Raw genomic sequence first — 56,839 nt, 5'->3', positions numbered from 1 at the left:
ATGGTCGGCGCGTGCGCGAGCGGCGCCGGCGACCTGCTGGTCCCCGTCGCCGTGTACGGCGGCTGCCTGACCGCGATGGCGGTCCTGTCCACCGGCGGCGGTCGGCTCGCAGGGATCGGCGGCGCCGTGTTCCTGGTGTCCGACGGTCTGATCGCGCTCGGCGAGTTCGTCCCGGCGTGGAACCTGCCGCACCAGGACTTCTGGGTCATGCTCACCTATGTCGTCGCGCAGGCGCTGATCGCGGCGGCCGTCGTCGAGCGCAACGCCCGGCAGCGGCGGGCGCCCGAGCGGGCACCGCGGCCGGTGGTGAGCCGGCCGAGCGTGCCCGACAACGTGGTCTCGATGGTCCGCGCGGCGCGGACGCTCAGCCGACCGCGTGTACCGGCGCGCTGAGGGCCGTCCCGGACATGTCGCGACGCGGGTCGAGCGCGGGCAGCTCGATCGGCTGACCGCCCGACCCCGAGGCCCAGGCCGGGCCGACGCCCACCCACGCGAGGATCAGGGCGTCCTCGTTGCGCAGGAACCGGTGCGCCCGCACGCCGCCCGTGGCGCGTCCCTTGGCCGGGTAGACCTCAAACGGGCTGACCTTGGCGGACCCGGCCTGCGTCCCCGGGAGGGCGCCGGAAGCACCGGCGACGGTGACGACGACAGCCTGCGCGACGACGTCCGCGGCCACCGCTGCGAACGCGACGACCCGCTGGCCGGCCGCGAGCTTGATGCCGGCCATCCCGCCCGCGGCGCGTCCCTGCGGCCGCACGGCTGACGCGGCGAAGTGCAGCAGCGACGCGTCGGACGCGACGAGCACGAGCTCGTCGGTGTCCACGACGGCGACCGCGCCGACCACCTCGTCGCCGTCCTTGAGCGCGATGGCCTCCCACGCGTCGCGGTTGCCGGGCACGTCACCGGGCGCGACCCGCTTGACGGTGCCCTGCACCGTCGCGAGCGCGAGCGTCGGGGCGTCGGCAGCGAGCGACGCCAGCCCGACCACGCGTTCGCGCGGCAGCAGCGTCACCACCTCGCCGAGCGGGACGCCTCCGGACAGGCTCGGGGTGCCGTCCGTGGGCGGGAGCGCGGGCAGGTCGAGCACGGAGACGCGCACGATGCGGCCCTGCGACGTCACGACACCGATCTCGGCGCGCGCCGTGGTGAGCACGGTCGCGGAGACCACGTCGTGCTTGGCGCGGCGCGCCCCCTCGACCCGGGCAGGGAGGTCCTCGGACGCGGTCCGGGCCAGGAGCCCGGTCCCCGAGAGCAGGACCCAGCAGGGCGTGTCGGCGATCTCCAGAGGGGCTGCCGAACCGCGGGCCGCCGGTGCGCCGGTGACGGACGTGCCGCCGGCCGACTCCAGCAGGATCGTGCGGCGCGGCGTGCCGTAGGTGGCGGCGACCTCGGCCATCTCGTCCGAGACGAGGGTGCGCAGGCGGGCGTCGTCGGCCAGGATCTCGCGCAGCTCGGCGATCTCGGTCGCCAGCTGCTCCTGCTCCTTCTCCAGCTCGATGCGGGAGAACCGGGTCAGCCGGCGCAGCCGGAGCTCGAGGATGTACTCGGCCTGCGGCTCGGAGAGGTCGAAGACGCTGCGCAGCCGGGAGCGCGCCGTGTCGGCGTCGTCGGACGTGCGGATGACCTGGATGACCTCGTCGATGTCGACGATCGCGATGAGCAGGCCCTCGACCAGGTGCAGGCGCTCGAGCCGCTTGGCCAGCCGGAACTCCGAGCGCCGTCGCACCACGACGAGCCGGTGCTCGACCCACACGACCAGCAGCTCACGCAGGCCGAGCGTCTTGGGCTGGCCGGCGACGAGAGCGACGTTGTTGATGGAGAACGAGTCCTCCAGCGGCGTGAACCGGTACAGCTGCTCCAGCACCGCCTCGGGCACGAAGCCGGTCTTCACCTCGATCACGAGCCGGAGACCGTGCGTGCGGTCGGTGAGGTCCATGGCGTCCGAGATGCCGGTGAGCTTCTTGGTCTGGACGCCCTCCTTGACCTTCTCGATGACCTTCTCCGGGCCGACGCCGTAGGGCAGCTCGGTGATGACGATGCCCTTGCGCTTGGGCGTGACGTTCTCGATGCGGGCGGTCGCCCGCGTACGGAACGCGCCACGGCCGGTGCGGTACGCGTCGCGGACGCCGTCGAGGCCGACGATCTTGCCGCCGGAGGGCAGGTCGGGCCCGGGCACGAACCGCAGCAGGTCCTCGAGCGTCGCGTCCGGGTGCAGCACCAGGTGGCGGGCCGCCGCGATCACCTCGACGAGGTTGTGCGGGGCCATGTTCGTGGCCATGCCGACCGCGATGCCCGCGGCACCGTTGACCAGCAGGTTGGGGATCGCGGCCGGGAGGACCTCGGGCTGCTGGAGCTTGTTGTCGTAGTTCGGGACGAAGTCGACGACGTCCTCGTCGAGACCCGTGGTCATCGCCAGGGCGGCCGGTGCCATGCGCGCCTCGGTGTACCGGGGCGCGGCGGGCCCGTCGTCGAGCGAACCGAAGTTGCCGTGCCCGTCGATGAGGGGCAGGCGCAGGGAGAACGGCTGCGCGAGGCGGACCATCGCGTCGTAGATGGCGGTGTCGCCGTGCGGGTGCAGGCGGCCCATGACGTCGCCGACCACGCGCGCCGACTTCACGTACGGGCGGTCCGGGCGCAGGCCCATCTCCGACATCTGGAACAGGATGCGGCGCTGCACGGGCTTGAGGCCGTCGCGAGCGTCGGGCAGTGCGCGGGAGTAGATGACGGAGTAGGCGTACTCGAGGAACGAGCCCTCCATCTCCGTCGCGACGTCGATGTCGACGATGCGTTCGACGACGTCCTCGGGCGGGACGTCGGGGGTCGCGGGGCGACGCGCCATCGTTGGTGCTCCTCGGGGGCCGGACTGCTGTGCGGCGACCATTGTGGACCGTCCGCGGCCAAGTCCGGCTGCGGCGCGCAGGAGGCGCACTAGCCTGACGGACATGGCAGACGTCGACGACGACGCACCCGCGTACCCGGCCGGGTGGGAGGCGGACGTCGTGCTGCACGACGGGTCCACCACGCACATCCGGCCGATGCTGCCCAGCGACGCCGACGCGCTGCAGGCGTTCCACGTCGGCCAGTCGGAACGGTCGATCTACATGCGGTTCTTCGCCGCCATGGAGCGGCTCTCCGAGCGCGACCTGCAGCGCCTGGTCAACGTCGACCACGTGGACCGCGTCGCGCTCGTCGCCGTCGCGAACGCCGGCGACGTCGAGCACATCATCGGTGTGGCCCGCTACGACCGGATCGACGACGACGACGCCGAGGTCGCGTTCAACGTCGCCGACGCCCACCAGGGCCGGGGACTGGGCTCGGTGCTGCTCGAGCACCTGGCCGCGGCCGCCCGGGAGCGCGGGGTCGGGCGTTTCGTCGCCGAGGTGCTGCCCCAGAACGGCCGGATGATCTCGGTGTTCCGCGAGGCCGGCTACGTGGTGCGGCAGCGCACCGAGGACGGCGTCGTCGCGCTGAGCTTCGACATCGACCCGACCGATCGCTCGCTGGCCGTCATGGCGGACCGGGAGCACCGGGCCGAGGCGCGCTCGGTGCGGCAACTGCTGGAGGCGCGCTCGGTCGTCGTGGTCGGTCCGGGCGTCGACGACGCGTCGCTCGTCGGGCGGCTAGCGGCGGGCGTGCTGGCCGACCTGCGTGCCGGTGAGCCCGACCTCGTCGTGCACACCGTGGGCGTGCCGGGTGCCCCGTCGCTCGCGCTCGTGGACGTGCTCGGACCCGTCGAGCTCGCGGTCGTCGCCGTGCCCGCGCAGGACGCGGTCGGCGTGGTCCGGGACCTGGCGCCGCTCGGCGTGCGCGGGATCGTGCTCCTGTCCGCCGGGTTCGCCGAGGACGGGCCGGAGGGGCTCGAGCGGCAGCGGGACCTCCTCCGTGTCGCGCACGGCTCCGGGATGCGCGTCGTCGGGCCCGGCTCGTACGGCCTGCTCGCGCACCGGGCGGGATCTCTGCTCAACGCCTCCCTGGCCCAGGTCCCGCCGCCCGCGGGCCGGATCGGGCTGTTCTGCCAGTCCGCCCCGATGGCCGTGGCCCTGCTGGCGGCCGTGCGGAGGCGGGGGATCGGGCTGTCGGAGTTCGTGTCCGCCGGCCACCGCGCCGACGTCTCGGGCAACGACCTCATGCAGTTCTGGGCTGACGACGAGGGCACGGACGTCGTCGGTCTCTACCTGGAGTCGATCGGCAACCCGCGCAAGTTCTCTCGCGTGGCCCGCCGGTTGTCGCAGCTCAAGCCGGTGATCGTGGTGACGGCGGGACGCTCCGGCCAGGTGGTCCCGCCGGGGCATGCCGTCCGTGCGACGCACGCTCCGCCGCGCACGCTGGCCGAGATGCTGCGCCAGGCCGGGGTCGTCCGCGTCGACAACACCCACCAGATGCTCGACGTCGCGCAGGTGCTCGCGCTCCAGCCGCTGCCGGCCGGCCGGCGCACCGCGATCCTCGCGAGCTCGGCCTCGACGGCGGCCCTCGTCGCGGAGGCCGCCACGGCGGCGGGGCTCGTCGCGTCGGGGCGGGTGGTCCTGCTGCCGGAGGACGCCGACGCCGGGCAGGTACGGGAGGCGGTCACGGCGTTGTACGACGACCCCGAGAGCGACGTCGTCGTCGCTGTGCGCATCCCGACCGTCGGCGGCCCCGACCCGGTGCTCCAGGCGGAGCTCGCGACGGCCGCGGCCCGCACCGGCCGCACCACGGTCGCCTGCATGGACGAGCTGCACGGCGTGACGTCCGAGCTCACGGCGACCGACGAGGCGGGCCGGGCGTGGACCGTGCCGGCCTACAGCACCCCGGAGGACGGCGCCCTCGCGCTCGGCCGGGCCGCCCGGTACGCGCAGTGGCGGTCGGCGGACCGCGGGCTGTCGTTGCACCCGGCCGGCGCCGACACGCGCACCGCTCGGCGGCTCGTCGCGGGCTGGCTCTCCCAGGACGGCGGCGCGGTCACCCTCGACCCCGAGCGGGTCGCGGCCCTGCTCGCGACCGTCGGCATCGACGTCGTGCCGTCGCACCTGGTGCAGGACGCCGACGAGGCCGTGGCCGCGGCCGAACGGATCGGCTGGCCGGTCGCGCTCAAGACCACGGTCTCGGCGCTGCGGCACCGGGCCGACCTCGGGGGGGTTCGGCTGGACATCGCCGACGAGGCCGAGCTGCGCGGGGACGTCGAGCAGGTGCTGGCCCTGGCCGCGACGCTCGACGCGGACGACCAGCCGCCGCTCGAGGTGCAGGCGATGGCGCCGCACGGGTCGGCGTGCGTCGTCCGCTCGGTCGAGGACCCGCTGTTCGGCCCGATCATCAGCTTCGGGCTGGCCGGCGACGCGTCCGACCTGCTCGGTGACGTCGCGTACGGCGTGCCGCCGCTCACGGACGTCGACGTCGCCGAGCTGGTGCGCTCGGCCCGGGCGGCTCCGCGGCTGTTCGGGTACCGCGGCCTGCCGGCGCTCGACGTCGGCGCCCTCGAGGAGCTCATCGCGCGCGTCGCGGTCCTGGCCGACGACCTGCCCGAGCTGCGCTCCCTCGAGCTCAACCCCGTCGTCGTCTCGGAGAGCGGGGCGGTCGTGCTGGGCGCGCGCGCCTCGGTCGCCCGTGCCGATCGTGCGGACGCGACCAGGAGGCTGTCCTCCACATGAGCAGCCCGTCCGGTCGCCGCGAGTGGGAGGATGTCCGGGTGTCCGCTCCTGCCACCGACCTGCGTGTCGACCTCCACCGTGCCGGCTACTACCCCGAGCTCGTCGGTGACGTGCTCGACGTGGCCCTCGCCGACGAGGACGTCGTCGCCCATCTGGTCCATCCCGAGACGACGTTCGACGCCGCCGAGGTGCGACGTCACGTCACCGTCCTCGTCCTGACACCGACCCGGCTCGTCGTCGCTCACGTGGACGACCATCCCGCCGACTCGGAGCACCCGTCGGCGAGCGCCTCGGCGACCACCGAGGCGGTCCCGCTGTCCGAGCTGAAGTCCGTGGCCCTGACCCACGTGGTCGGCCAGCCCGACCAGCACAAGGCCGGCACCGGAGCCTCCGAGCTGACCCTCGTGATCGGCTGGGGAGCGGTCTCCCGCGTCGACCTCGAGCCCGCCACGTGCGGCGACCCGAGCTGCGACGCCGACCACGGGCTCACCGGGACGCTCGCGCCGGACGACGTCGTGGTGCGCGTCAGCGCGCTGGCGGAGGGCGCGGAGCACGTGCGCGCGGCCACGGCGTTCGCGCGTCAGCTCTCGGCGGCCAGCGCCCGCGCCCGATGACGGACGTGGAGTCGGTCCTCACGACCGCGTCCAGGGATGCGCTCGCCGCCTTCGAGGCCGCGGACCTGGTCGCGCCGAGCTCGTCGTACCCCTGCCTCGGCAACGTCCTGCCGGCCGTGGCCGGGTCGCTCGGCGTCGACCTGCCCGGGATCGACAGCGCGCACTCGCAGGACCTCCTGGGACTGCCGGCAGCCTCGCGGGTCTGCGTCGTGCTGGTGGACGGGCTCGGGTACGCCAACCTGGCGGAGCGCGCGGGCCACGCACCGTTCCTGCGCCGCCAGCTCGGGGCGTCGACGCCCCTGACCAGCACGTTCCCGTCCACGACCGCGACGGCCATGGGCACGTTCGGCGTGGGGGTGCCGCCCGGTCGTACGGGGATGCTCGGGTACACCGTGCGCGATCCCGCCACCGGCCTGCTCGGCAACCTCGTGAGCTGGACCGGCCTGCCGCCCGCACGCGAGTGGCAGCGCGAGCCGACGATGTTCGAGCGGTTGACGGCCGCCGGCACCGCGGTGACGAGCATCGGTCCGGCGCGCTTCGCCGGTTCGGGGCTGACCGAGGCGGCGCTGCGCGGTCCGGACTACGCGCGTGCGGAGTCGCTCGCCGAGCGCGTCGACGCGACCGTCGCCGCGCTGCGCAGGCCCGGCGTCGCGTACCTGTACTGGGGCGACGTCGACAAGGCGGGCCACCACCACGGCTGGGGCTCGCTGCAGTGGGGCGACGCGCTCGCCGAGCTGGACTTCGAGCTCGGACGGCTCGCCCGCAGCCTGCCCAAGGACACCCTCCTGCTCGTCACCGCGGACCACGGCATGGTCGACGTCGACCTGAGCCAGCGCTGGGACCTGGCGACCCACCCTGTGCTCGGCGCGGGCGTCGAGCTGGCGGCGGGGGAGCCCCGGGCGCTGCACCTGCACCTCGAGCGCGGCGCCGACCCCGAGGCGGTCGCCGGACGCTGGCGCGACGTGCTCGGCTCCGCCGCGGTCGTCGCGACCCGGGCGGAGGCGTCCGACCACGGCTGGTTCGGCGAGGTTGCCGAGCACGTGGTGCCGATCATCGGGGACGTCGTCGTCGCGATGACCGGCCGCGCGACCGTCGTGGACTCGGCGACCCAGACGCCCGCCTCGCTCGAGCTCATCGGGGTACACGGATCGTTGACCCGGCACGAGATGCTCGTGCCGTGCGTCGTCGTCGCATGATCACGCGTTGAAGGGCGGTTCCTGACCTGTGGCCGAGCTCGTCTTCTTCTCCGGGACCATGGACTGCGGCAAGTCCACCCTGGCGCTCCAGATGCACCACAACCATGCGGCGCGCGGTCGCGACGGGATCCTGTTCACCCGGCAGGACCGCGCGGGCAAGGCGGTCATCTCCTCGCGCCTGGGCCTGACGCAGCGCGCGCTCGAGGTCGAGGACACGACGGACTTCTGGGCGGACGTCGTCGCGCGTCGCACCCACGGGCACCCGGTGGACTACCTGATCGGCGACGAGGCGCAGTTCTACACCGCCCGGCAGGTCGAGCAGCTCGCGCGGGTCGTCGACGAGCTCGGCGTGGACGTGTTCGCGTTCGGAATCTCGACGGACTTCCGAGCCCGGCTGTTCCCCGGGGCGGCCCGCCTGGTCGAGCTCGCGGACCGCGTCGAGGTGCTCCAGGTGATGGCGCTGTGCTGGTGCGGCGCCCGAGCCACCCACAACGCCCGGACCGTCAACGGGACGATGGTGGTCGAGGGCGCGCAGGTGGTCGTCGGCGACGTCGGCTCGGCTGCCGACGAGGTCGGTTACGAGGTGCTGTGCCGTCGCCACCACATGCGCCGGATGACCGCTGCGGCCGCCCGGGCGTCGTCTCCGTCGATGCAGACCCTGGACTTCGAGACCGGCTGAGCTACTCGGGCTTCGCCCCGAAGACGATCTCGTCCCAGCTCGGGACCTTGGCACGCCCGCGGCGCGCCGCCGCCCGGGGGCGGTCGCCGTGCTCGTCGTGGTCGGCCGAGTCCGCCGCGAGGGCGATCGGCGTGGGCGACGGGACCATGACCGGCGCCGGGTAGACGACGGCCTCCTCGGCCGGCTCGGCGTCCTGCGGGTGAGCGCCCGGGACGTCGGCGTCGGGTCGCCCGAAGTCGAACGCGTGCTGCGGACCGAAGCCCTCGAACTCCTCGGTGTCGTCGTCGTCCAGCTCCAGCGCCTGGCGCACGCCGCGCCGGTCGCGCAGGTCGTCGAGGAGCGCCGCCGTCTCATCCACGGGATCGGGTTCCGGTGCCGGGTCCGGCAGGACGGCCGTCGACGCGGCCGCCGTGCGGACGGTCGTGCCGTCGGGCTGGAAGTCGAACACGACGTCCCGGACGGCCGCGAGGTGACGACGCGACACGGGCTCGTCGGGCAGCTCGGTCTCGGACAGCCAGCGTGCCTCGTCCTCGTCGGCCACGACGGTGCGCTTCGACGGGTCGAAGGTCCAGCGGGCCTCGCGCTCGGAGTCGTCGACGGTGAACCGGGCCAGGACGACCCAGGGACCGTTGGCGTCGCGCGCGGAGTCCCAGGCGAGCGACGCGAGGTCGACGCCACGGGCGGCCAGGCGGTCGGTGACGAGGTCACCGAGGACGGGCGAGCCCATCTCGCGGCCGACGCGCGTGCCGCGGGCCTGCTCGGCGATGTGCTCGCGCTCGGCCAGCACCGGTCCCTCGTACCGCCGGACGCGCTCGATCGGGAGGCCCGCGGAGTCGGCGACCTCCTGCGTCGTCGCGCCGGCGCGGATGCGTGCCTGGATCTCCCGGGGGCTCAGGGTGCCCGCGCTCTCCGCGCGCAGCTGCTCGAGCTGCGGACGGTCGCGGCGCACGGCGGCACGCAGCGGTTCGTCGATGCGCAGCCGGAATCGCGCACCGTCCGGACCCACCAGGACGAGATGCTCCCCGTCCTCGTGCAGACCCACCAGCTCGAGCTCAGCCATTCGACCTCCCAGTACCTCGGGACGAGCCTGCCACCGATCCGGCCCGCAGCCGTGGACGCTGGGCGGTGCGCCGCCGGACCGCTGACAGGATGGACCGGTGACCGAACAGATCCGTTCCCTGATGCAGGTCGCCGAGATCGTCGCCCGCGAGGCCGCCGACCTGGTGCGCGAGGGCCGGGAGGGTCAGATCTCCGTCGCCGCGACGAAGTCGAGCGCCCAGGACGTCGTCACGGCCATGGACCTCGCCTCCGAGGCGCTGCTGCGTCGCCGGCTCGCCGAGCTGCGGCCCGACGACGGGCTCCTCGGCGAGGAGGGGTCGCTGACGCCGGGCTCGTCGGGCATCTGGTGGGTGGTCGACCCCATCGACGGCACGGTCAACTATCTCTACGGCCTGCCCGCGTACGCGGTGTCGGTGGCTGCAGTGAGCACGCCCGACGGCACGGCTCCCGACCCGGCGACGTGGACGGTGCTCGCCGGGTGTGTCGTCGCACCCAAGGACGGCCGCGTGTTCCTGGCCGGTCTGGGGCTCGGCGCGACCCTCGACGGCCGGTCGCTGCGGGTCAACGACGCACAGCCGCTGATCGACAGTCTCGTCGGCACCGGGTTCGGCTACGTGGCCGCGCGGCGCAGGGCCCAGGCGCGTGTCGTGGCCGGTCTGCTGCCGCAGGTACGTGACATCCGTCGCATCGGGTCGGCCGCGCTCGACCTGTGCACCCTCGCCTCGGGCGGCCTCGACCTCTACTACGAGCGGGGCCTGCAGCCGTGGGACCTCGCGGCCGGGACGCTCGTCGCCCAGGAGGCCGGTGCCGTGGTCACCGGCCTGCGCGGGCGGCCCGCGGGGGAGGCCATGACGGTCGCCGGACCACCCGGACGGGTCGAGGAGCTGGTCGCCTACCTGGAGGCATCCGACGCTGACCAGGACAGTTGACCAACGGGCCTGATCCAGAAGATGTTCTGTCACTGTTCGCGCATCCGGCGGATGTGGTGCAGAATCCCACCCGCGACAGGGAACAAAACGCCGCTCCGGCGCATTGATCCCGCGTACGAGTTCCCCGAGTACGACCAAGACACGGAGTGTGACGCCAGACATGGCTACCGACTACGACGCCCCGCGCAAGACCGAGGAGGACCTGAGCGAGGACTCGCTCCAGGAGCTCCAGGCCCGGCGTTCCGACAAGAACTCGGGCGTGGTGGACGAGGACGAGACCGAGGCGGCCGAAGGGTTCGAGCTCCCTGGAGCGGACCTCTCGGGCGAAGAGCTCTCCGTGCGCGTGCTGCCCCGTCAGGCCGACGAGTTCACCTGCTCGAGCTGCTTCCTGGTGCATCACCGCAGCCAGCTCGCCTACGAGCGTGACGGTCACCCCGTCTGCTCCGAGTGCGCCGCCTGACGCGCTCACCTACCTGACCGGCCGGTCGTCCCCACGGGGCGGCCGGCCGCGCTGTTTCTCGGGGCAGGTTCTCAGGATCCGGTCAGGGCGGCGACCAAGGCGTCCGGGTGGCGCGTGGAGACGATCCAGTACGGCGTCGGGTCCAGCGGGTCGACGAGCTCGACGCGGACGGCCGTGTGGATCCACCCCCGCTGGCACAGGTACGCGCGGGCGTCGAGACGGGGGCCCAGCTCGGTCCGCACCCCGGCCGCGTCCAGCGCCGTCGCGCCGCCCACCAGGTCCCGCGGGATACGCGCCGGGCCGGCCTGCAGCGTCGTGCCGTCCACCCGCACGACCGGCGCGGTGGCGACCAGGGCGAACATGCCGACGACGACCACCGCGAGGCCGAGCACGACCGCGAGCCACGCGGCGACCGGCAGGAACGCGATGCCGATCATCGCGCCGAACACGATCAGCAGCACCCAGCCGAGGGGCCCGAGGGTGAGCCGTTCGGAGTACACGGTGCTCGTGGGGACGGAGGCGGGCGACGAAGTGCCGCCGGGAACGTCGGGCATGCCCCCAGCATCCCATCCGGGCCGGTAGGGTCTGGCCCCGTGACGGCCGACCACAGCCCCGAGGTCCTGCTCCAGCTCCTGGACCGGGACCTTCCCGAACCCTCCTACGCGCACCCCGGTGACGCGGGCGCGGACCTGGTCACGCGCATCGACGTGGTGATCCCGCCGCAGGGCCGGGTGACGGTCCCGACGGGTGTCGCGATCGCGCTGCCCGACGGCTACGCGGCCTTCGTGCACCCGAGGTCGGGCCTGGCCATGCGGCACGGCCTGACCATCGTCAACGCGCCCGGCACCGTCGACGCGGGTTACCGCGGCGAGATCGCGGTGACCCTGCTGAACACGGACGTGGAGCACGCCCTCGAGCTGCACCGCGGCGACCGCATCGCGCAGCTGGTCATCCAGCGCGTCGAGCGGGCGCGGTTCGTGGCGGTCGACCACCTGCCGGGGTCGCACCGCGGTGAGGGCGGGTTCGGGTCCAGCGGCGGGTGGAAGGCGGCACCGGCCGGCTAGGTGGGCACAGGTGGCGGGGCTACTGTCTTCGGTAGAGAAGCCGTCGCCGCAGTCGTGAGCGTGGTGTTCGGGTCGAGGGACGGTCTGCGCTCGTGCAGGCAGCAACGTGCGCCGCAGTGCGCGCGTCGAGGAGGAGTGAGCAACGTGGGTCTGTTCCGACGTGGTGGGAAGGACGCCGCCACCGATGAGGCTATCGACGCCGCCGACGCACCGGTCGAGGGGTCCGAGACCGACGAAGTCGACGAGCTCGACGAGGTCGTCGAGGTCGACGCCGAGCCGTTCCAGCGCACCGGCGGTCCGTGGGACGCCGACGAGGTGACCGACGACATCGCGCGGGTGGACCTCGGCGCGATCCGGATCCCGGGTGTGCAGGGCATGGAGCTGCGGATGGAGATCGACAAGGCGACGGACACCGTCTCCGCGGCGTCGATCCTGCTGGACGGCTCGTCCCTGCAGGTCCAGGCGTTTGCCGCACCGCGGACCGAGGGCATCTGGGACGAGATCCGCGGCGAGATCGCCGAGTCGGTGACCCAGCAGGGTGGGTCGGTCGACGACCTGCCCGGACCGTTCGGCCGCGAGCTGCTCGCCCGGCTGCCCATCCGCACCCCCGAGGGCCGCACCGGCCACCGGCCCGCCCGGTTCGTCGGCGCCGACGGACCGCGGTGGTTCGTGCGCGGCGTGCTCACCGGCCGTGCGGCCGTCGACCCCGCCGCCGCCGCACCGCTCGAGAAGGTCTTCGCGGGCATCGTCGTCGTGCGCGGCACGGATGCACGCGCGCCCCGCGACCTGCTCACGCTGACGCTGCCCGGTACGGCCAACCCCGAGCTCAGCCCCGCGGAGCCGACCGAGGCCGAGACGCCGAGCTTCGACCCGCTGACCCGCGGACCCGAGATCACGGAGACCCGATGAGCCTCAAGGAGCGCCTGAAGAAGGCGGTCGCGTCGCAGGCCGAGATCGAGGCCGACGAGGAGCGCCAGGACGCGCACCGGTCCGTCGGGTGCACCCCGGTCGACCAGCTGAGCAACCGCTCGCGCGCCAGCGTCTCCGGGGTCATCCGGTCGGTCACCCTGCGCCCGCGCGAGGGCGTCCCGGCGCTCGAGGCCGAGCTGTACGACGGCAGCGGCTCGCTGGACCTCGTCTGGCTGGGCCGGCGCGAGATCTCCGGCATCGAGCCCGGTCGTCGCCTGAAGATCGAGGGGCTGGTCTGTCTCGTCGACGGTCGCCGCACCGTGTTCAACCCGCGCTACGAGCTGCGGCCGCGTCCCGGTGAGTGAGTCGCACCCGGACGACGGGCGGCCGCTCGAGGGGATAGACGCGATCGACGAGGTCGTCCCTCCCGAGGAGGGGGGCCTGCGCGGCATGCGCGTGCTGGCGGCCGACGAGTTCTCCGCCATGGACGCCATGGGCGGGGTCCGGGGGATCATCGAGGCCGTCGCGCCCGGGCTGCTCTTCGTCGTCGTCTATCTCGCGACCGGTCAGACCCTGAAGCCGGCCCTGGTCGCGGCGTCCGCCGCCGCCGTGATCGCGGTGATCGTGCGGCTCGCCCAGCGCACCCCACCGACGCAGGCGTTCGCCGGGATGATCGGCGTCGGCATCGGCGTCTTCTGGGCCTGGAAGACCGGCGACGCGAACGACTACTTCGCCTACGGGCTCTGGGTCAACGTCGCGTACTTCCTGGCGACGCTGCTCTCGATCGTCGTCGGCTGGCCGCTCGTCGGGCTGGTCATGGGCCTGTTCCGGCCGGAGGGTCCGCTGTCGAGCACGGGCAGCTTCGCCGCGGCGGTGGACTGGCACGCGGACCCGGTGCTGCGTCGCCGGTACGCGCTGGCGACCTGGCCGCTGGTGGCGCTGTTCGGCCTGCGGCTCGCGGTTCAGCTTCCCCTGTACTTCGCCTCCGAGACCGCGTGGCTCGGCACCGCGAAGCTCGTGATGGGCGTGCCCGGGACCGCGCTGGCCCTCTGGTTCAGCTGGATGCTGGTCCGCGGGTCAAGAGCTGTTCCAGCTCGGTCTCGTCCGCGTCCCGCCCCGTGACGAACAGCAGCTCGTCGCGACCCTCGAGCGTGTCGTCCGCGGTCGGGGCGATCGGCCGGGTGTCGCGCACGATCGCGGCGAGCACGGTGTCCGAGGGCCACTGGATCTGACCGACGCGCACGCCGGCCAGGGGGGAGTCCTCGGGGAGCGTGAGCTCGAGGATGTCCGCGCGCGACTGGTGGAACGTGAAGATCCGCACGAGGTCGCCGACGGTGACGGCCTCCTCGACCATCGCCGTCATGATGCGAGGGGTGGAGACGGCGACGTCCACGCCCCACGCCTCGTCGAACATCCACTCGTTCTTCGGGTTGTTCACGCGCGCGACCGTGCGGGGGACCCCGAACTCGGTCTTGGCGAGCAGCGAGATGACGAGGTTGGCCTTGTCGTCGCCCGTAGCGGCCACGACCACGTCGGCCTCGTCGGCCTTGACCTGGCGCAGCGTGGGCAGCTCGCACGCGTCCGCCAGCAGCCAGTCGGCGTCGGCCACCTGCGAGACGCGCATCGCGGACGGCTGGCGGTCGATCAGCGTCACCTCGTGGCCGTGGCCCAGGAGCTCGCGCGCGATGGACCGGCCCACGGACCCCGCCCCGGCGATGACGACCCTCATTCGGACACCGCCGGCGCCGAGGTGAGGATCCGTTCGACGAGGGCGGACTCGGCGGCGAGGAGCAGCACGTGCACGGTGTCGTTCTCCTGCAGGACGGTGGTCGACGTCGGCAGGATGCCGTCGCCGTAGCGGGTGACGTACGCGACGCGGGCGCCGCTGGCCTCCTCGAGGGCGCGCAGGGGCCTGCCCACCCAGCCCTCGTGGATGTCGATCTGCGAGAGCTGGATCTTGCCCGAGTAGTCGCGGTACTCGTCCGTCGCACCCATGGGCAGCAGCCGGCGCAGCACCTGAAAGGCGGTCCAGCGCACGGTGGCGACGGTCGGGATGCCGAGCCGCTGGTAGATCTCCGCGCGGTGCGGGTCGTAGATGCGGGCGACCACGTTCTCGATGCCGAACGTCTCGCGGACCACCCGAGCGGCCAGGATGTTCGAGTTGTCGCCGTCCGAGACCGCCGCGAACGCGAACGCGTCCTCGATGCCGGCCTGCTTCAGCGTGTCGCGGTCGAAGCCCAGACCCGTGACCTTGTTGCCCTCGAAGGACGGGTCGAGGCGTCGGAACGCCTCCGGGTTCTGGTCGATGACGGACACCGAGTGCCCGTGTTCCTCGAGGTTCTGCGCCAGCGTGGCGCCCACTCGTCCGCAGCCCATGATCACGAAGTGCACAGGGCGCACGCTATACGTCCCGCGGCTCTCTGCGAGACCCCGACCCAGGCGGGCGAGGCGTCGGTGGTGTCAGACGGTCCGCAGCCGCCTAGCATGAGCCATCGTGTCGGACCTCTCGGATGCCGCCAAACGCCTGCTGCTCGGACGACCCGTCCGCAGCGACAGGCTCGGCCACACGCTCATCCCCAAGCGCATCGCGCTGCCCGTGTTCGCCTCGGACGCGCTCTCGTCGGTCGCGTACGCGCCCGACGAGATCCTGCTGACCCTCTCGCTGGCGGGGGCCTCCGCCCTGGTGATCTCCCCGTGGGTCGGGCTCGCGGTCGTCTTCGTGATGCTCGTGGTGGTCGCCTCCTACCGGCAGAACGTGCACGCGTACCCCTCGGGCGGCGGCGACTACGAGGTCGCGACGACGAACCTCGGCTCGAATGCCGGCGTCACGGTCGCCTCCGCTCTGCTGGTCGACTACGTGCTGACGGTGGCCGTGTCGATCTCGTCGGGCGCCCAGTACGCGGCGACGGCCTTCCCACCCCTGCGCGGGCACGAGGCGGCGTTCGCCGTGGGGCTCGTCGTGCTGCTCACCGTGGCCAACCTGCGTGGCGTCAAGGAGTCGGGGAGCCTGTTCGCGATCCCCGTCTATCTGTTCATGTTCGCGATCGGTGCGGTCGCGGTGGTCGGTGCGATCCAGTTCGCCACCGGCAACCTGGCGATGGCCGAGAGCGCGGACCTGCAGCTGCTCCCCGGTGACGGGCTCGACGAGGGGCTGGCGGGGATCGCGGGCTTCTTCCTGATCCTGCGCGCGTTCGCGTCGGGCTGTGCCGCACTGACCGGCGTCGAGGCCATCAGCAACGGCGTGCCCGCGTTCAAGAAGCCGAAGTCGAAGAACGCGGCGACGACGCTGGCGCTGCTCGGTGGCATCTCGGTGACCATGATCATGTCGATCCTGCTGCTCGCGCGCGCCACCCACGTGACGTTCGCCGACGACCCGATGACGCAGCTGACCCGCAACGGGCAGGCGGTCGAGGCCACCTACATCCAGCACCCGGTGATCAGCCAGCTGTCGACCGCGGTGTTCCACGACTTCCCGTGGATGGCGGTCATCGTCTCGATCGTCACCGGCCTCATCCTCGTGCTCGCCGCGAACACCGCGTTCAACGGCTTCCCGGTGCTCGGCTCGATCCTGGCGCGCGACGGGTTCCTGCCGCGCCAGCTCCACACCCGCGGCGACCGGCTCGCGTTCTCCAACGGGATCGTCACGCTGGCGCTCGCGGCGATCGCCCTCATCATCGCGTTCGACGCCGAGGTCACCCGGCTGATCCAGCTCTACATCGTCGGCGTCTTCGTCTCGTTCACGGTCAGCCAGTTCGGCATGATCAAGCACTGGACACGGCACCTGCGCACCGAGGCCGAGCCCGCCGCACGCGCCGCCATGAAGCGCTCGCGCGTCATCAACACCGTCGGGTTCGCCATGACGGCGACGGTCCTGGTGGTCGTGCTCGTCACGAAGTTCACTCATGGCGCCTACATCGCGATCCTGGCCATGGCGGTCGTCTTCGTGCTCATGAAGTCGATCCACCGGCACTACATGCAGGTCCGCGCCGAGCTGGCGCTCGGCGCCGACGCCGCCTCCGCGCGGGCGCTGCCCAGCCGCGTGCACGCGATCGTGCTGGTCAGCCACCTGCACCGGCCGACGATGCGTGCGCTGTCCTACGCCCGGGCGTCGCGGCCGCAGATCCTCGAGGCCCTCACGGTCGGCGTCGACCCCGAGGACGTCGAGACCCTGCGCGCCCAGTGGGAGGAGCTCGCGATCCCCGTGCCGCTGCGCGTGCTCGACTCGCCGTTCCGTGAGATCACGCGCCCGGTGCTCACCTACGTGCGCTCGGTCCGGCGGGACAGCCCGCGCGACCTCGTCGTCGTCTACATCCCCGAGTACGTGGTCGGGCACTGGTGGGAGCAGCTGCTGCACAACCAGAGCGCCCTGCGGCTCAAGGGACGCCTGCTGTTCACGCCCGGCGTCGTCGTCGCGTCCGTGCCGTGGCAGCTGGCCTCCACCGAGGGCCAGACGGGGCTCGAGGACCCGGTCCGGGGTACGGTTCCGCGTGGCTACTGACCTTGAAGCACCTGTCGTCGAGCTCGAGATCGGGCCCGTCGCCCACGGAGGGCACTGCGTCGCCCGCCACGAGGGTCGGGTCGTCTTCGTCCGGCACACGCTGCCCGGCGAGAAGGTCCGTGCCCGGCTGACGGACTTCGGCGACACCTCGAAGTTCTGGCGCGCCGACGCCGTCGAGGTCCTCGACGCCTCGTCGGACCGCGTCGAGTCGGCGTGGCCCGCGGCCGGTCCGGGGGGTGTCGGCGGGGGAGAGCTCGCCCACGTCTCGCTGGACGGTCAGCGCGCCTGGAAGAGGGCCGTGCTGGCGGAGCAGCTCCAGCGGCTGGCCAAGCTCGACCTGGACGTCCCCGTGCAGGCGGCGCCCGGCGACGACGAGCGCGGCGGCCTGGGGTGGCGTACGCGGATCGACCTCGTCGCGGACGCCGAGGGCCGGGCCGGGATGCACGGCTTCCGGTCCCACACCATCAAGGTGCTCGACTCGATGCCGCTGGCCAGCGAGGCGATCGCGGCCCTCGAGCTGTTCGGCCGCCGCTGGACCGCCGGCGCGCGCGTGGAGGCCGTGGCCCCGTCCAGCGGCGACACGCCCATGGTGCTCGTCGACGACGCACCGTACGACCTCGGGCGCGGGCGCATGGACGGCCGGACCAACGCCCGGACGGCGGTGCGCGAGCACGTGCAGCTGGGCGAGCGCGCGTACACGTTCCGGGTCGCCGGCGCCGGGTTCTGGCAGGTTCACCGCGAGGCACCCGAGCTGCTGGTCAAGGCCGTGCTCGCGGGCCTGGGCGACGTCGACGGCGCCGCGGTGCTCGACCTCTACTCGGGTTCGGGGCTGTTCACCGCCCCGCTGTCGGACGCGGTGGGCGAGACCGGTGAGGTCGTCTCGGTCGAGGGCGATGCCCGCGCAGTCAAGGACGCCCGACGCAACCTGCACGACCGCGCGAACGTCGAGCTCCACGCCGGCGACGTGGCCAAGGTGCTCACGGGCACCGTGGACGCGGACTCCGACGTCGTGCACGCGGACGCGGTCGTGCTCGACCCGCCGCGCACGGGAGCGGGTCGTGCGGTGGTCGCGGGCATCACGGCCCTGCGACCGGAGCGCGTGGTCTACGTCGCGTGCGACCCCGCCGCGCTGGCCCGCGACATCGCCCTGTTCGCCGCCGACGGGTACGCCCTGGCCGACCTGCAGGCGTTCGACCTCTTCCCGATGACGCACCACCTCGAGGCCGTCGCGGTCCTGGCGCGCTGAGGCGGTGCGCGCGCCCGCACGCGGGGCTAGCGTGGATCGCAGCCGGACCGTTGGGCCCGGCAGAGGGGAGCGGCACGGTGAGCGAGAAGGATCCGGTGAGCCGGCTGGCCGAGGCGAAGCGGCTGGTCACCCAGGAGCTGCACAAGCAGGGCACGCCCGAGTACGACCCCCGGTCGCACGAGCGGGCGATCGAGGCCGAGCGCAAGGCGCAGGACGCGGTCGACGCGCAACGGGCCGGGTCGACCGGCTGACGCGCTGATCCGGTCGACCCTCGTCGCGAGACGGGGGTCGATCTGTGTGCGGAGGGCCGCCAAAGGATGTATCTTGATGTCGAGATAAATCGCGGCCCGCGCCCCGTAGGGTGACAGGACGCACTCGCCAGCAGCCCGGGTGACCCCCATCCCCGGCACGTTCTCGCCAGCGAAGGAGCCCCCGTGAGCAGCGTCGACAGTGTTCATTCGAAAGACAGCTTCGGCTCGAAAGGGACCCTCGAGGTAGGTGACGCCTCCTACGAGATCTACCGCCTCTCCGCCGTCCCAGGAGTGGAGAAGCTCCCGTTCAGCCTGAAGGTCCTGGCGGAGAACCTGCTGCGCACGGAGGACGGCGCGAATATCACCGCCGACCACGTGAACGCGCTGGCGACGTGGGACCCGGACGCGCAGCCCGACACGGAGATCCAGTTCACGCCGGCGCGCGTGATCATGCAGGACTTCACCGGCGTTCCCTGCGTGGTCGACCTGGCCACCATGCGCGAGGCCGTCGTCGACCTCGGCGGCGACGCGACGCGCATCAACCCGCTCGCGCCCGCCGAGCTGGTCATCGACCACTCGGTGCAGATCGACGTCGCCGGCCGCGCCGACGCCTTCGAGCGCAACGTCGCCCTGGAGTACGAGCGCAACCGCGAGCGCTACCAGTTCCTGCGCTGGGGCCAGACCGCGTTCGACGACTTCAAGGTCGTCCCGCCGGGCACCGGCATCGTGCACCAGGTCAACATCGAGTACCTGGCCCGCGGCGTGATGGTCCGTGACGGCAAGGCCTACCCCGACACCTGCGTCGGCACCGACTCGCACACCACCATGGTCAACGGCCTGGGCGTGCTCGGCTGGGGCGTCGGCGGCATCGAGGCCGAGGCGGCCATGCTCGGCCAGCCCGTCTCGATGCTCATCCCGCGCGTCGTCGGCTTCAAGCTCACGGGCACCATCCCGTCCGGCGTGACCGCGACCGACATCGTCCTGACGATCACGCAGAAGCTGCGCCAGCACGGCGTCGTCGGCAAGTTCGTGGAGTTCTACGGCGAGGGCGTCGCGTCGGTGCCGCTGGCCAACCGCGCCACGATCGGCAACATGAGCCCCGAGTTCGGCTCGACCGCGGCGATGTTCCCGATCGACCGCGTGACCTTGGACTACCTGCGCCTGACCGGTCGCTCCGAGGAGCAGCTTGCGCTCGTCGAGGCGTACGCCAAGGAGCAGGGCATGTGGCTCGACCCCACGCTCGACTCCTACATCGAGCCGGTGTTCTCCGAGTACCTCGAGCTGGACCTGTCGACGGTCGTCCCGTCGATCGCCGGCCCGAAGCGCCCGCAGGACCGCATCGAGCTGTCGCGGGCCAAGGAGCAGTTCCAGCGCGACCTGCCCACCTACGCACCCGAGGCGGCCAACGGCGTCGACGAGGCCGAGGAGGAGTCGTTCCCGGCGTCCGACTCGCCCGCGATCACGTCGTCGGCCACGCGTACGTACCCCGTCACGGACACCCAGGGCCGCTCGTACGACCTGTTCCACGGTGCCGTCGCGATCGCGTCGATCACGAGCTGCACCAACACGTCCAACCCGTCGGTCATGATCGCCGCGGCCCTCGTCGCGAAGAAGGCCGTCGAGAAGGGCCTCACGGCCAAGCCGTGGGTCAAGACGTCGATGGCGCCGGGCTCGCAGGTCGTCACCAACTACTACGAGAAGGCCGGCTTGTGGCCGTACCTCGAGAAGCTGGGCTTCCACCTGGTCGGCTATGGCTGCGCCACGTGCATCGGCAACTCGGGCCCGCTGGACGAGAAGGTGTCGGAGACCGTCCAGGAGCACGACCTGGCCGTCGCCGCGGTGCTCTCGGGCAACCGCAACTTCGAGGGCCGCATCAACCCGGACATCAAGATGAACTACCTGGCCTCGCCGCCGCTGGTCATCGCGTACTCGCTCGCGGGCACCATGGACTTCGACTTCGAGTCCGACCCGCTGGGTCGCGACGAGGCCGGCCACCCCATCTTCCTGCGGGACATCTGGCCGTCCCCGGAGGAGGTCCAGACGACGATCGACGCGTCGATCGACCGCGCGATGTTCACGGCGGACTACGCCGACGTGTTCACCGGCGACGAGCGGTGGCGCTCGCTCCCGACGCCCGAGGGCGACACGTTCGAGTGGGACCCGCAGTCGACCTACGTGCGCAAGCCCCCGTACTTCGAGGGCATGCAGGCGACGCCGTCGCCGGTCGTGGACTTCCACGGCGCGCGCGTGCTGGCCAAGCTGGGCGACTCGGTCACCACCGACCACATCAGCCCGGCAGGCTCGATCAAGGCCGACAGCCCCGCCGGCCTGTACCTGGCCGAGCACGGTGTGGAGCGCCGCGACTTCAACAGCTACGGCTCGCGCCGAGGCAACCACGAGGTCATGATCCGCGGGACGTTCGCGAACATCCGCCTGCGCAACCAGCTGGTCCCCGGCGTCGAGGGCGGGTTCACGACGAACCTCCTGACCGGCGAGCAGACGTCGATCTACGACGCCTCGCAGGCCTACCAGGCGGCGGGCATCCCGCTCGTCGTGCTGGGCGGCAAGGAGTACGGCTCCGGCTCGTCGCGCGACTGGGCCGCCAAGGGCACCAGCCTGCTGGGCGTCAAGGCGGTCATCACGGAGAGCTTCGAGCGGATCCACCGGTCGAACCTCATCGGGATGGGCGTGCTGCCGCTGCAGTTCCCGGAGGGCGAGTCCGCCGACTCGCTCGGCCTGGACGGCACGGAGACGTTCGACATCGTCGGTGTCACCGCCCTGAACGAGGGCACGACGCCCCGGACGCTCGCGGTCACGGCGACGAAGGAGGACGGCTCGGTCGTCTCGTTCGACGCGGTGCTCCGGATCGACACCCCCGGCGAGGCGGACTACTACCGCAACGGCGGCATCCTGCAGTACGTGCTGAGGTCGCTGGTCAAGGCCTGACGCCCGCTCTCCACGAGCCCGGTCCCCGTCGCGGGGCCGGGCTCGTGTCGTTTCGTCGAGGTGGCGTATGCGTTGACGCATATATATGGCACGGGGTATGTTTGGTCGCATGAGCCTCGCCGGGACCCTCGACGCGATCGCCGAACCCACCCGCCTGCGCATCCTCGACGCCGTCCGCGACGAGGAACGCTCGGTCGGCGAGCTCGTCGACCTGGTGGGCATGCACCAGCCCGGGGTGTCCCGGCACCTGAAGGTGCTGCGATCCGCCGGCCTGGTCGACGTCCGGCAGGACGGCCAGCGCCGCTGCTACCGCGCGCGGTTCGCGCCGCTGCGCGAGCTCGACGACTGGCTCGAGCAGCACCGCCGCGCCTGGGACCAGCAGCTCGACCGCCTCGAAGCCCACCTCGACCGGAAGGACCTCCCATGACCACCACCACCGCCACTGCGCACGGCACCGTCGAACGCCACGGGCGCCGGGGGAGCATCCGGTTCGAACGACGACTGGCGCACCCCGTCGAGCGGGTGTGGGAGGCCGTCACGACCTCCGACGGGCTCGCGGGCTGGTGGCTGCCGTTCCCGGCGACGATCACCGTCGACCTCGTCGTCGGCGGCGAGATCTCGTTCGCGGCACCCGAGTTCGGCGAGGCCGCGATGACCTGCGAGATCCTCGAGATCGACGCGCCGTACCGGCTCGTGCACACCCACTTCGACCGCGCCGTCACGCTCACCTGGGAGCTCACGCCCGACGGTGACGGCTGCGTGCTGCGGCTGACGCAGGACACCCCCGACATCGCGGCCGCGCTCGCCCAGGGCCACATCGTCGGCCTGCACCACTCGCTCGACCGGCTCGAGCCGGCGCTCGACGGGACGCCCGAGCCGTGGGACTGGGACCGGCTGCCGGTGATCGAGGCGGAGTACCGCTCGGTGCTCGCGAGCCCGCGTCAGCTGGTCGTCGACCGGTACCTGGACGGCTTCCGGGCCGGCGACCACGAGACGATCCTCGCCTGCCTCACCGACGACGTGACGTGGGACATCGTCGGGCACGCCACGGCGGCCGGGAAGTCGGAGTTCGAGTCGCTCATCGACGGACCCACCGGTGCCACCCTCCCGCGACTCACGGTCGAGCGGGAGATCGAGGCCGGCGACGTGGTCGTCGTCCTCGGCGGCGGTGCCTTCGAGGACGCCGACGGCGTCGGGCAGGCGTTCCGCTTCTCGGACGCGTTCACGTTCCGGGGCGACCTGATCGCCGGGCTCGTCTCCTACATCGTCCCGGTCCCGGGCGGGTCAGCCGGCTCGTGAGCCGAACGTCCCGCCCGTCACCGCGGCGTACGAGCGACGCACGACCTGCTCGAGGACCGTGAGGTCCACCGAGGCGAGGTCCTTGACGTACAGGCAGCCCTTGCCGAGCGTGTGCGGACCGAGCGCGGCGAGCAGGTCGGCGTGCGCCCCGACTCCCTCGGGCAGGTAGATCGTGGTGGCCGCCTTGCGCGGCGAGAAGCCGGCGGCGGCCATGTCGCCCTGGCGCCCGGACGGGTAGCGGTAGTGGTATGTGCCGAAGCCCACGATGCTCGGGCCCCACATCCGCGGCTGCTCGCCCGTCACCCGGGTCATGAGGGCTGCCAGCTGCCCCGCGTCGCGCCGACGGACGGGACCTACGACCGCGGCGAGGAACGCGGCGACATCGGCGTCGGTGGCGGTGGTCTTGTTCGCCATCGAGCCAGCATGTCAGCCCGCGAGGACCTCGGCGATGCAGTGCCGGCCGACGACGGCGAGGGCGGGATGGTCCTCGGGGTGCGTCATCATGACGACCGCCATGTGCAGGGCCCACGCCTGCGCGCGGCGCCACGTCGCGTCGTCGTGGTCGAGCCGGTCCTGGAAGGCCGCCCGCCCGTCGCGGTCGAACGTCAGCCAGGCGGTGGACAGGTCCGAGGCCGGGTCGCCCGACGTCACGTCGCCGAAGTCGATCACGGCGCGCAGGGCCCCGTCGTGCACGAGCAGGTTGGCCGGGTGCGGGTCGCCGTGCAGCCACAGCGCCGGGCCATCCCAGGCGGGTGCGTCGGCAAGGTCCCGGAAGCGTTCGAGCACCCGGTCGGCGTCAGGGAGGTCGACCCGCTCGAGTCGCTCGACGATCGCGTCGCGGGGGACCGGGGTGCCACGGAAGGGGTTCACCGGCGCGTCCGGGGGAGCCGGCCGGTGCAGCGCCGAGAACACCTCCGCCAGCTGGACGGCCCAGGCGGTCCGGTCGGGGACGGCCGTGTGGTGCGCGGGGACGGCGTCGAACCAGGGCACGACGCTCCACGACCACGGGTAGGTGGCCGACGGCGCACCGACCCGCACGGGGACGGGCACGTCGACCGGCAGACGGGGCGCCAGGACGGGGAGCCACGTCTGCTCGTGGGTGACGAGCGGCGCGGCGATCGCGCGCACCGGGAAGCGGGCGGCCAGGTGGTCGCCGACCTTCCAGAGCGCGTTGTCCCAGCCGGTGCCGGCCCAGGTCAGCGGGAGGTCGGCGAGGTCGGGGTGCTGCTCGGACAGGAGGGTCCGCGCGAGCTGCTCGGTGACCTCGATCTCGGGGACGGGGTGAACCATCAGCGGGCGGAGACCGTGCGGGTCTCGTCGTAGGGCACCGACCAGCCGAGCGCGTCGAACATCCGCGCGAGGACGATGCCCGTGAAGCCCCAGACCAGGACCCCGTCGACGACGAACGCCGGCGTGCGGATGGTCCGGCCCCAGCGGGTGTGCTCCACGCTCGCGCGGTTCTTCGGGTCGAGCAGGTCGGTGACCGACACCCGGAACACGTCGACCGTCTCGGCGTGGTCCACGGCGGCGACCTGCGACGGGCGCGTCCACCAGGCCGGGACCGGTGTGACCAGGTGGTTGCTCACCGGCACGGGCAGCGGCGGCAGCGTGCCGAGGATGTCGACTCCCGACGGGTCCAGGCCCGTCTCCTCGACGGCCTCGCGCAGCGCGGCCTCGCGCGGTCCGCGGTCCTTCGGTTCGAGCCGGCCACCGGGGAACGCGATCTGCCCGGCGTGGCTGCCCAGACCGGCGGCGCGCCGCTGGAGCAGCACGTCGAGGTCGTGGGCGGTGGCCAGGGGACCGGTGCCGTCGAGCTCGCCGAACAGGACCAGGACGGCGGCCGGGCGAGCGTCGGAGGGGTCGCTCAGCACGCGCGCGGGGTCGACCTTCCAGTCGACGCCCTGGATGCAGAGCTCGACGAGCTCGTCGCGCGCACCCTTGATGTCCGGGCTCGACGCGGTCATCCGCGGGCCCGCACGCGCTCCCCGAACACCGCGAACGCCTTCTCCGCCGCGGGCACGAGGACCGGGAGCTGCTCGGCGCCCGCGGTGCGGATCGCCTCGACCTCGTCGTCGGCGAGGTGGCCGACCATGTCCGGCGTCGAGAGCCAGAGGTTGAGCATCCCCGCGTCGAGCTCGGGGTGGAACTGCAGGCCGAGCGCGCTGCCGGCCCGGAACGCCTGCACCGGCGTCAATTCCGTCGAGGCCAGCAGGGTCGCGCCCGACGGCAGGTCGACGGAGTCCGCGTGCCAGTGCAGGACGTTCGGGCGGTCGCCGAACGCTGCGAGCACCGGGTCGTCGGCGACGACCTGCACCGGGGCGAAGCCGATCTCCGTGCCGGTGCGCCGACGGAGCCGGGAGCCCAGCGCGAGGGCGAGGAGCTGCATGCCCAGGCAGATGCCGAGCACGGGGACGTCGGCCTCGACCGCCTGCGCCAGCAGGCGCTGCTCGGCGGCCAGGCCCGGGTGCTCGGTCAGGTCGTCCGCGTCCATGCTGCCGCCCATGACGACGACGCCCGACACCTCGTCGAGCGAGGGCAGGCGCGGGTCCTCGAGGTCGAGGACCGTGCGGACGCGCACAGGAGCGTCGACGCCCGGCGCGATGAGGCCGGGGCCCTCGTGCGGGGCGTGCGTGAGGATCAGGACGGGTCGCACGCCGGTCACCAACCGTCCGGCAACGGACGCCCTTCCTCGTAGCCGGCCGCCGACTGGATGCCGACGACGGCGCGCTCGTGCAGCTCGTCGAGCGACGTCGCGCCGACGTAGGTCGCCGCCGAGCGCACGCCCGCGGTGATGTGGTCGATGAGGTCCTCGACGCCCGGCCGCTTGGGGTCCAGGTACATCCGCGACGACGAGATGCCCTCCTCGTAGAGCGCCTTGCGGKCACGCTCGAAAGCGGTCCCGCCGCGCGTCCGGGCGGCGACCGCACGCGCCGAGGCCATGCCGAAGCTCTCCTTGTACAGCCGGCCGGTGCCGTCGGCGTGCAGGTCGCCGGGGCTCTCGTGCGTGCCCGCGAACCAGGAGCCGACCATGACCTGGGAGGCACCGGCGGCCAGCGCGAGCGCGACGTCGCGGGGGTGCCGCACGCCTCCGTCGGCCCAGACGTGCCGACCCAGCCGGCGCGCCTCGGCGGCGCACTCCAGGACGGCCGAGAACTGCGGGCGGCCGACGGCGGTCATCATCCGCGTCGTGCACATCGCCCCGGGACCGACACCGACCTTGACGATGTCCGCGCCGGCCTCGACCAGGTCGCGCGTCCCGGCGGCCGTCACCACGTTGCCGGCGACGACGGGGACCTGCGGGTCGAGCGAGCGCACCGCGCTCAGGGCGTCGAGCATCTTGCGCTGGTGCCCGTGCGCGGTGTCGACGACGAGGACGTCGATGCCCGCCTCGAGCAGCTCGGAGGCCTTCTGCTTCACGTCGCCGTTGATGCCGACAGCAGCGGCGACGCGCAGCCGGCCGTCCGCGTCGAGCGCGGGCCGGTAGATCGACGAGCGCAGCGCGCCCACCTGCGTGAGCACGCCGACGAGCTCGCCGTCACGGACCACGGGGGAGAACCGGCGCCGGGCCGCGTGCAGCTTCTCGAACGCCGCCTCCAGCCCGCGGTGCCCGCCCTCCTCGAGGACCGCGAGGTCGACGGTCGTCGGGTCGGCGCTCATGACGGCGGCGACCTGGGTGAAGCGGTCCACGCCGCCGCAGTCCGCCTCGGTGACGACACCGATCGGGCGGCCGTCCTCGACGACAACGGCGGCGCCGTGGGACCGCTTGCCGATGAGCGTGAGCGCCGTGTGGACGGTGTCGTGCGGGCCGACGACGACCGCGGTCTCGATGACCGTGTCCTTCGCCTTGACCGAGGCGACGACCTCGGCGACGACGTCGGTCGGGACGTCCTGGGGGAGCACGGTGATGCCTCCCCGGCGGGCGACCGTCTCGGCCATCCGGCGGCCCGCGACGGCCGTCATGTTGGCGACGACGATCGGGACGGTGGTGCCGGTGCCGTCGACGGACGTCAGGTCGACGTCGAAGCGAGAGGTGACCTCGGAACGCGACGGGACCAGGAACACGTCGCCGTAGGTGAGGTCGGAGGTGGCCGAGTGGCCAGGCAGGAAGCGCATGGGTGTTCCCCTTTCCGGTCGATTGTAGTGCGCCGCGCTGGACGTGCTTCCTGGTCCCGACGTCCTAGAGTGTGACGATCCGACTCGCAGGAAAGGCAGGTGCACGCCGAATGGGACAGCTCGATCGCATCAGCTCCCCCCTGGACGTGCGCCGCCTCAGCGCGAAGCAGGCGGACGAGCTCGCCGCCGAGATCCGCACGTTCCTCGTCGAGTCCGTCTCCCGGACCGGCGGGCACCTGGGCCCGAACCTCGGCGTCGTCGAGCTGACGATCGCCATGCACCGCGTGTTCGAGTCGCCGCTCGACACCATGGTCTTCGACACCGGTCACCAGGCCTACGTGCACAAGCTCCTGACGGGCCGCACCGACTTCTCCAGGCTGCGCAGCCGCGACGGCCTGTCCGGGTACCCGAGCCGGTCCGAGTCCGACCACGACGTGGTCGAGAACTCGCACGCGTCGACGGCCCTCAGCTGGGCCGACGGCATCGCCAAGGCCAACGAGCTGCAGGGCCGCGGCGACCGGCACGTCGTCGCAGTCATCGGCGACGGCGCCCTCACGGGCGGCATGGCCTGGGAGGCGCTCAACAACATCGCCGACGGGCAGGACCGGCGTCTCGTCGTCGTCGTCAACGACAACGGGCGCTCGTACGCGCCGACGATCGGCGGCATGGCGCACCACCTGGACACCCTGCGCACGACGCGCGGCTACGAGAACGTGCTGACCTGGGGCAAGCGGACGCTGCGGCGCGCCGGTCCCCCCGGTCGGGCCACCTACGACGCGCTGCACGGCATGAAGAAGGGCATCAAGGACGTCCTGGTGCCGCAGGGCATGTTCGAGGACCTCGGCATCAAGTACGTCGGTCCGGTCGACGGGCACGACATCCGGGCGGTCGAGCGGTCGCTGGCGGCCGCCAAGGCGTTCGGCGGGCCCGTGATCGTGCACGTCATCACCGAGAAGGGCCGCGGGTACACCCCGGCCGAGCAGGACGTCGCCGACCGGTTCCACGCGGTCGGCAGGATCCACCCCGAGACCGGCCTGCCGCTGGCGCCGTCGCGGTTCGGCTGGACCGGCGTGTTCGCCGACGAGATCGTGCAGATCGGCCGTCGCCGCAAGGACGTCGTCGCGATCACCGCCGCCATGCTCCAGCCCGTCGGCCTGGCGCCGTTCGCGGCCGAGTTCCCCGAGCGGGTGTTCGACGTCGGCATCGCCGAGCAGCACGCCGCGACGTCCGCCGCCGGCATGGCGTTCGGCGGCCTGCACCCCGTCGTCGCGATCTACGCGACGTTCCTCAACCGCGCCTTCGACCAGGTGCTCATGGATGTGGCGCTGCACAAGGCGGGCGTCACGTTCGTGCTCGACCGCGCCGGCCTGACCGGTGACGACGGCGCCAGCCACAACGGCATGTGGGACATGGCGATGCTCGGCATCGTCCCCGGGCTGCGGCTCGCGGCACCGCGCGACGAGGCCACCCTGCGCGCCGCCCTGCGTGCCGCCGTCGACGTCGACGACGCACCGACCGTGGTGCGCTACCCCAAGGGCGCCCTGGGCGACCCCATCCCCGCGCTCGAGGACCTGGACGGCGTCGATCTGCTCGCGCGCCACGAGGGTCCGGCCGACGCCCCGTCCGTGCTCGTCGTGGGGATCGGCTCGATGGTCGGCACCGCGCTCGACGTCGCCGACATCCTCGCCGCGCACGGCCTGCGGGTGGACGTCGTCGACCCCCGGTGGGTCCTGCCCGTGCCCGAGTCGCTGACCAAGCTCGTCGGCGAGCACGACCACGTGGTGACCATCGAGGACGGCGTCGTCGACGGCGGCATCGGTGCCCTCGTCGGCCAGCGGGCGGCCGAGGCCGGGATGACCACCCCTGTCCAGGCGTTCGGCATCCCGCGGGCGTTCCTCGACCACGCGACGCGCGACCAGCTCGTCGGCACGCTCCGCCTGCGGCCCACGGACATCGCCCGCGACACCCTCGTCGCGCTCGGTCGTAGAGTGTGACCTACGCGACGTCCTCCTAGGGCCATTCGGCCCGGGTCTCGCGCGCTCCGCCACTTCTAGGGTCGAGGTACCGACCCCATGAGGAGCACAGATGTCCACCAGCACGGTGCCCACCACCGACCGCAGCGCACGCGACCGCGAGCCTGGCTGGCAAGGATTCGCGCCGGGCCCCTGGGTGGACCGGATCGACGTCCGGGACTTCATCCAGCGCAACTACACGCCCTACGAGGGCGACGCGACGTTCCTGGCGGGTCCGACCGCCCGGACGACCGCGCTCTGGGCGCGACTGAGCGAGATGTTCCCGGCCGAGCGTGAGCGCGGCGTCTACGACATCGACGTCCACACGCCGTCGACCATCACGTCGCACGCCCCCGGCTACATCGACGAGGAGAACGAGCTCGTCGTCGGCCTGCAGACCGATGCGCCGCTCAAGCGCGCGATCATGCCCAACGGCGGCTACCGGATGGTCGAGAAGTCGCTCGAGACCTACGGCTTCGACCCCGACCCGGTGGTCGGCAAGATCTTCGGGACGTACCGCAAGACGCACAACGACGGCGTCTTCGACGTCTACCCGCCGGACGTCCGGGCGGCGCGGTCGTCGCACCTGATCACCGGCCTGCCCGACGCCTACGGCCGCGGCCGCATCATCGGCGACTACCGCCGCGTCGCGCTGTACGGGGTCAACGCCCTGATCAAGGCGAAGCGCCAGGAGCGCGCCGCCCTGGACACCCGCCGCTCGTCCGAGGACGTCATCCGCGCCCGCGAGGAGAACAGCGAGCAGATCCGCGCACTCAACGAGCTGAAGACCATGGCGGCGTCGTACGGCTACGACATCTCCGAGCCGGCGACCACCGGCCGCGAGGCCGTGCAGTGGCTGTACTTCGCCTACCTCGGGGCGGTGAAGGAGCAGAACGGCGCGGCGATGTCGCTGGGCCGCACCTCGACCTTCCTGGACATCTACCTGCAGCGGGACCTCGACGCCGGGGTGCTGACCGAGGACCAGGTACAGGAGCTCGTCGACGACTTCGTCATCAAGCTGCGGATCGTACGTTTCCTGCGCACCCCGGAGTACGACGAGCTCTTCTCGGGCGACCCGACCTGGGTGACCGAGACGATCGGCGGCATCGGCAAGGACGGTCGGCCGCTCGTCACGCGCACGTCGTTCCGGTACCTGCAGACGCTGTACAACCTGGGCCCGGCGCCCGAGCCGAACCTGACCGTGTTCTGGAGCGACCGCCTGCCGGTGGAGTTCAAGCGGTTCTGCGCGCAGGTATCGATCGACACCTCGGCCGTGCAGTACGAGTCCGACGAGCTCATCCGGTCGGCCTGGGGCGACGACGCCGCGATCGCGTGCTGCGTCTCGCCGATGCGCGTGGGCAAGCAGATGCAGTTCTTCGGCGCCCGCGTGAACCTGGCCAAGGCGCTGCTGTACGCGATCAACGGCGGTCGTGACGAGATCACCGGTCGCCAGGTCGCACCGGCCACCGACCCCGTCGTCGGCGACGTGCTCGACTACGACGACGTGATGGCCAAGTTCGACACGATGATGGACTGGCTGGCCCAGACCTACATGGACGCGCTCAACTGCGTGCACTACATGCACGACAAGTACGCGTACGAGCGCCTCGAGATGGCGCTGCACGACGCGGACGTGCTGCGCACCATGGCCTGCGGCATCGCCGGGCTGTCGGTCGTGGCCGACTCGCTCGCGGCCATCAAGTACGCGGCCGTGCACCCCGTCCGGGTCCCCGGCGGACTCGTCACGGACTACGTGGTGGACGGCGACTTCCCGACCTACGGGAACGACGACGACCGCGCCGACTCCATCGCGGTCGGGCTCGTCGAGACCTTCATGGGCAAGCTCCGCACGCTGTCCGCGTACCGCGACGCCGTCCCGACGCAGTCGGTCCTGACGATCACGTCGAACGTCGTCTACGGGAAGGCGACCGGGTCGACACCCGACGGTCGGCCCGCCGGCGCTCCGTTCGCACCCGGCGCGAACCCGATGAACGGGCGGGACTCCCACGGGATGCTCGCGTCGGCGCTGTCGGTGGCCAAGATCCCCTACGAGCAGGCTCAGGACGGCATCTCGCTGACCTCGACCGTGCTGCCCGCCGGCCTCGGCCGGACGCCGCAGGAGCGGGTCGGCAACCTCGTCGGGCTCCTCGACGCCTACGTCCTGTCGGACGGGTTCCACATGAACGTCAACGTCCTCAACCGCGAGACGCTCGAGGACGCGATGCTCCACCCGGAGAACTACCCCCAGCTGACCATCCGCGTGTCGGGCTACGCCGTGAACTTCGTGCGACTGACCCGCGAGCAGCAGCTGGACGTGCTCTCCCGGACGTTCCACGGCTCGGTATGAGTACCGCCGTGGGCCTGGGGCTCCCACGGGCACATGCCGGGACGGCAGGCCTGTCCGCGATCGAGCTCGACCGCAGCGCGCGGCTGGAGTCGATCCGGACGGGTGAGCTCGGCTCCGTGCACTCGTGGGAGCTCGTGACGGCCGTCGACGGGCCCGGCACCCGGATGACCGTGTTCCTGGCCGGGTGCCCGCTGCGCTGCCTCTACTGCCACAACCCCGACACGATGGAGATGCGCCGCGGGACGGACGTCACCGCCGACGCGATCCTGGGTCGCCTCGCGCGGTACCGGACCGTTCTCACGGCCACCGGCGGCGGCCTGACGGTCTCCGGCGGCGAGCCGCTCATGCAGCCGGCGTTCACGGCGTCGCTGCTCCACGGCGCCAAGGAGCTGGACCTGCACACCGCGCTCGACACGTCCGGCTTCCTCGGCGCGCACTGCACCGACGCGATGCTCGACGACCTCGACCTGGTGCTGCTGGACGTGAAGTCCGGGTTGCCGGACACGTACCACCGGGTCACCGGGCGCGAGCTCGGTCCCACCCTCGAGTTCGGGCGGCGCCTCAACGACCGCGGCATCGCGATCTGGGTGCGCTTCGTCCTGGTCCCCGGCCTGACCGACTCGCCCGCGAACGTCGCGGCTGCCGCCGACGAGATCGTCGCCTTCGGCGGTGCCGAGCGTGTCGAGGTGCTGCCGTTCCACCAGATGGGGCGCGACAAGTGGGCCGAGCTGGGCCTCGAGTACGCGTTGGAGGACACCGTGCCGCCGAGCCCGTCGCAGGTCGAGGAGGCGCGTTCGGTGTTCCGGGCGCGGGGGTTGACCGTCTACTGACGTCCGGCGCACTACCGTGGGCCCAGCAGACACTCACAGACGAGATCGACCGGGCGCCGTCGGTTCGTCGTACCTCTCGGCGTCCGAAGGTGGGCACATGACCGGCACGACCTCTGCGCGGCCGCCGGCCATGAGCGACGTCGCCGCGCTCGCGGGGGTCTCGCACCAGACCGTCTCGCGCGTGCTCAACGACCACCCGTCGGTCCGGCCGGCCACGCGCGAGCGCGTCAACGACGCGATCGCGCAGCTCGGCTACCGCCGCAACAGCGCCGCCCGGGCCCTGGTCACCCGCCGGTCGGGGGTGCTCGGCGTCGTCACGCCCGCGACCGCCCTCTACGGCCCGACGAGCACGCTGGTCGGCCTCGAGGAGGCCGCTCGCGAGGTCGGCTGGTACGTCTCCGTCGCGACGATCCGCACGTTCGACGGCGAGACGATGCATTCTGCGGTCGAGCACTTCCTGGGCCACGGCGTGGACGGCATCGCGATCATCGCGCCGACCACGGAGGTCGCCGCCGCCATCGCCGCGATCGACCTGCCCGTCCCGGTCGTCCTCATCTCCTCGGCCTCCGACCTGCCCGCCGAGACCTACCTGCACGCGGTCGGCGTCGACCAGCGGCACGGCGCCCGGCTTGCCACGCAGCACCTGCTCGACCAGGGCCACACCTCGGTCCTGCACGTGGCGGGGCCGCAGGACTGGTTCGACGCGCAGGACCGCCTCGCCGGCTGGCGCGAGATCAGCGGCCCCGGGGCGCCGCAGCACATCGAGGCCGCCTGGGACGCCGCCGACGGGTACGACCTCGGCCTGCGGCTGGCGCGCGAGGGGCTGCCGTCGGCGATCTTCGCCGCGAACGACCAGCTCGCCCTCGGTCTGCTGCACGCCTTCTGGGAGGCAGGCGTCCGCGTGCCGTCGGACGTGGCGCTCGTCGGGTTCGACGACGAGGTCGGGTCCGCCCACTACACACCGCCCCTGACCACGGTCCGGCAGGACTTCGGGGCGCTCGGACGGCTGGCCGTCTCGTCGCTGCAGGCCGCGTTCGCGGGGGAGCAGACGCTGCACCAGCGCATCCCCGCCGAGCTGGTCGTCCGCGCCAGCTCCGTCCGCCCGAGCTGAGCCTGCTCGGCCCCCGTCAGGGCGTCCAGTTCTGTGTCGACCTAGCCTCGCTTGGGACACGTGTGACTGGTGAGGTGCCTCACGCGTCCCACCCGTCACTCCTGTCCCTGGTGCGGCTAGGTCCGCACGCGGAGGCCGGGGCGGTGCGTGCGGGCAACCTCGTGAGAACCCCGCCCGCGCCGCCCGGGCGCGTCGGGTGCGTTCGTGCGCACGGCCGCACGCGCCGACCGTCTGCGCGTCGGGCGCGTTCGTGCGCACGGCCGCACGCGCTGACTGGGCGGGCGTCGACTGCGTTCGTGAGCTCGGCCGCATGGACCGGTCGGGCGGGCGTTGGCCGACCTCGGGAGGACCGAGACCGAAATGAGACCAATCCGGTGTGGACAAGACGGGCGATGTTAGCGCTAACATTCAACCGGCCGCCGGCGTCCGCCGCGGTCGTCTGCAGAGAGGCAGCGTGATGACGTTCGACCCGGTCGAGGCCCTCGTGAGCGGTCGGACGACGCTCGGCATCGAGCTGGGGTCCACGCGCATCAAGGCCGTCCTCGTCGGTCCGGACCTCGCACCGCTCGCGAGCGGCAGCCACGACTGGGAGAACCAGTTCGTCGACCGGGTCTGGACGTACTCGCTCGACGCGGTGTGGACGGGTCTGCGGGAGAGTGTCGCGGCGCTGCTCGACGACGCCGAGGCGCAGTACGGCGTGCGCCCGGCGACGTTCGGGGCGATCGGCGTCTCCGCGATGATGCACGGGTACCTGCCCTTCGACGAGGCCGGCGAGCTCCTGGTGCCGTTCCGAACCTGGCGCAACACCAGCACCGGGCCGGCCGCCGCCGAGCTGACCGGGCTGTTCGGCCACAACATCCCCTTGCGATGGTCCGTCGCGCACCTGCGCCAGGCCGCGCTCGACGCCGAGCCGCACGTGCCCGAGGTGCGCTTCCTGACCACGCTCGCGGGCTACGTCCACTGGCAGCTCACCGGCCGCAAGGTGCTCGGCATCGGCGACGCCTCGGGCATGTTCCCGATCGACCCGGCGACCCGGTCGTGGGACGCGCGCATGCTCGCCGCGTACCCCGGTCCGGACCTCGCGCCGCTGCTCCCCGAGATCCTGCTCGCCGGTCAGGAGGCCGGCCGGCTCACCGAGGCGGGCGCCGCGCTCCTCGACCCGACCGGGACCGTGCAGCCGGGCATCCCGCTCTGCCCGCCCGAGGGCGACGCCGGCACCGGGATGGTCGCCACCAACGCGGTCGCGCCGCGCACGGGCAACGTCAGCGTCGGCACCAGCATCTTCGCGATGGTCGTGCTCGAACGCCCGCTCTCGACGGTCCACCACGAGCTCGACCTGGTGACCACCCCGGCCGGCGACCTCGTCGCGATGGTGCACTGCAACAACGGTGCGAGCGAGCTCGGGGCGTGGGCGGAGGTCTTCGGTCAGTTCGCCGCGGCCCTCGGTCACCCGACCTCGTCGGACGAGGTGTTCGGGGTCCTGCTGCGCGAGGCTCTCGCGGGCGAGCCCGACGGCGGGGGGCTGCTCGCCTACAACTACCTCTCGGGCGAGCCGATCACCGGGCTGTCCGAGGGGCGTCCGCTGATCGTGCGGACCCCCGACAGCCGGCTCACGCTCGCCAACCTCGTTCGTGCCCAGGTCTACGGCGCGTTCGGCACGCTGAGCCTGGGGATGCGCGTCCTGACCGCGGAGGGTGTCGAGCTCGACGCGATGTACGCCCACGGCGGGATGTTCCGGACGGCCGGGGTGGCGCAGCGGCTGCTCGCCGCCGCCGTCGGGGCGCCGGTGACGGTCGGCGAGACCGCGGGCGAGGGCGGGGCGTGGGGGATCGCGGTGCTCGCCGCCTACCTCGACGCCGGGCCGGAGCAGGACCTGAGCGCCTACCTGAGCACGCGCGTTTTCGGCGACGCGGTCGCCGTGACGGTGGCGCCCGACGCGGGGGACGTCCAGGGGTTCGACACCTACCTCGAGCGCTACAGCGCGGGCCTCGCGATCGAGCGCGCCGCGGTGGAGGCGGTCTAGGACATGGCACAGGAGACCGACATGACGACGTACACCCGCCCGGTCCTCGAGGCGGTCGCCCGCACCCGCGAGGTCGTGGCGCGCCTGCACGCGGAGCTCCCACGGTGGGGTCTGGTCGTGTGGACGGCCGGGAACGTGTCGCAGCGCGTGCTGGTCGACCCGGCGACGGGACCCGGGCTCGACGACCTGTTCGTCATCAAGCCGTCCGGCGTGACGTACGACGAGCTCACCGAGAGCTCGATGGTCGTCTGCGACCTCGACGGGAAGCTCGTCGACGGAGACCGCGCGCCCTCGTCGGACACCGCGGCCCACGCCTACGTCTACCGGAACATGCCCGAGGTCGGTGGGGTCGTGCACACCCACTCGACGTACGCGACGGCTTGGGCGGCCCGCGCCGAACCCATCCCGTGCGTGCTGACGATGATGGCCGACGAGTTCGGCGGCGACGTCCCGGTCGGCCCGTTCGCCCTGATCGGCGACGACTCGATCGGCCGCGGCATCGTCGAGACGCTGCGCGACTCCCGCAGCCCTGCCGTGCTCATGCGCAACCACGGACCGTTCACGGTGGGCCGCGACGCCCTCGCGGCGGTGAAGGCCGCGGTGATGGTCGAGGAGGTGGCGCGCACGGTGCACGTCGCGCGCCAGCTCGGCCCGACCGTCCGGATCGCCCAGGAAGACATCGACTCGCTCTACGCGCGCTACCAGCACGTGTACGGACAGACCCTCACGGAGGACCGTTCATGACCAAGCCGTACGCCGACCGCGAGATCTGGTTCCTGACCGGGAGCCAGGGCCTCTACGGCGAGGACACGCTCCGGCAGGTGGCCGAGCAGTCGCAGGAGATCGCCCGAGTGCTCGGCACGCTGCTGCCGGCGACGCTCGTCTGGAAGCCGGTGCTGACCACGTCGGACGCGATCCGCCGGACCGCGCTCGAGGCCAACGCCGACGACTCCGTGATCGGCGTGATCACCTGGATGCACACCTTCTCGCCGGCCAAGATGTGGATCGCGGGGCTCGACGCGCTGCGCACGCCGCTGCTCCACCTGCACACGCAGGCGAACGTCGAGCTGCCGTGGGACACCATCGACTTCGACTTCATGAACCTCAACCAGGCCGCCCACGGCGACCGCGAGTTCGGCTACATCGCGACCCGCCTGGGTGCGCCGCGCAAGACCGTCGCCGGTCACGTGAGCAACCCGGCCGTCACGGCCTCGATCGCCACCTGGGTGCGCGCCTGCGCGGGCTGGGCGGCGACCAACGACCTGCGCCTGGCACGGTTCGGCGACAACATGCGCAACGTCGCCGTGACCGAGGGCGACAAGACGGAGGCCGAGCTGCGGTTCGGCGTCTCGGTCAACACCTGGGGCGTGAACGACCTGGTCGCGGCCGTCGACGAGGTGGCGGACCCGGACATCGACAAGCTCGTGGCCGAGTACGAGGACCTCTACGACGTGGCGCCCGAGCTGCGTCGCGGGGGGGAGCGGCACGAGTCGCTGCGCTACGGCGCCCGCCAGGAGGTGGCGCTGCGCACCCTGCTGGAGCAGCTCGGCTCCAAGGCCTTCACGACGAGCTTCGAGGACCTCGGCGCCTTGCGCCAGCTGCCCGGGCTCGCGGTGCAGCGGCTCATGGCGGACGGCTACGGCTTCGGCGCCGAGGGCGACTGGAAGACCGCGATCCTCGTGCGAGCGGCCAAGGTGATGGGCGCCGGGCTGCCCGGCGGCGCCTCGTTGATGGAGGACTACACCTACGACCTGACCCCGGGCGCCGAGCGCATCCTCGGGGCGCACATGCTCGAGGTCTGCCCGACGCTGACCACCGCGCGGCCGAGCCTCGAGGTGCACCCCCTCGGCATCGGCGGCAAGGAGGACCCGGTCCGGCTGGTGTTCGACGCGGACCCGGGCGTCGGCGTCGTCGTGTCGCTCGCCGACCTGCGCGACAGGTTCCGGCTCACGGCCAACGTGGTCGACGTCGTCGCGCCGTCCGCACCCCTGCCGCACCTCCCGGTCGCGCGAGCGGTCTGGGAGCCGCGGCCCGACTTCCGCACCTCGGCGGAGGCGTGGCTCACGGCGGGCGGAGCGCACCACACGGTCCTGTCGACCGCGGTCGGCATCGAGGTGTTCGAGGACTTCGCCGAGATCGCCCGCACGGAGCTGCTGGTGATCGACGAGGGCACGACCCGCCGGGGGTTCAAGGACCAGGTCCGCTGGAACCAGGTGTACTTCCGGGTGGCGCAGGGCTTGTGACACGTATCGACAAGAACGTGATCAGAACGCAACAAAAAGAGGAGGCACTCCGCACGATGTGAGCGCTAACATCGCTTAGCTGAACCCGCTGCCGACCGGCCCTCGCCGGACGCAGCGGTGCTCGCGGGTCCCGTGCCTGGGACTTCGCGGCGCGGACCGGCCGGCGTGGGCCGGTCCAGCGTGCCTGTCGTTCTCAAGGAGGAGAATCAGATGCTCAGCAAGAGGTTCAGGACCAGCGCGATCGTCGCCGGCGTCGCAGCACTCGCACTCGGTCTGGCGGCGTGCGGAGGCAGCGACAGCGGCGACGACGCCAGTGGCGGCTCGACCGCGCAGGCCGGTGGCGGCGGCGACGACGCCATCGTCGTCGGCTTCAGCCAGGTCGGCTCGGAGAGCGGCTGGCGCGCGGCCAACACCAAGTCCATCCAGGACACCCTGACCGCGGACGCAGGCTTCGACCTGAAGTTCTCGGACGCGCAGCAGAAGCAGGAGAACCAGATCCAGGCGATCAGGTCGTACATCGCCCAGGGCGTCGACTACATCGCGTTCTCGCCCGTGGTCGAGTCCGGCTGGGACGCGGTCCTCGAGGAGGCCAAGGCGGCCAACATCCCCGTGATCCTCACCGACCGCGCGGTCGACACCGAGGACACGTCGCTCTACAAGACGTTCATCGGGTCGGACTTCGTCCAGGAGGGCGAGCGGATCGGCAAGTACGTCTCCGACACCCTCGGCACGGAGCCGATCAACGTCGTCGAGCTGCAGGGCACCACGGGCTCGGCACCGGCGAACGACCGCAAGTCCGGCTTCGCGGACGCGATCAAGGACAACCCGAACGTCAAGGTGATCGCGTCGGAGACCGGTAACTTCACGCGCGCCGAGGGCAAGACGGTCATGGAGGGCTTCCTCCAGGCGTACCCGGACATCGACGTGGTCTACGCCCACAACGACGACATGGGCCTGGGTGCGATCGAGGCGATCGAGGCTGCCGGCAAGGTGCCCGGCAAGGACATCAAGGTCGTCAGCATCGACGGCGTCCACGACGGCATGGTCGCGCTCTCCGAGGGCAAGATCAGCTACATCGTCGAGTGCAACCCGCTGCTCGGCCCGGACCTGGCGGAGATCATCAAGACGCTGAACAGCGGTGGCACGGTCGAGCCGCGCATCGTCACGCAGGACGGCGAGTTCAACCAGGAGCAGGCGATCGCGGCCCTGCCCGACCGGCAGTACTGACGGACATCTGACCCTGTCCACGCCGCTCCCCGGGGCCCACGCCCCGGGGAGCGGCTCATCCCGCCGACCCGTACGGTCGGTTCGGAGGAAAGGTCGACGATGACCGCAACGCAGCAGCAGGACCCCCCGATCGTCACGATGTCGGGGATCACCCTCGGCTTCCCGGGGGTCAAAGCCCTCGACGGTGTCGACTTCCGCCTGTTCCCCGGTGAGGTGCACGCCCTCATGGGCGAGAACGGTGCCGGGAAGTCCACCCTCATCAAGGCGCTCACCGGCGTGTACGCGATCGATGCGGGCAGCATCGTCGTCGACGGGCAGGAACGGTCCTTCACGGGCCCTGCCCAGGCGCAGGACGCCGGGATCAGCACCGTGTACCAAGAGGTCAACCTCTGCGACAACCTGTCCGTCGCCGAGAACATCATGCTCGGGCACGAGGTGCGCCGGGCCGGCGTGATCGACTGGCGCAGCACGCGCCGCGCGGCCCGTGACCACCTGGCCACCCTCAACCTGGACATCGACCCCAAGTCGTCGCTGTCCTCGCACTCGCTCGCCGTGCAGCAGCTCGTGGCGATCTCCCGGGCCATGGTCGTCGACGCCCGCGTGCTCATCCTCGACGAGCCGACCTCGAGCCTGGACGCCGACGAGGTCGCTCGGCTGTTCGACGTCGTCCGCAGGCTGCGCGACAGCGGCGTCGCCATCCTGTTCGTCTCCCACTTCCTCGACCAGGTCTACGCGATCAGCGACCGTCTGACCGTGCTGCGCAACGGGGCGCTGGTGGGGGAGTACCGCCCGTCCGAGCTGCCGCGCGTCGAGCTGGTGCAGAAGATGATCGGCCGCGCGCTCGAGGTGCTCGAGGAGCTCGAGGAGGCGCCCAAGCGGTCCGTCGCCGAGCGCTCCGACACCGCACCGTTCGTGCAGGCCATCGGCCTGGGGCGCAAGGGGTCGATCGAGCCGTTCGACCTCGACGTCTACGCCGGCGAGGTGGTCGGGCTGGCCGGACTGCTGGGCTCCGGCCGCACCGAGCTCGCGCGGCTGCTGTACGGCGCCGACCGCGCCGACCACGGCGAGGTGCGGGTGCTGGGCGAGCCGACGAAGCTGCGCACCCCGCGCTCTGCGCTGGCCCGCGGCATCGTCTACTCCTCGGAGAGCCGCAAGACCGAGGGCATCGTCGGCGACCTGACCGTCCGCGAGAACATCACGCTGGGGCTGCAGGCCGACCGCGGCTGGCTGCGGAAGGTGTCCCGCCGCAAGACCGACGAGGTCGTCGACGGGTACATCAAGGCGCTCGGCATCCGTCCCGCCAACCCGGAGGCGATCGCGGCCAACCTCTCGGGCGGCAACCAGCAGAAGGTGCTGCTCGCCCGGTGGCTCGCCACCCAGCCCAAGCTGCTGATCCTCGACGAGCCCACCCGCGGCATCGACGTCGGCGCCAAGGCGGAGATCCAGAAGCTCGTCGCCGAGCTCGCGTCCCAGGGCATGGCCGTCGTCTTCATCTCGGCCGAGCTCGAGGAGGTCCTGCGGCTCTCGCACCGGATCGCCGTGCTGCGCGACCGCCGTCTGGTCGCCCAGATCACCAACTCGGACGACGTCACCACCGACGACGTGGTCCACCTGATCGCGAGCGGAGGGGCTGAGTCATGAGCACCATCACCCGGCACCGCCTGTTCTGGCCCGTCGTCGCGCTCCTCGCCCTGCTGCTGGCCAGCGTGCTGAAGTCGCACACGTTCCTCGACATCGAGGTCCGTGACGGGCACCTGTTCGGCGGTCCTATCGACATCATCCGTCGCACGAGCGTGCTGCTCCTGGTCGCGCTCGGCATGACGCTGGTGATCGCGACACGCGGCATCGACCTGTCGGTCGGCGCCGTCATGGCGATCGCGGGTGCGATCGCGCTGACGCAGATCGCCTCCTCGCCCGACCCCGGGTCGGTGGCCACGGTGGCCTCCGCGATGGCCACCGCCCTGCTGGTGTGCCTCGTCATCGGGATCTGGAACGGGTTCCTCATCGCGGTCGTCGGCATCCAACCGATCATCGCGACACTGGTCCTGATGACGGCCGGTCGCGGCATCGCCATGCTCATCACCGGCGGCCAGATCACCACCGTGACGAGCGCCCCCTACAAGTCGCTCGCGTCGGGGTACACGCTCGGCCTGCCGAACGCGGCGCTGATCGCCGGGTTCTTCTTCGTGGTGACGGCGTTGGTCACCCGCCGCACGGCGCTCGGGGTGCTCATCGAGGCGGTCGGCATCAACCCGTCGGCCAGCCGGCTCGCCGGTGTGCGGGCGCGGACGATCATCTGGACCGTCTACATCCTCTGCGCGCTCTTCGCGTGCATCGCGGGGTTCATCAAGAGTGCCGACACGATGGCGGCCGACGCCAACAACGTCGGCCTGTTCATCGAGCTCGACGCCATCCTCGCGGTCGTCATCGGAGGCACGTCGCTCGCGGGAGGCAAGTTCTCCCTGGCGGGCACGCTCGTCGGCGCCCTGGTGATCACGACGCTCACGCTCACGATCACGATCCTCGGTGTGCCGGCCAACGCAGTGTCGCTGTTCAAGGCGCTCGTCGTCATCGTCGTCTGCCTGCTGCAGTCACCCAAGGTGCGGAACAGCTCATGGGGTCGACGTCGACCAGCCGCCCCCGCCCCCGCGCCCGTGGAGGTTCCGGCCTGATGGCGACCGACCAGCTCACCTCGCCGACCGTGTCGGACCCCTCGACGACCTCCCGTCGCCGCAGGTTCCGGATCGACGACCGCTACATCCCCGTGCTCGGCACGGTCATCGTGCTCGTCCTGATGCTCGCCATCGGTGGGAACCTGTACGAGAACTTCCTCACGGGCCGCGTCATGGCCAACGTGCTCATCAACAACTCGTTCCTCGTGGTCCTCGCGGTGGGCATGACCTTCGTGATCCTCACGGGCGGCATCGACCTGTCGGTCGGTGCGGTCCTGGCCCTGTCCACGTGCGTGTCGGCGTGGATGTTCACGCACGGATGGAGTGCCGCCTTCGCCATCCCGGCGGCCGTCCTCGTCGGAACGCTGATCGGCCTGGCCGTCGGGCTGATGATCCACGTCTTCGAGGTACAGCCGTTCATCGCCACGTTGGCGGCGATGTTCCTGGCCCGAGGCCTGTGCTACATCGTCGCGCCCGAGTCGATCCCGATCACCGACCCGACCATCGTCTCTCTCTCGCAGACCCGGTGGCCGCTCTTCGGCACGTTCGACATCACGCCCAGCGGCGTCATCGCACTTGCCGTGGTGCTGATCGCGTTCGTCACCCTGCACTACACGCGGTTCGGTCGCACGGTCTACGCCATCGGCGGCAGCGAGCAGTCCGCCCGGCTCATGGGCCTGCCCGTGGCGCGCACCAAGGTGCTCGTCTACGTCATCAGCGGAACGTGCGCGGGCATCGGCGGACTCCTCTTCGTGGTGTTCTCGCGGTCCGGGTACTCGCTCACGGGCGTGGGCATGGAGCTCGACGCGATCGCCGCGGTGGTCATCGGTGGCACCCTGCTGACCGGAGGGAGCGGCTTCGTCCTCGGGTCCGTGATGGGTGTGGTCGTGCTGGGTCTGATCCAGACGATCATCACGTTCCAGGGCACGCTGAGCTCCTGGTGGACCAAGATCTTCATCGGCGCGCTGCTGCTGGTCTTCGTGGTCCTGCAGCGGCTCCTGGCGCTCCGCAGACGCTAGCCGGGCAACGCACGAGGGAGGCGGTGGACCGGTGGTCCGCCGCCTCCCTCTCTGTGCTCACGCAGTCGGGACGTTCGCCAGCCCGTCGGGGAGCAGCCGACGGCCCAGGACGCGCTCGGAGTAGCCCGTGCGGTCCAGGTAGGGCGTGAGGCCGCCGAGGTGGAAGCCCCAGCCCGCACCGAGGATCATGCAGAGGTCGATCTGCTGCGGGGTGGCGACGACGCCCTCCTCGAGCATGTGCCCGACCTCGACCGTCAGCGAGGTGAGCACGCTGTCGAGCACGCCCGCCTCGTCGAGCGGCGCGGCCTGCGCGGGCCCGGTGAACGCCGACTGGATGGCCGGGTCGACGGGCTTGGGCAGTCCCTTGGCGGGTGCCGGCAGGACGACCTTGGTGCCGTCGGCGACGAGCTTCTCCAGGCCCGGGGAGCGCGGGAACCGGTCGCCCAGGTCCTCGCGCAGCGACGTGAGGACGTGCAGCCCGACGGCCGGTCCCACCAGGTCGAACAGCTCGAACGGCGGCATCGGCAGGCCGAGGGGCCGCAGCGCACGGTCGGCCACCTCGACGGGCGTGCCGTTCTCGACCGCGTCGACGATCACGCCGAGCAGCAGGACGAGCAGCCGGTTGACGACGAATCCCGGGCGGTCGGCCACGAGCACCGCCGTCTTGCGCAGCTTGGACGCCACGGCGAACCCGGTGGCCAGCGCCTCGAGCGACGTCTGCTGCGCCTGCACGACCTCGACCAGCGGCATCGCGGCCACGGGGTTGAAGAAGTGCAGACCGACGACGCGCTCGGGGTGCTGCAGGTCCGCGGCCATCGCGGTCACGGACAGGGCGGACGTGTTCGTCGCGAGGATGGCCGTCGGGGAGATGACCGTCTCGAGCTCGGCGAAGACACGCTTCTTGAGGTCGAGGATCTCGGTGACGGCCTCGATGACCAGGTCGCAGGACGCGAACTCGGCCAGGTCGGTGGTCCCGTGGATCGAGCCGAGGAGACGGGCACCGGCGGCCTGACCCATCCGGCCCGTCGACGTGAGCCGGTCCACGGTCGCCTTGACCGCGGCGAGCCCCTTGTCGACGCGCTCCTGGTCCAGGTCGCGCATGACGACCGGCACGCCGAGCCGCTGCGCGAACAGGGTCGCGATCTGCGCGGCCATGAGGCCGGCGCCGACGATGCCGACGCGCGTGACGGGTTGCGCGAGCGACCGGTCGGGTGCGCCCGCGGGACGCTTGCCGCCTGAGACGAGCCCGAACGCGTACACGCTGGCGCGCATCTCGTCGCTCATGATCAGGTCGGCGAGCGCCTCGTCCTCGGCGGCGAACGCCTCGGCCCGGTTCTCGGTGCGCGCGGCCGCGACGAGGTCGAGCGCGCGTCCGGGCGCCGGGCGCGAGCCGGCGACGACGGCGTCCAGCCGCTGCCGGGTGGCGGCGACCGCGCCGTCCCACAGCGGGGCCGGGTCGAGCGGACGGCGCTCGACGACGACCTCGCCGGTGACCACGCGAGCGGCCCAGCGGATCGACTCCTCGAGGAAGTCGGCCGGGTCCAGGACCACGTCGACGAGACCGAACGAGCCGGCCTCGGTCGCCGAGTACGGCTTGTTGGCGGCGGGCCGCGTGAAGATCACGTCGATCGCCTTCTCGATGCCCACCAGGCGCGGCACGAGGTAGGCGCCGCCCCAGCCGGGTACCAGGCCGAGGCCCGTCTCGGGCAGGGCCAGAGCGCGGACGTCGGACGCGGCGGTGCGGTAGTCGCAGTTGAGGGCGAGCTCGAGGCCGCCGCCCAGCGCGATGCCGTTGACGAACGCGAACGTCGGCACGCCCATCGAGTGCAGCAGCTCGTAGACGGCGTGGCCGGCGCGCGCGAACGCGAGGGCGGCGTCGCGGTCGGGGATCGTGCCCGCCTGGCTCAGATCGGCTCCGGCCGCCAGGAAGTACGGCTTGCCGGTCACGGCGACGGCGACGATCTCGCCTGCCGCGGCCCGCGCCTGCTGCGCCTTGAGGGTCTCGGTCAGCTCGGCGATGCCCACCGGGCCGAGCGTCGTCGGCTTCGTGTGGTCGAGGCCGTTGTCGAGGGTGACCAGCGCGAGCGTGCCGGCACCGCCGGGCAGGCGGACGTCGCGGGCGTGGGAGTGGGTGACGCGCTCGTCGCTCACTTGGCGCTCTCCTCGGTGTAGGACTCGTAGTCGGGGTGGTGCGGGTTCTCCCAGATGACGGTGCCGCCCTGGCCGAGGCCCACGCACATCGTCGTGAGGCCGTAGCGGACCTCGGGGTGGTCGGCGAACTGGCGGGCCAGCTGCGTCATGAGGCGGACGCCCGACGAGGCCAGCGGGTGGCCGACAGCGATCGCGCCGCCGTACTCGTTGACCCGCGGGTCGTCGTCGGCGATGCCGAACGCGTCGAGGAACGAGAGCACCTGTACGGCGAACGCCTCGTTGATCTCGAACAGACCGATGTCCTCGATCGTCAGCCCGGCGCGCTGCAGCGCCTTGGTGGTGGCCGGGACGGGGCCGATGCCCATGATCGACGGCTCGACACCGGCGTAGGCGAACGACACCATGCGCATCCGGGTCGGCAGGCCGAGCTCGGCGGCGGTGTGCTCGGCGGCGAGCAGGCAGGACGCGGCACCGTCGGTGAGCGGTGCGGCGGTGCCGGCCGTGACGCGGCCACCCGGGCGGAAGGGCGTGGGCAGCTTCTGGATCGCCTCGACGGTGGTGCCCGGTCGGGGCGGCTCGTCGGCGGTGGCCAGGCCCCAGCCGTTCTCCGGGTCGCGCAGCGCGACGGGCACGAGGTCGGGGTCGATCTTGCCGGCGGCCAGCGCGGCGGCGTACTTGGCCTGGCTGGCGGCGCCGTAGGCGTCCGCACGTTCCCGCGTCAGGGCGGGGAACGTGTCGTGCAGGTTCTCGGCCGTGACGCCCATGTTGAGCGCGTCGTTCTCGACCAGGCGCTCGGACAGGAACCGCGGGTTCGGGTCGGCGTCGAAGCCCATCGGGTGGTGACCCATGTGCTCGACCCCGCCGGCCAGGGCGACGTCCTGGGCGCCGACGCCGATCGCGGCGGCCGTGTTGGTCACCGCGGTCATGGCGCCCGCGCACATGCGGTCGATCGCGTACCCGGGCACGGACCGGGGCAGCCCGGCCAGCACGCCGACGGTGCGACCGAGGGTCAGGCCCTGGTCGCCCTGCTGCGTGGTCGCGGCGATGGCGACCTCGTCGATCCGCTCGGGCGGCAGCTCCGGGTGGCGGCGCAGCAGCTCACGGATCGTCTTGACCGACAGGTCGTCGGCGCGGGTGTTCGCGTACAGGCCGTCCTTGCGTGCGCGACCGAACGGGGTGCGTACCCCGTCGACGAACACGACGCGACGGACTCGCGGTGCGGGGGTGGGCATCCAGGGCCTCCAAAGGCGGGACGACGGTGTCCGGCGGGCACGCGACTGCGAGCCCGCGACCATTAGACGATACCCCGAGTACCGGGATTCGTGCGACGCGTAAGTTACCCGTCGGTAACCGGGCTGTCTAGAGGCTTGCGAACGCCTCGGCGAGTCGCGGCGCGACGAGCTCGACCTGCCACGGGCGGGCGCCGCCGGCGGTCAGGAATCCGCTGATCCCGTCGAGGTCCAGCGTGGTGGGCGGGGTCCAGCACAGCCGGCGCAGCAGGTCCGGCTGCAGGAGGTTCTCCGCCGGGACGGACCACTGCGTCGACAGCGCCGCCACGGCCTCGCGCGCCGCGGCCAGGCGCGCCGCCGCCGCCGGGTCCTTCTCGGCCCAGGCGCGCGGCGGGGGAGGCGCGTCGCTCTTCGGGCCGCGCACCGAGGGCAGGTCGCTGTCGGGCTCGGCCATGGCGCGGTCGATCGCCGTCTGCCAGAGCGTGGCCCGCCGACGCGTGCCCTTGCCGGCGAAGGCCGGCAGCGCCGTCAGCTCATTGACGGTGCGCGGCAGGGCCTGCGCCGCCGCGACGATCGCGTGGTCGGGCAGGACGCGGCCGGGGGAGATGTCCCGCTGGCGGGCGTTCTGGTCACGCGTGAGCCAGAGCTCGCGGACCACGCCCAGGCGGCGGGCGTCGCGGATCGCGTGCAGGCCGGAGACGCGGCGCCAGGGCTCGACGCGCGGAGGCGGCGGAGGTGCGGTGCGGACGGCCTCGAACTCCTGGGCGGCCCACTCGGCCTTGCCGGCGACGGCCAGCCGCTCGGCCAGGATCTCGCGCAGCTCGACGAGCACCTCGACGTCGAGCGCGGCGTACCGCAGCCACTCGGACGGGAGCGGGCGCGTGGACCAGTCGACCGCGGAGTGCTCCTTGGCCAGGCCGAGCCCGAGCGCGTCGGCGACGACGGCGGCCAGCCCGACGCGCTCCATGCCGAGCAGCCGGGCACCGAGCTCGGTGTCGAACACGCGGCTGGGCAGCATGTTCTGCTCGGCCAGACCCGGCAGGTCCTGGGACGCCGCGTGCAGGACCCACTCGACGCCGACGAGCGCCTGGGACAGCGACGACAGGTCGGGGACGGCGATCGGGTCGATCAGCGCGGTCCCGGCGCCCTCGCGTCGGATCTGCACCAGGTAGGTGCGCTGGCCGTAGCGGTAGCCCGAGGCGCGCTCGGCGTCCACGGCGACCGGGCCGGTGCCCGCGCCGAAGGCGGCGACGACGGCCGCGAGGGCCTCGGCGGTCTCGACGACCGGCGGGATGCCCTCGGCCGGCTCGGTGAGCATGACGACCTCCGGAGCCTCCGAGACGTCGCCGGCGGGCTCGTCGGGAAGGTCCACGGAAGGTTCGACGGCAGGCGGCTCAGACCCCCCGGCGGGGAGGTCGGGGGTCGCCTCAGGTCGCATGAGTGCAACGGTAAGCGACGGGACGGACGCATCCGCGCAGGCCGCGCGGGAGCAAACGGGTCAGGCCCGTCAGGACAGGACGCCGCCGCGGATGGAGATGGCGACGAGCTCGGCGCGGTCGCCGGTGCCCAGCTTGCGCGAGATGCGCGCGAGGTGGCTCTTGACGGTGAGCGCGGACAGGCCGAGCTCCTCGCCGATGAGCCGGTTGGTCCGGCCGTCCGCCACGAGCTTGAGCACGCTGACCTCGCGCGCGGTCAGCTCCGGCAGGGGAGGCGGGGCGGCCGCGGGAGCCGCGGCCCGGGGCAGGGTGGGCGAGGTCGCGCTCGCGATGGCGCCGCGCAGGCCGCCGGCCAGCAGGATGCTCAGCTCGGGGCGCGCGGCGCGACGGGTCAGGACGACGACCCGCGGGGCGCCTCGACGGCGCAGGTTGCGCACGAGGGCACCGCCGTCACCGTCGGCCACCTCCGTCACGACGACGCACATCTGCTGCGTGGCGGGGTTGGTCGGGCTCGGCGCCACGGGGGTGGAGGTCCCGGGGCGTGAGCTCGTCAGGGTACGTCGAAGCTCGGGCCCACGTGCCTGGGCCAGTTCTCGTCGCAGCGGCTCGATGCTCACGTGCGTGTCATCGGCAGCCTCGACGGCCGACTTGAGGCTCAGCGACGCGGTCCGAGCGCCACGACCCCGTCGGGCAGCGGCTCCAGGCCGGCCGCGGTGCACAGCAGCGTGGCCCAGGCGGTCAGGTGCGGGGCGAGGTTCTCGTCGGCTGCGGTCCAGGACGCCCGGATCTCCAGCTCGGTCTGCTCGGACCTGCGGTCCAGGGCACCGAAGCTCTGGGAGAGGACGCGCGTCACGGTCCCCCCGGCGGCGTGCGGGTCGAGCCCGGACTCCCGCAGCGACTCCACGAACCAGCTCCAGGCCACCTCGGCGAGCAGGGGGTCGGCGCCCACCTCTGCCTCGAGCGTCGCCCGGACCAGGGTCACGAGGCGGAAGTTGCCCTCCCACGCCTCCTGGCCGGCGGGGTCGAACAGGACGACGAAGCGCCCCGACGCGAGCTCGGCGGCGGCGACCGAGCGGCGTGCCGTGCGGACCTCCGCCGTGAGCGCAGCCGAGAAGGGTGCGATGCGTGCCGGTCCCGGCACCTCGTCGAGGATCACCTCGGGCCGGACGGTCACCTGGCGCAGCGAGCGCAGAGCGCTGACGAACTCGACGGGGACGTCGTCTGGGCCGGCGGGGGTCACGGTGTGGAGCGTACGCACGGCGGCGGCGTCTTACGGTCCGGCACGCCGCTTCGTCGTACGCCGCTGCGGACTAGGCTGACGCGCGCACCCAGCACCCCGGACCCGTCCCCGCCGGCCTGCGGCCGGAAGGCGGACGACGCCCCGACGTCTCGAAGGAGCTCTCCCGCATGGTCGCCTCAGGAACCGCCACCGGAACCGCGCAGATCGGCGTCACGGGGTTGGCCGTGATGGGCCGCAACCTGGCCCGCAACTTCGCCCGCAACGGGTACACGGTCGCGATCCACAACCGGTCGTACGCCAAGACGGAGTCGCTCGTCGCGGACCACGGTGACGACGGCGACTTCGTCCCGTCCGAGTCGGTCGAAGACTTCGTCGCGTCGCTGGCCAAGCCCCGCAAGATCATCATCATGGTGAAGGCCGGCGGCCCCACGGACGCGGTCATCGACGAGCTGGTGCCCTTCCTGGAGGAGGGCGACATCGTCGTCGACGCCGGGAACGCGCACTTCCCCGACACGATCCGTCGCGAGGCGGCGCTGCGTGAGAAGGGCCTGCACTTCGTCGGCTCCGGCGTGTCCGGCGGCGAGGAGGGTGCCCTGCTCGGCCCGTCGATCATGCCCGGCGGGACCAAGGAGTCCTACGAGTCCCTCGGCCCGATCCTCGAGAAGATCTCCGCCAAGGTCGACGGCGTGCCGTGCTGCACCTACATCGGCCCGGACGGTGCCGGCCACTTCGTGAAGATGGTGCACAACGGCATCGAGTACGCCGACATGCAGCTCATCGCGGAGGCGTACGACCTGCTGCGCCAGGGGCTGGGTGCCTCGGCGGCGGAGATCGGCCAGATCTTCGCCGAGTGGAACACGGGAGACCTCGAGTCGTTCCTCATCGAGATCACCGCCGACGTGCTCGCGCACGTGGACGCGGAGACCGGCAGCGCGTTCGTCGACATCGTGCTCGACCAGGCCGAGCAGAAGGGCACGGGACGCTGGACCGTGCAGAACGCGCTCGACCTCGGCGTGCCGATCACCGGCATCGCGGAGGCGACGTTCGCCCGCGCCCTGTCCGGCTCCGTCCCGCAGCGCACCGCCGGTGCGGCAGCCCTGCCGGCCGACGCGACGCCGTTCGCCATCACCGACCGCGACGCCTTCATCGAGGACGTCCGGCTCGCCCTGTACGCCTCGAAGGTCGTCGCCTACTCGCAGGGCTTCGACCAGATCGCCGCCGCCAGCGACGAGTTCGGCTGGGACGTCGACCGCGGCGCGATGGCCCGCATCTGGCGGGGTGGCTGCATCATCCGCGCGCGCTTCCTCAACCGCATCACCGAGGCGTACGAGCGCGACGCGCACCTGCCGCTGCTGCTCGCCGACGAGTACTTCACCGGCGCGGTCGGCAACGGTCTCGCGGCGTGGCGCCGTGTCGTCTCCGGCGCGGCGCTGGCCGGTGTTCCCACGCCCGCGTTCTCGTCGTCGCTCGCGTACTACGACGGTGTCCGGGCCAAGCACCTGCCTGCCGCTCTGATCCAGGCGCAGCGCGACTTCTTCGGCGCGCACACGTACCGCCGCACGGACAAGGACGGCACGTTCCACACGCTCTGGACCGGCGACCGCACCGAGCAGCCCGCGTGAGCGAGGCGCTCACCTCGAGAACCGGCCCTCTGCAGCCCGTCATCCTCGGCGCCGACATCGGCGTGTACGCCCTGGCCCGCTCGTTCCACGAGGCCTACGGCGTCACGTCGGTCGTCGTCGCCGGTGCGGCCCTGGGTCCGGTGGCCCACTCGCGGATCGTGCGGCACGAGATCGTCGCCGACGGCCACGACCCGCAGCAGCTGGTCGACCGGCTGCTCGAGGTCGCCCAGGCCCATCCGGACGACAAGCTCCTGCTCATGGCGAACTCGGACTGGCTGGTGCGGGTCGTCGTGCAGCACCGCGGGGTGCTCGAGCAGCACTACGTGGTGCCGTTCCTGTCCGAGGACCTGCTCGACAAGATCTCGGACAAGGCCACGTTCGCCCAGATCTGCACGGACCTCGGCATCTCGGTGCCGCGGACGATCGTGCAGGACTTCTCGGGACCCTGGGCGGCTGCGCCGGTCGACCTGGACTACCCGCTGATCGCCAAGGCGGCCAGCAGCGCGGACTACCAGGACGTCGAGTTCGAGGGCAAGAAGAAGGTCTTCGAGATCGCGACCCCGCACGAGCTGTCGTGGCTCTGGCAGGCGCTGCGGGACGCGGGCTTCCAGGGGCGCTTCGTCGTCCAGGAGCTCGTCCCGGGCGACGACACGCAGATGCGCTCCATCACCGCGTACGTCGACAGCCGTGGCGAGATCACACTGCTCTGCTCGGCGCACGTGCTGCTCGAGGAGCACACGCCGTCCGGGCTGGGGAACCCCGCGGCGATGATCACCACGCGCGACGACGAGATGCTCGACCAGGCCCGCACGTTCCTGGCGTCGACGGGCTACCGGGGCTTCGCCAACTTCGACGTCAAGGTGGACCCGCGCTCCGGGAAGTTCCGGTTCTTCGAGGTCAACCCGCGCATCGGCCGGAACAACTACTACGTGACCGCGGCCGGTGCCAACCCCATGCGGTTCGTCGTGGAGGACCAGGTCGACGGCATCGCGGTGGAGCCGGTCGTCGTCGAGCGCGAGATCCTCTACTCCGTCGTCCCGCACCGGCTCCTCCTGCGGTACGTGAAGGATCCGGCCCTGAATGCCCGGGTCCGGCGGCTGATGCGGGCCAAGGCCGTCGCCCACCCGCTGCGCTACGCCCGCGACCAGTCCCCGCGCCGGCGCCTGTACGTGGCGATGGCGCTGGTCAACCAGGTCCGCAAGTTCCGCCGTTGGTACCCCGAGGTCACGTCGACGGGCTTCTGACCGTCATACGGCGCGCATGGTGCCCGGCGCGTGGGGCGCAGTACCGACCCCGCTCGCCGTGCCGGCAGGGGTCTGCACGGGTGTGCAGGCGGCCGACACGGTCGCGTCGGTCGACCGAGCGGGCCGTCGGTCCTCGGACGTGCCCGCTCCGCCGAGCGCCATGCAGGCGAGCGCGATCATCGCGCCGGTCGCTGTCGTCGCACGCTCCCACGTCGTCATGGTCGTCTCCCCGCCGGCTCGGGATCGGCTCCAGGGTCCGGTCCGCTGCCGTCAACGCTGCCCGTCGCAGATCGGTGCGGACATTCGCACTCGGACGTATTTCCGACTCACGCGTCGCGGTCTACCGTCGAACCAGGGACCAGCGGGAGGGGACCGCGATGGATCCGATAGGTCACCTGCACGCAGGGGACGGCGACGCCCTCGTGCGCCTGATCGCCGACGCGTACCACGACGAGCCGGGCCCCGACGTCCCGTGGGCGCTGCTCGACGGGCTGCGTGGGCTGCTCGATCGCGACACGGACATCGGCTACACGGTCTACGCACCCGACCAGGGGCGCTGGGATCGCGAGCAGGTTGCCGGCGAAGACGGGCACTGGTCCTCGGACCAGACGGTGTTCGACGCGCCCGATGGCTGGTTCAGCGGGTGGTGGGCCGACCCGATGTGCAGCTACCCCCAACGCACGGGCGACCTCACCAGCGTCGTCATCACCACCGACTTCATCTCCACCAAGGACAAGAACGAGGCGCGGCGGCAGAAGTTCGGGGACGACATCCAGACTCACATGCTGGTGTCGCTGCCGGCCCCGGCCGGCATCGTTCGCCGCATCCTCTTCTGCCGGCGTGAGTGGCCCGGCTTCGACGAGCGGGATCGCCAGGTGGCCGCACTGCTGCGCCCGCACGTGCAGGAGATCTGGCTCGACGCCGAACGCCGCCGGGCCGGTGTGCCCGAGCTGACCCCCCGCGAGTGGGAGGTGCTCGCGTTGGTCGGATCCGGGCTCAGTCACGCAGAGATCGCCGCGCGCCTGTTCGTCGCCGTCTCGACGGTGCACAAGCACCTGGAACACGTCCGCGAGCGGATGGGGGTGCACAGCGCCGCCGTTGCGGCGTCGCTCGCCCTGCCCCACGCGCCGACGGTCTTTCGTCCACGCACACGGTGACGAGATCCTCGGACCATCGCGGGCCCCGGCGGGGATCCACGACCGCCGACGGTCTCGCTGGTCCCGGCGGCGAAGGTCAGCCGAGCTCGCTGGTTCCCGCGTAGAGGTGCAGGACCGGGACCTGGAGCTCGTCGCGGGCGCGGGACGCCCAGTCGCGGTGGAACGTGTCCTCGACGGCGTGCGGGTACGTGACGACGGCGATCTCTGCGACGTCACCATCGGCGACGGCGGACTTGAGGGCGGGGAGCGGGTCGTCGTCGACGACGGAGCCGGTGGCCACGCGGCCGGCGGCCTCGAACGCCGAGATGCTGCCGGCGAGCTGCTCGTCGGCGGTCGCCTTGGCCTCGGGCTTCGACGGCTCCTTGCCGCGGGCGCGGTTCCACGCCTCGCGCAGCTCGCCCATGCTGAGGTTGTCGATGATCGTCGAGACGAGCGGCTGGTCGGAGTCCGCCGGGACGAGGACGCGGTACGCGTAGGTCTCGTCCGCGTGCAGCGCGATGAGCTTGTCGACGTCGGAGCTGGAGAGGGTGTCCTCCGTGAGGACGATGATCGTGTCGGTCACGCGCCGAGCCTAGTCACCTGCCAGCGCCCCAGCAGCACGCCGTCCGCGTGGAGCAGGTGCGCCAGGTGCAGCGGGCGGGCGGGGGAGAACCACGACGGCTGGCCGAGGATGCGACCGGCAGGTCCGCCGACCAGCTGCGGGCTCCAGGTCAGGCACACCTCGTCGACCGCGTCCGCCTCGACCAGGTCGGCCAGCAGGGACGGACCGCCCTCGGCCAGGACGTGCGTCAGGCCTCGGGCGGAGAGGGCGGCGACGGCGTCCCGCGCCTCGACGCGGTGCCCGGGACCCGTGACGAGGACGCGGTCGTCGCCGATCCGGGAGCGCAGCCCGCCGAGGGCCGGGTTGTCGGCGACGGTGAGCACGAGCGGCGGCCGGGCGCCGTCGAGCAGGGCGTCGGGCAGGTCGCCGGAGGTCGAGACCACGGCGAGCTCGAGGTCGGCGGGCAGGCCGCGCGCCGCGCGTGCCTCGGCGAGGTCGGCGGGCACGGTCGGCGCGCTGTAGCCCTCCGCCCGGACGGTCCCGGCGCCGACCAGGACCACGTCCGCGAGCGCACGCAGCACCCGGAACACGCGCCAGTCGGCGGGGCCGTTGATCGAGCCGCTGCGTCCGTCGGCTCCCGAGGCGGCGCCGTCGACGGTGCTCACCATGTTGGCGCGGACGCCGGGGGAGTCGCCGAAGAGCGCGAACAGCTCGGGCTCGCCGGGACGCGGCTCCAGACGCCGCCCACCGAGGGGCAGCAGGACGTCCAGCGCCGGCAGGTCGGGCATCGTCAGCCGAGGACGTCCGCGAGGGCCGCGACGTCGCCGACGACGACCACGGCCGGGTTGCCGACACCGCGGTCACGCGCGAGCGTCGCGATGTCGGCGAGCGTGCCGACGGTGGTGCGCTGCGAGGCCAGGGTGCCGTTCTCGACGATCGCCACGGGCGTGCCGGGGTCCTTGCCGTTCGCGAGCAGCTCTCGGGTGTGGGAGCCCAGCTGCGCGACACCCATGAGCAGCACGAGCGTGCCCTCCAGACGGGCGAGCGTGGCCCAGTCCGGGGCCGTGTCGTGGGCCGACAGGATGGTCAGCTGGCGGGACATCCCGCGGTGCGTGACGGGGATGCCCGCGGCGGCCGGAACGGCGAGCGCGCTGGTGACGCCGGGGACGACCTCGACGGGCACACCCGCGGCGATGCAGGCCAGCACCTCCTCGCCGCCCCGGCCGAGCACGAACGGGTCGCCGCCCTTGAGGCGCACGACGCGGTTGCCCGCCCGCGCGCGCTCGACGAGCACAGCGTTGATCTCCGTCTGCGTGAGCGTGTGGGCGTGCGGCGACTTGCCGGCCTCGATGACCTCGACCGACGGGTCCAGCTCGGCGAGCAGGGCGCGGGGAGCCAGCCGGTCGACGACCACGACGTCGGCCTCCGCGAGCGCGCGCCGACCGCGCGTGGTGATCAGGCCGGGGTCGCCAGGGCCGCCGCCGACGAGCACGACGCTCCCCGCGGTCGGCCGGCGCCGGCGCAGCGGGAGGCCGCCGGTGTCGAGCAGCAGCGAGATCGCGTTGCGCAGGGCCGTCGCGCGGCGGGGGTCGCCGCCGGCGCCGACCGCCACGGTGACATCGCCCGAGCGGGCGACCGCGGGGGTCCAGGCGCTCGACACGGCGGCGTCGTCGGCCCGGACGCACCAGAGGCGCGCGGCCTCGGCGTCCGCCGCGACGGCGTCGTCGACCGCCCGGTCGCCCGTGGCCGTGTGCACGAGCCAGGCGCCGTCCAGGTCGGTGGCCAGGTACTGGCGCTGCCGCCAGCTGACCCGGTCGAGCAGCTCGTCCAGGTCCTCGCACAGCGCCGGCGCGACGACGACCACGTCGGCCCCGTCCTCGACCAGGCGAAGGGTCCGACGCGCCGTCACCGGGCCGCCGCCGACCACGACGACGCGGCGACCCGCGAGGTCGAGGAGCAGGGGGTGGCGGCCGGTCATATCCCCGCGCCCGCCAGCCAGTCCTGATCGTCCTGTGGAGCGGCCGTCGGTGCGATCCGGTCCAGCAGCGTCTCGCCGATCATCCCGGCGGCCAGCGTGGTGCCGTCCGCGGGGTCGACCAGCAGGAAGCCGCCCGTCCGGCGGTGGGTCGCGTAGTCGTCGAGCACGACGGGCTCGGCGAGCCGGATCTTGACCCGGCCGATCGCGTTCAGGGACAGCGCCCGGGGCGGGATGTCCGACGACGTGTCGGTCGCGTCCACAGCGTGCAGGGTGTCGACGCCTTCCCAGCGGTCGACCGTCAGGGTGTCGACGTCCAGGCGGGCGTTGACCTCCCGCAGCAGCGCCCGGACCGTGCGCGTGCCGATCCGGACGAGCAGGCGCGCGCCGAGGACGCTGCGCTTCTCGGCCAGCCAGCAGACGGTCCCGACCAGGTCGGACCCGACCGTGACGGCCGAGCCGGTGGGCACGAGCACGTCGCCGCGGGCCACGTCGACGTCGTCGGCGAGCCGGAGCGTCACGGACTGCGGCGCGTGCGCCTCCTGCAGCGGTCCGTCGAAGGTGTCGATGCCGACGACGACGCTCGTCTTGCCCGACGGCAGGACGGTGACCTCGTCGCCGACGGAGACGACGCCCGAGGCGACCCGGCCCGCGTACCCGCGGTAGTCGGGGTGCTCGGGCGTGCGCGGCCGGATGACGACCTGCACGGGGAAGCGGAACGCCTCGGACTGTGCGTCGCGACCGACCTCGACGCCCTCCAGGTGCTCCAAGAGCGTCGGGCCGTCGTACCAGGGCGTCCGCGTGGAGCGGTCGACGACGTTGTCGCCGGCGAGCGCCGACAGCGGCACCGCGACGACGTCGGCGATGCCGAGACCCGCCGCGTAGGCGGTGAACTCGTCCGCGATCGCGCGGAACGTGGCCTCGTCGAAGTCGACGAGGTCCATCTTGTTCACGGCGAGCACGACGTGCGGGACGCGCAGGAGCGCCGTGATCGTGGCGTGCCGACGGGTCTGCTCGAGCACCCCCTTGCGCGCGTCGACGAGCACGATCGCGAGCTCGGCTGTCGAGGCGCCGGTGACCATGTTGCGGGTGTACTGGACGTGCCCGGGGGTGTCGGCCAGCACGAACGCGCGGGTCGCGGTGGAGAAGTAGCGGTACGCGACGTCGATCGTGATGCCCTGCTCACGCTCGGCGCGCAGGCCGTCGGTGAGCAGCGCCAGGTCGACCTGACCGCCACCACGGGCAGCAGTTGCTGCCTCGACCGCGCTCAGCTGGTCCGCGAGCACCGACTTCGTGTCGTAGAGCAGCCGGCCGATCAGGGTGCTCTTGCCGTCGTCGACTGATCCGGCCGTGGCCAGGCGCAGGAGGTCCCGCGTCGCGTGCTCGGGCAGCTCTTCGGTCACTGGCGCGTGCTCCTCTACGATCGCCCCCATCAGAAGTACCCCTCGCGCTTGCGGTCTTCCATCGCGGCCTCGGAGGCGCGGTCGTCGGCACGCGTGGCGCCGCGCTCGGTCAGCCGGCTCGCGGCGACCTCGGCGATGACCTCGGGCACCGTGGAGGCATACGACTCGACGGCGCCGGTGCAGCTCATGTCACCGACGGTGCGGTAGCGGACCGTGCGCGTCTCGAGCGTCTCGGACGGCTTCGGGCCGCCCCACTCGCCGGGTGCGATCCACATGCCGTCGCGCAGGAAGACCTCGCGCTCGTGCGTGTAGTAGATCGACGGCAGCTCGATGTCCTCGCGCTCGATGTAGCGCCAGACGTCCAGCTCGGTCCAGTTGGACAGCGGGAAGACGCGCACGTGCTCGCCCACCTTGTGCCGGCCGTTGTACAGGTCCCACAGCTCAGGGCGCTGCCGGCGCGGGTCCCACTG

The 56,839-nt window shown here is 72.4% G+C and carries 52 protein-coding genes (2 of these 52 cut by a window edge); 31 read left to right on the top strand and 21 right to left on the bottom strand.

Annotated elements, in window-relative coordinates:
* A protein-coding gene (locus AC1DZC_RS05740; RefSeq protein ID WP_477042551.1) for a lysoplasmalogenase crosses the window boundary here: on the top strand, nt 1–393 show its 3' portion. The gene continues 393 nt to the left of window position 1, outside the view; only the last 393 of its 786 coding nucleotides appear in the window; the start codon falls outside the window, past its left edge; its stop codon occupies nt 391–393.
* On the opposite strand, the gene AC1DZC_RS05735 is transcribed toward AC1DZC_RS05740, so the two are convergent.
* Complete coding sequence (locus AC1DZC_RS05735; RefSeq protein WP_477042550.1) at nt 365–2,839, bottom strand: DNA gyrase/topoisomerase IV subunit A; 2,475 nt, start codon at nt 2,837–2,839, stop codon at nt 365–367. The two genes, AC1DZC_RS05740 and AC1DZC_RS05735, sit on opposite strands and share 29 nt — an antisense overlap.
* A gap of 103 nt (nt 2,840–2,942) precedes the next feature.
* On the opposite strand from AC1DZC_RS05735, the gene AC1DZC_RS05730 reads away from it, so the two are divergent.
* From AC1DZC_RS05730 to AC1DZC_RS05715, 4 genes are read left to right on the top strand one after another with little or no spacing between them, the layout of a single operon-like run.
* The gene (locus AC1DZC_RS05730; RefSeq protein WP_477042549.1) at nt 2,943–5,624 is read left to right on the top strand and encodes a bifunctional acetate--CoA ligase family protein/GNAT family N-acetyltransferase; all 2,682 of its coding nucleotides are present in this window, start codon (nt 2,943–2,945) and stop codon (nt 5,622–5,624) included.
* Nucleotides 5,621–6,238: a DUF5998 family protein gene (locus tag AC1DZC_RS05725; RefSeq protein WP_477039503.1), complete on the top strand. Its 618-nt coding sequence runs from the start codon at nt 5,621–5,623 to the stop codon at nt 6,236–6,238. The genes AC1DZC_RS05730 and AC1DZC_RS05725 overlap by 4 nt, the downstream gene beginning before the upstream one ends.
* Nucleotides 6,235–7,434, top strand: a complete 1,200-nt coding sequence (locus AC1DZC_RS05720; RefSeq protein WP_477042548.1) for an alkaline phosphatase family protein — start codon at nt 6,235–6,237, stop codon at nt 7,432–7,434. Before AC1DZC_RS05725 ends, AC1DZC_RS05720 begins: the two co-directional genes overlap by 4 nt.
* Nucleotides 7,435–7,462: 28 nt before the next feature.
* A complete protein-coding gene (locus AC1DZC_RS05715) occupies nt 7,463–8,113 on the top strand; it encodes a thymidine kinase (protein WP_477039501.1) in 651 nt (216 codons plus the stop codon).
* Between the two features lies 1 nt (nt 8,114).
* Here AC1DZC_RS05715 and sepH read toward each other — a convergent pair whose 3' ends face one another.
* Nucleotides 8,115–9,173, bottom strand: a complete 1,059-nt coding sequence (gene sepH, locus AC1DZC_RS05710; RefSeq protein ID WP_477039500.1) for a septation protein SepH — start codon at nt 9,171–9,173, stop codon at nt 8,115–8,117.
* A gap of 121 nt (nt 9,174–9,294) precedes the next feature.
* On the opposite strand from sepH, the gene AC1DZC_RS05705 reads away from it, so the two are divergent.
* On the top strand, nt 9,295–10,101 hold the full coding sequence (locus AC1DZC_RS05705; RefSeq protein WP_477042831.1) for an inositol monophosphatase family protein: 807 nt from the start codon (nt 9,295–9,297) through the stop codon (nt 10,099–10,101).
* A gap of 160 nt (nt 10,102–10,261) precedes the next feature.
* Nucleotides 10,262–10,561 (top strand): DUF4193 domain-containing protein, encoded by a 300-nt coding sequence (locus AC1DZC_RS05700; RefSeq protein ID WP_028046491.1) that lies wholly within the window; start codon nt 10,262–10,264, stop codon nt 10,559–10,561.
* Nucleotides 10,562–10,632: 71 nt separating this feature from the next.
* On the opposite strand, the gene AC1DZC_RS05695 is transcribed toward AC1DZC_RS05700, so the two are convergent.
* Nucleotides 10,633–11,115: a DUF3093 domain-containing protein gene (locus AC1DZC_RS05695; RefSeq protein WP_477042547.1), complete on the bottom strand. Its 483-nt coding sequence runs from the start codon at nt 11,113–11,115 to the stop codon at nt 10,633–10,635.
* Between the two features lie 39 nt (nt 11,116–11,154).
* On the opposite strand from AC1DZC_RS05695, the gene dut reads away from it, so the two are divergent.
* The 4 genes from dut (at nt 11,155) to AC1DZC_RS05675 (ending at nt 13,656) form a co-directional block, all read left to right on the top strand.
* Entirely contained in the window at nt 11,155–11,625 is a 471-nt protein-coding gene (gene dut, locus AC1DZC_RS05690) for a dUTP diphosphatase (RefSeq protein WP_477042546.1), read from the top strand.
* 144 nt (nt 11,626–11,769) lie between these two features.
* Nucleotides 11,770–12,534 (top strand): DUF3710 domain-containing protein, encoded by a 765-nt coding sequence (locus AC1DZC_RS05685; protein WP_477042830.1) that lies wholly within the window; start codon nt 11,770–11,772, stop codon nt 12,532–12,534.
* A complete protein-coding gene (locus AC1DZC_RS05680; protein WP_477039496.1) occupies nt 12,531–12,899 on the top strand; it encodes an OB-fold nucleic acid binding domain-containing protein in 369 nt (122 codons plus the stop codon). The genes AC1DZC_RS05685 and AC1DZC_RS05680 overlap by 4 nt, the downstream gene beginning before the upstream one ends.
* Nucleotides 12,892–13,656 carry a DUF3159 domain-containing protein gene (locus tag AC1DZC_RS05675; protein ID WP_477042545.1) on the top strand — a complete coding sequence of 255 codons (765 nt, stop codon included), beginning with the start codon at nt 12,892–12,894 and terminating at the stop codon, nt 13,654–13,656. Before AC1DZC_RS05680 ends, AC1DZC_RS05675 begins: the two co-directional genes overlap by 8 nt.
* Here the strand turns inward: AC1DZC_RS05675 and AC1DZC_RS05670 are convergent.
* The gene (locus AC1DZC_RS05670; protein WP_477039494.1) at nt 13,589–14,263 is read right to left on the bottom strand and encodes a potassium channel family protein; all 675 of its coding nucleotides are present in this window, start codon (nt 14,261–14,263) and stop codon (nt 13,589–13,591) included. The two genes, AC1DZC_RS05675 and AC1DZC_RS05670, sit on opposite strands and share 68 nt — an antisense overlap.
* Nucleotides 14,260–14,910 carry a potassium channel family protein gene (locus AC1DZC_RS05665; RefSeq protein ID WP_477039561.1) on the bottom strand — a complete coding sequence of 217 codons (651 nt, stop codon included), beginning with the start codon at nt 14,908–14,910 and terminating at the stop codon, nt 14,260–14,262. The genes AC1DZC_RS05670 and AC1DZC_RS05665 overlap by 4 nt, the downstream gene beginning before the upstream one ends.
* A gap of 118 nt (nt 14,911–15,028) precedes the next feature.
* Between AC1DZC_RS05665 and AC1DZC_RS05660 the strand changes: the two genes are divergently transcribed.
* From AC1DZC_RS05660 to AC1DZC_RS05635, 6 genes are all read left to right on the top strand, one after another.
* Nucleotides 15,029–17,032 carry an APC family permease gene (locus tag AC1DZC_RS05660; RefSeq protein ID WP_477042544.1) on the top strand — a complete coding sequence of 668 codons (2,004 nt, stop codon included), beginning with the start codon at nt 15,029–15,031 and terminating at the stop codon, nt 17,030–17,032.
* Nucleotides 17,022–18,278, top strand: coding sequence for a class I SAM-dependent RNA methyltransferase (locus AC1DZC_RS05655; RefSeq protein ID WP_477042543.1), 1,257 nt, complete (start codon nt 17,022–17,024; stop codon nt 18,276–18,278). Before AC1DZC_RS05660 ends, AC1DZC_RS05655 begins: the two co-directional genes overlap by 11 nt.
* Before the next feature lie 77 nt (nt 18,279–18,355).
* Nucleotides 18,356–18,529: a translation initiation factor 2 gene (locus AC1DZC_RS05650; RefSeq protein ID WP_477039491.1), complete on the top strand. Its 174-nt coding sequence runs from the start codon at nt 18,356–18,358 to the stop codon at nt 18,527–18,529.
* A 183-nt stretch (nt 18,530–18,712) separates the two neighbouring features.
* A complete protein-coding gene (gene acnA / locus AC1DZC_RS05645) occupies nt 18,713–21,475 on the top strand; it encodes an aconitate hydratase AcnA (protein WP_477042542.1) in 2,763 nt (920 codons plus the stop codon).
* A 109-nt stretch (nt 21,476–21,584) separates the two neighbouring features.
* Nucleotides 21,585–21,902: an ArsR/SmtB family transcription factor gene (locus tag AC1DZC_RS05640; protein ID WP_477039489.1), complete on the top strand. Its 318-nt coding sequence runs from the start codon at nt 21,585–21,587 to the stop codon at nt 21,900–21,902.
* On the top strand, nt 21,899–22,774 hold the full coding sequence (locus AC1DZC_RS05635) for an SRPBCC domain-containing protein (protein ID WP_477042541.1): 876 nt from the start codon (nt 21,899–21,901) through the stop codon (nt 22,772–22,774). The genes AC1DZC_RS05640 and AC1DZC_RS05635 overlap by 4 nt, the downstream gene beginning before the upstream one ends.
* Here AC1DZC_RS05635 and AC1DZC_RS05630 read toward each other — a convergent pair.
* Genes AC1DZC_RS05630 through AC1DZC_RS05610 form a run of 5 tightly spaced genes read right to left on the bottom strand, consistent with a single transcriptional unit; the run spans nt 22,760 to nt 26,887 of the window.
* On the bottom strand, nt 22,760–23,188 hold the full coding sequence (locus tag AC1DZC_RS05630) for a DUF1801 domain-containing protein (RefSeq protein WP_477039487.1): 429 nt from the start codon (nt 23,186–23,188) through the stop codon (nt 22,760–22,762). The two genes, AC1DZC_RS05635 and AC1DZC_RS05630, sit on opposite strands and share 15 nt — an antisense overlap.
* Before the next feature lie 12 nt (nt 23,189–23,200).
* Nucleotides 23,201–24,064, bottom strand: coding sequence for an aminoglycoside phosphotransferase family protein (locus AC1DZC_RS05625; RefSeq protein WP_477042540.1), 864 nt, complete (start codon nt 24,062–24,064; stop codon nt 23,201–23,203).
* Entirely contained in the window at nt 24,064–24,738 is a 675-nt protein-coding gene (locus tag AC1DZC_RS05620; RefSeq protein WP_477039485.1) for an NUDIX hydrolase, read from the bottom strand. Before AC1DZC_RS05620 ends, AC1DZC_RS05625 begins: the two co-directional genes overlap by 1 nt.
* On the bottom strand, nt 24,735–25,427 hold the full coding sequence (locus AC1DZC_RS05615) for a type 1 glutamine amidotransferase (protein WP_477039484.1): 693 nt from the start codon (nt 25,425–25,427) through the stop codon (nt 24,735–24,737). Before AC1DZC_RS05615 ends, AC1DZC_RS05620 begins: the two co-directional genes overlap by 4 nt.
* A gap of 5 nt (nt 25,428–25,432) precedes the next feature.
* Nucleotides 25,433–26,887 carry a GuaB1 family IMP dehydrogenase-related protein gene (locus AC1DZC_RS05610; RefSeq protein ID WP_477042539.1) on the bottom strand — a complete coding sequence of 485 codons (1,455 nt, stop codon included), beginning with the start codon at nt 26,885–26,887 and terminating at the stop codon, nt 25,433–25,435.
* Nucleotides 26,888–26,997: 110 nt separating this feature from the next.
* On the opposite strand from AC1DZC_RS05610, the gene dxs reads away from it, so the two are divergent.
* The 11 genes from dxs to yjfF all read left to right on the top strand — a co-directional run bounded on the left by dxs (nt 26,998) and on the right by yjfF (nt 42,371).
* Nucleotides 26,998–28,881 (top strand): 1-deoxy-D-xylulose-5-phosphate synthase, encoded by a 1,884-nt coding sequence (gene dxs / locus AC1DZC_RS05605; protein ID WP_477042538.1) that lies wholly within the window; start codon nt 26,998–27,000, stop codon nt 28,879–28,881.
* A gap of 91 nt (nt 28,882–28,972) precedes the next feature.
* Complete coding sequence (gene pflB, locus AC1DZC_RS05600; RefSeq protein WP_477042537.1) at nt 28,973–31,246, top strand: formate C-acetyltransferase; 2,274 nt, start codon at nt 28,973–28,975, stop codon at nt 31,244–31,246.
* The gene (gene pflA / locus AC1DZC_RS05595; protein ID WP_477042536.1) at nt 31,243–32,076 is read left to right on the top strand and encodes a pyruvate formate-lyase-activating protein; all 834 of its coding nucleotides are present in this window, start codon (nt 31,243–31,245) and stop codon (nt 32,074–32,076) included. The genes pflB and pflA overlap by 4 nt, the downstream gene beginning before the upstream one ends.
* 97 nt (nt 32,077–32,173) lie before the next feature.
* The gene (locus tag AC1DZC_RS05590; protein ID WP_477039479.1) at nt 32,174–33,187 is read left to right on the top strand and encodes a LacI family DNA-binding transcriptional regulator; all 1,014 of its coding nucleotides are present in this window, start codon (nt 32,174–32,176) and stop codon (nt 33,185–33,187) included.
* A gap of 457 nt (nt 33,188–33,644) precedes the next feature.
* On the top strand, nt 33,645–35,210 hold the full coding sequence (locus tag AC1DZC_RS05585) for a xylulokinase (RefSeq protein WP_477042535.1): 1,566 nt from the start codon (nt 33,645–33,647) through the stop codon (nt 35,208–35,210).
* Between the two features lie 21 nt (nt 35,211–35,231).
* Entirely contained in the window at nt 35,232–35,954 is a 723-nt protein-coding gene (locus tag AC1DZC_RS05580) for an L-ribulose-5-phosphate 4-epimerase (RefSeq protein ID WP_477042534.1), read from the top strand.
* Nucleotides 35,951–37,453, top strand: coding sequence for an L-arabinose isomerase (gene araA / locus AC1DZC_RS05575; protein ID WP_477042533.1), 1,503 nt, complete (start codon nt 35,951–35,953; stop codon nt 37,451–37,453). The genes AC1DZC_RS05580 and araA overlap by 4 nt, the downstream gene beginning before the upstream one ends.
* Before the next feature lie 210 nt (nt 37,454–37,663).
* The gene (locus AC1DZC_RS05570; RefSeq protein ID WP_477039476.1) at nt 37,664–38,680 is read left to right on the top strand and encodes an ABC transporter substrate-binding protein; all 1,017 of its coding nucleotides are present in this window, start codon (nt 37,664–37,666) and stop codon (nt 38,678–38,680) included.
* 99 nt (nt 38,681–38,779) lie between these two features.
* A complete protein-coding gene (locus AC1DZC_RS05565; RefSeq protein WP_477042532.1) occupies nt 38,780–40,321 on the top strand; it encodes a sugar ABC transporter ATP-binding protein in 1,542 nt (513 codons plus the stop codon).
* Complete coding sequence (locus AC1DZC_RS05560; RefSeq protein WP_477039474.1) at nt 40,318–41,352, top strand: ABC transporter permease; 1,035 nt, start codon at nt 40,318–40,320, stop codon at nt 41,350–41,352. The genes AC1DZC_RS05565 and AC1DZC_RS05560 overlap by 4 nt, the downstream gene beginning before the upstream one ends.
* Entirely contained in the window at nt 41,352–42,371 is a 1,020-nt protein-coding gene (gene yjfF, locus AC1DZC_RS05555) for a galactofuranose ABC transporter, permease protein YjfF (RefSeq protein WP_477039473.1), read from the top strand. The genes AC1DZC_RS05560 and yjfF overlap by 1 nt, the downstream gene beginning before the upstream one ends.
* A 57-nt stretch (nt 42,372–42,428) precedes the next feature.
* On the opposite strand, the gene AC1DZC_RS05550 is transcribed toward yjfF, so the two are convergent.
* The 5 genes from AC1DZC_RS05550 to AC1DZC_RS05530 all read right to left on the bottom strand — a co-directional run bounded on the left by AC1DZC_RS05550 (nt 42,429) and on the right by AC1DZC_RS05530 (nt 48,427).
* Complete coding sequence (locus AC1DZC_RS05550) at nt 42,429–44,522, bottom strand: 3-hydroxyacyl-CoA dehydrogenase NAD-binding domain-containing protein (RefSeq protein WP_477042531.1); 2,094 nt, start codon at nt 44,520–44,522, stop codon at nt 42,429–42,431.
* Nucleotides 44,519–45,754: a thiolase family protein gene (locus AC1DZC_RS05545; protein ID WP_477042530.1), complete on the bottom strand. Its 1,236-nt coding sequence runs from the start codon at nt 45,752–45,754 to the stop codon at nt 44,519–44,521. Before AC1DZC_RS05545 ends, AC1DZC_RS05550 begins: the two co-directional genes overlap by 4 nt.
* A gap of 127 nt (nt 45,755–45,881) precedes the next feature.
* Complete coding sequence (locus AC1DZC_RS05540) at nt 45,882–47,069, bottom strand: HRDC domain-containing protein (RefSeq protein ID WP_477042829.1); 1,188 nt, start codon at nt 47,067–47,069, stop codon at nt 45,882–45,884.
* A 189-nt stretch (nt 47,070–47,258) separates the two neighbouring features.
* Nucleotides 47,259–47,804 (bottom strand): helix-turn-helix transcriptional regulator, encoded by a 546-nt coding sequence (locus AC1DZC_RS05535; protein WP_477042529.1) that lies wholly within the window; start codon nt 47,802–47,804, stop codon nt 47,259–47,261.
* 38 nt (nt 47,805–47,842) lie between these two features.
* The gene (locus AC1DZC_RS05530; RefSeq protein ID WP_477039469.1) at nt 47,843–48,427 is read right to left on the bottom strand and encodes a DUF3000 domain-containing protein; all 585 of its coding nucleotides are present in this window, start codon (nt 48,425–48,427) and stop codon (nt 47,843–47,845) included.
* Between the two features lie 167 nt (nt 48,428–48,594).
* Between AC1DZC_RS05530 and gndA the strand changes: the two genes are divergently transcribed.
* Nucleotides 48,595–50,049, top strand: coding sequence for an NADP-dependent phosphogluconate dehydrogenase (gene gndA, locus AC1DZC_RS05525; RefSeq protein WP_477039468.1), 1,455 nt, complete (start codon nt 48,595–48,597; stop codon nt 50,047–50,049).
* Complete coding sequence (locus AC1DZC_RS05520; RefSeq protein WP_477042528.1) at nt 50,046–51,293, top strand: carboxylate--amine ligase; 1,248 nt, start codon at nt 50,046–50,048, stop codon at nt 51,291–51,293. The genes gndA and AC1DZC_RS05520 overlap by 4 nt, the downstream gene beginning before the upstream one ends.
* A gap of 3 nt (nt 51,294–51,296) precedes the next feature.
* On the opposite strand, the gene AC1DZC_RS05515 is transcribed toward AC1DZC_RS05520, so the two are convergent.
* The gene (locus AC1DZC_RS05515) at nt 51,297–51,512 is read right to left on the bottom strand and encodes a hypothetical protein (protein WP_477042527.1); all 216 of its coding nucleotides are present in this window, start codon (nt 51,510–51,512) and stop codon (nt 51,297–51,299) included.
* Nucleotides 51,513–51,715: 203 nt separating this feature from the next.
* Here AC1DZC_RS05515 and AC1DZC_RS05510 point away from each other — a divergent pair, with 203 nt between their 5' ends.
* Nucleotides 51,716–52,450: a helix-turn-helix transcriptional regulator gene (locus AC1DZC_RS05510; protein WP_477042526.1), complete on the top strand. Its 735-nt coding sequence runs from the start codon at nt 51,716–51,718 to the stop codon at nt 52,448–52,450.
* A gap of 76 nt (nt 52,451–52,526) precedes the next feature.
* Here the strand turns inward: AC1DZC_RS05510 and AC1DZC_RS05505 are convergent, their stop codons facing one another.
* The 5 genes in view from AC1DZC_RS05505 to cysD are tightly spaced (at most 2 nt apart) and all read right to left on the bottom strand, a layout consistent with a single transcriptional unit that may run on beyond the window.
* Nucleotides 52,527–53,012: a hypothetical protein gene (locus tag AC1DZC_RS05505; RefSeq protein WP_477039464.1), complete on the bottom strand. Its 486-nt coding sequence runs from the start codon at nt 53,010–53,012 to the stop codon at nt 52,527–52,529.
* Nucleotides 53,009–53,779 carry a dihydrofolate reductase family protein gene (locus AC1DZC_RS05500; RefSeq protein WP_477042525.1) on the bottom strand — a complete coding sequence of 257 codons (771 nt, stop codon included), beginning with the start codon at nt 53,777–53,779 and terminating at the stop codon, nt 53,009–53,011. The genes AC1DZC_RS05505 and AC1DZC_RS05500 overlap by 4 nt, the downstream gene beginning before the upstream one ends.
* 2 nt (nt 53,780–53,781) lie before the next feature.
* Nucleotides 53,782–54,969 carry a uroporphyrinogen-III C-methyltransferase gene (gene cobA / locus AC1DZC_RS05495; RefSeq protein WP_477042524.1) on the bottom strand — a complete coding sequence of 396 codons (1,188 nt, stop codon included), beginning with the start codon at nt 54,967–54,969 and terminating at the stop codon, nt 53,782–53,784.
* On the bottom strand, nt 54,966–56,399 hold the full coding sequence (locus tag AC1DZC_RS05490) for a sulfate adenylyltransferase subunit 1 (RefSeq protein WP_477042523.1): 1,434 nt from the start codon (nt 56,397–56,399) through the stop codon (nt 54,966–54,968). The genes cobA and AC1DZC_RS05490 overlap by 4 nt, the downstream gene beginning before the upstream one ends.
* On the bottom strand, nt 56,399–56,839 hold the 3' end of the coding sequence (gene cysD, locus AC1DZC_RS05485; RefSeq protein ID WP_477040431.1) for a sulfate adenylyltransferase subunit CysD. Its footprint extends 474 nt past the window's final position; 441 of the gene's 915 nt are visible here — the last part of the coding sequence; its start codon lies off the right edge, out of view; its stop codon occupies nt 56,399–56,401. Before cysD ends, AC1DZC_RS05490 begins: the two co-directional genes overlap by 1 nt.

It is taken from the genome of Cellulomonas sp. P2_B4, assembly GCF_056404795.1.
The sequence above is the reverse complement of the archived record's forward strand: the minus strand, read 5'-3'. Positions and strand labels throughout refer to the sequence as shown.

Bases quoted from the DNA above. Each gene is read 5' to 3' on its own strand.
- AC1DZC_RS05735 (WP_477042550.1), bottom strand. From the start codon at position 2,839: ATGGCGCGTCGCCCCGCGACCCCCGACGTCCCGCCCGAGGACGTCGTC.
- AC1DZC_RS05730 (WP_477042549.1), top strand. From the start codon at position 2,943: ATGGCAGACGTCGACGACGACGCACCCGCGTACCCGGCCGGGTGGGAG.
- AC1DZC_RS05725 (WP_477039503.1), top strand. From the start codon at position 5,621: ATGAGCAGCCCGTCCGGTCGCCGCGAGTGGGAGGATGTCCGGGTGTCC.
- AC1DZC_RS05720 (WP_477042548.1), top strand. From the start codon at position 6,235: ATGACGGACGTGGAGTCGGTCCTCACGACCGCGTCCAGGGATGCGCTC.
- sepH (WP_477039500.1), bottom strand. From the start codon at position 9,173: ATGGCTGAGCTCGAGCTGGTGGGTCTGCACGAGGACGGGGAGCATCTC.
- AC1DZC_RS05705 (WP_477042831.1), top strand. From the start codon at position 9,295: ATGCAGGTCGCCGAGATCGTCGCCCGCGAGGCCGCCGACCTGGTGCGC.
- AC1DZC_RS05700 (WP_028046491.1), top strand. From the start codon at position 10,262: ATGGCTACCGACTACGACGCCCCGCGCAAGACCGAGGAGGACCTGAGC.
- AC1DZC_RS05695 (WP_477042547.1), bottom strand. From the start codon at position 11,115: ATGCCCGACGTTCCCGGCGGCACTTCGTCGCCCGCCTCCGTCCCCACG.
- AC1DZC_RS05680 (WP_477039496.1), top strand. From the start codon at position 12,531: ATGAGCCTCAAGGAGCGCCTGAAGAAGGCGGTCGCGTCGCAGGCCGAG.
- AC1DZC_RS05670 (WP_477039494.1), bottom strand. From the start codon at position 14,263: ATGAGGGTCGTCATCGCCGGGGCGGGGTCCGTGGGCCGGTCCATCGCG.
- AC1DZC_RS05665 (WP_477039561.1), bottom strand. From the start codon at position 14,910: ATGGGCTGCGGACGAGTGGGCGCCACGCTGGCGCAGAACCTCGAGGAA.
- AC1DZC_RS05640 (WP_477039489.1), top strand. From the start codon at position 21,585: ATGAGCCTCGCCGGGACCCTCGACGCGATCGCCGAACCCACCCGCCTG.
- AC1DZC_RS05635 (WP_477042541.1), top strand. From the start codon at position 21,899: ATGACCACCACCACCGCCACTGCGCACGGCACCGTCGAACGCCACGGG.
- AC1DZC_RS05630 (WP_477039487.1), bottom strand. From the start codon at position 23,188: ATGGCGAACAAGACCACCGCCACCGACGCCGATGTCGCCGCGTTCCTC.
- AC1DZC_RS05625 (WP_477042540.1), bottom strand. From the start codon at position 24,064: ATGGTTCACCCCGTCCCCGAGATCGAGGTCACCGAGCAGCTCGCGCGG.
- AC1DZC_RS05620 (WP_477039485.1), bottom strand. From the start codon at position 24,738: ATGACCGCGTCGAGCCCGGACATCAAGGGTGCGCGCGACGAGCTCGTC.
- dxs (WP_477042538.1), top strand. From the start codon at position 26,998: ATGGGACAGCTCGATCGCATCAGCTCCCCCCTGGACGTGCGCCGCCTC.
- pflB (WP_477042537.1), top strand. From the start codon at position 28,973: ATGTCCACCAGCACGGTGCCCACCACCGACCGCAGCGCACGCGACCGC.
- pflA (WP_477042536.1), top strand. From the start codon at position 31,243: ATGAGTACCGCCGTGGGCCTGGGGCTCCCACGGGCACATGCCGGGACG.
- AC1DZC_RS05590 (WP_477039479.1), top strand. From the start codon at position 32,174: ATGACCGGCACGACCTCTGCGCGGCCGCCGGCCATGAGCGACGTCGCC.
- AC1DZC_RS05585 (WP_477042535.1), top strand. From the start codon at position 33,645: ATGACGTTCGACCCGGTCGAGGCCCTCGTGAGCGGTCGGACGACGCTC.
- AC1DZC_RS05580 (WP_477042534.1), top strand. From the start codon at position 35,232: ATGACGACGTACACCCGCCCGGTCCTCGAGGCGGTCGCCCGCACCCGC.
- araA (WP_477042533.1), top strand. From the start codon at position 35,951: ATGACCAAGCCGTACGCCGACCGCGAGATCTGGTTCCTGACCGGGAGC.
- AC1DZC_RS05570 (WP_477039476.1), top strand. From the start codon at position 37,664: ATGCTCAGCAAGAGGTTCAGGACCAGCGCGATCGTCGCCGGCGTCGCA.
- AC1DZC_RS05565 (WP_477042532.1), top strand. From the start codon at position 38,780: ATGACCGCAACGCAGCAGCAGGACCCCCCGATCGTCACGATGTCGGGG.
- AC1DZC_RS05560 (WP_477039474.1), top strand. From the start codon at position 40,318: ATGAGCACCATCACCCGGCACCGCCTGTTCTGGCCCGTCGTCGCGCTC.
- yjfF (WP_477039473.1), top strand. From the start codon at position 41,352: ATGGCGACCGACCAGCTCACCTCGCCGACCGTGTCGGACCCCTCGACG.
- AC1DZC_RS05545 (WP_477042530.1), bottom strand. From the start codon at position 45,754: ATGCCCACCCCCGCACCGCGAGTCCGTCGCGTCGTGTTCGTCGACGGG.
- AC1DZC_RS05540 (WP_477042829.1), bottom strand. From the start codon at position 47,069: ATGCTCACCGAGCCGGCCGAGGGCATCCCGCCGGTCGTCGAGACCGCC.
- gndA (WP_477039468.1), top strand. From the start codon at position 48,595: ATGGTCGCCTCAGGAACCGCCACCGGAACCGCGCAGATCGGCGTCACG.
- AC1DZC_RS05515 (WP_477042527.1), bottom strand. From the start codon at position 51,512: ATGACGACGTGGGAGCGTGCGACGACAGCGACCGGCGCGATGATCGCG.
- AC1DZC_RS05500 (WP_477042525.1), bottom strand. From the start codon at position 53,779: ATGCCCGACCTGCCGGCGCTGGACGTCCTGCTGCCCCTCGGTGGGCGG.
- cobA (WP_477042524.1), bottom strand. From the start codon at position 54,969: ATGACCGGCCGCCACCCCCTGCTCCTCGACCTCGCGGGTCGCCGCGTC.
- AC1DZC_RS05490 (WP_477042523.1), bottom strand. From the start codon at position 56,399: ATGGGGGCGATCGTAGAGGAGCACGCGCCAGTGACCGAAGAGCTGCCC.